This is a genomic window from Mycobacterium shunyiense, assembly GCF_058270035.1.
In genome coordinates this window covers 56,551-112,426 of record NZ_JBZDPT010000004.1, presented here as the reverse complement: position 1 = coordinate 112,426, position 55,876 = coordinate 56,551, and the positions used below count along the sequence as shown (strand labels likewise).

Annotated in this window: 59 protein-coding genes and 1 tRNA gene (2 of these 60 running past the window's edge); 15 read left to right on the top strand and 45 right to left on the bottom strand. The window is 65.2% G+C overall.

What is annotated here, in order from left to right:
* On the bottom strand, positions 1-687 hold the 5' portion of the coding sequence (locus AC4ELS_RS04500; RefSeq protein ID WP_499046078.1) for an acetyl-CoA acetyltransferase. The gene continues 528 nt to the left of window position 1, outside the view; 687 of the gene's 1,215 nt are visible here — the first part of the coding sequence; it begins with the start codon at positions 685-687; the stop codon falls past the left edge of the window.
* 113 nt (positions 688-800) lie between these two features.
* Positions 801-1,037 (bottom strand): hypothetical protein, encoded by a 237-nt coding sequence (locus tag AC4ELS_RS04495; protein ID WP_003881744.1) that lies wholly within the window; start codon positions 1,035-1,037, stop codon positions 801-803.
* A 378-nt stretch (positions 1,038-1,415) separates the two neighbouring features.
* On the opposite strand from AC4ELS_RS04495, the gene AC4ELS_RS04490 reads away from it, so the two are divergent.
* Positions 1,416-1,778, top strand: coding sequence for an SDR family oxidoreductase (locus AC4ELS_RS04490; RefSeq protein ID WP_499046075.1), 363 nt, complete (start codon positions 1,416-1,418; stop codon positions 1,776-1,778).
* A 64-nt stretch (positions 1,779-1,842) separates the two neighbouring features.
* On the opposite strand, the gene AC4ELS_RS04485 is transcribed toward AC4ELS_RS04490, so the two are convergent.
* Positions 1,843-2,556, bottom strand: a complete 714-nt coding sequence (locus tag AC4ELS_RS04485) for a DUF1326 domain-containing protein (protein ID WP_448441792.1) — start codon at positions 2,554-2,556, stop codon at positions 1,843-1,845.
* Between the two features lie 94 nt (positions 2,557-2,650).
* Between AC4ELS_RS04485 and AC4ELS_RS04480 the strand changes: the two genes are divergently transcribed.
* Positions 2,651-3,100 (top strand): rhodanese-like domain-containing protein, encoded by a 450-nt coding sequence (locus AC4ELS_RS04480; protein ID WP_499046072.1) that lies wholly within the window; start codon positions 2,651-2,653, stop codon positions 3,098-3,100.
* Here the strand turns inward: AC4ELS_RS04480 and AC4ELS_RS04475 are convergent.
* The 14 genes from AC4ELS_RS04475 to AC4ELS_RS04410 all read right to left on the bottom strand — a co-directional run bounded on the left by AC4ELS_RS04475 (position 3,025) and on the right by AC4ELS_RS04410 (position 18,486).
* On the bottom strand, positions 3,025-3,681 hold the full coding sequence (locus AC4ELS_RS04475) for a hypothetical protein (RefSeq protein WP_448441796.1): 657 nt from the start codon (positions 3,679-3,681) through the stop codon (positions 3,025-3,027). The genes AC4ELS_RS04480 and AC4ELS_RS04475 overlap by 76 nt on opposite strands.
* 310 nt (positions 3,682-3,991) lie before the next feature.
* Positions 3,992-4,702, bottom strand: a complete 711-nt coding sequence (locus AC4ELS_RS04470; RefSeq protein WP_448441798.1) for a DUF3298 domain-containing protein — start codon at positions 4,700-4,702, stop codon at positions 3,992-3,994.
* A gap of 20 nt (positions 4,703-4,722) precedes the next feature.
* Complete coding sequence (locus AC4ELS_RS04465; protein ID WP_448441800.1) at positions 4,723-5,463, bottom strand: Rv1363c family protein; 741 nt, start codon at positions 5,461-5,463, stop codon at positions 4,723-4,725.
* Between the two features lie 41 nt (positions 5,464-5,504).
* Positions 5,505-6,830, bottom strand: a complete 1,326-nt coding sequence (locus tag AC4ELS_RS04460) for an MlaD family protein (RefSeq protein WP_499046069.1) — start codon at positions 6,828-6,830, stop codon at positions 5,505-5,507.
* Entirely contained in the window at positions 6,830-7,957 is a 1,128-nt protein-coding gene (locus tag AC4ELS_RS04455) for an MlaD family protein (protein WP_498888980.1), read from the bottom strand. Before AC4ELS_RS04455 ends, AC4ELS_RS04460 begins: the two co-directional genes overlap by 1 nt.
* Positions 7,954-9,084, bottom strand: a complete 1,131-nt coding sequence (locus AC4ELS_RS04450; RefSeq protein ID WP_448441806.1) for an MCE family protein — start codon at positions 9,082-9,084, stop codon at positions 7,954-7,956. Before AC4ELS_RS04450 ends, AC4ELS_RS04455 begins: the two co-directional genes overlap by 4 nt.
* Positions 9,081-10,175: an MCE family protein gene (locus AC4ELS_RS04445; RefSeq protein WP_234793686.1), complete on the bottom strand. Its 1,095-nt coding sequence runs from the start codon at positions 10,173-10,175 to the stop codon at positions 9,081-9,083. The genes AC4ELS_RS04450 and AC4ELS_RS04445 overlap by 4 nt, the downstream gene beginning before the upstream one ends.
* Positions 10,172-11,215, bottom strand: coding sequence for an MCE family protein (locus tag AC4ELS_RS04440; protein ID WP_448441808.1), 1,044 nt, complete (start codon positions 11,213-11,215; stop codon positions 10,172-10,174). The genes AC4ELS_RS04445 and AC4ELS_RS04440 overlap by 4 nt, the downstream gene beginning before the upstream one ends.
* Positions 11,215-12,726: an MlaD family protein gene (locus AC4ELS_RS04435; protein ID WP_448441810.1), complete on the bottom strand. Its 1,512-nt coding sequence runs from the start codon at positions 12,724-12,726 to the stop codon at positions 11,215-11,217. Before AC4ELS_RS04435 ends, AC4ELS_RS04440 begins: the two co-directional genes overlap by 1 nt.
* The gene (locus tag AC4ELS_RS04430; RefSeq protein WP_448441812.1) at positions 12,727-13,587 is read right to left on the bottom strand and encodes an ABC transporter permease; all 861 of its coding nucleotides are present in this window, start codon (positions 13,585-13,587) and stop codon (positions 12,727-12,729) included.
* A 2-nt stretch (positions 13,588-13,589) separates the two neighbouring features.
* Positions 13,590-14,456 (bottom strand): MlaE family ABC transporter permease, encoded by an 867-nt coding sequence (locus AC4ELS_RS04425; protein ID WP_064936017.1) that lies wholly within the window; start codon positions 14,454-14,456, stop codon positions 13,590-13,592.
* Positions 14,457-14,814: 358 nt separating this feature from the next.
* Entirely contained in the window at positions 14,815-16,029 is a 1,215-nt protein-coding gene (locus AC4ELS_RS04420; RefSeq protein WP_448441814.1) for a cytochrome P450, read from the bottom strand.
* Positions 16,030-16,190: 161 nt separating this feature from the next.
* The gene (locus AC4ELS_RS04415) at positions 16,191-17,480 is read right to left on the bottom strand and encodes a cytochrome P450 (RefSeq protein WP_448441816.1); all 1,290 of its coding nucleotides are present in this window, start codon (positions 17,478-17,480) and stop codon (positions 16,191-16,193) included.
* A 73-nt stretch (positions 17,481-17,553) separates the two neighbouring features.
* Positions 17,554-18,486, bottom strand: coding sequence for an alpha/beta hydrolase (locus tag AC4ELS_RS04410; protein WP_075919424.1), 933 nt, complete (start codon positions 18,484-18,486; stop codon positions 17,554-17,556).
* 192 nt (positions 18,487-18,678) lie between these two features.
* Between AC4ELS_RS04410 and AC4ELS_RS04405 the strand changes: the two genes are divergently transcribed.
* Entirely contained in the window at positions 18,679-19,266 is a 588-nt protein-coding gene (locus AC4ELS_RS04405) for a TetR/AcrR family transcriptional regulator (protein WP_448441819.1), read from the top strand.
* Between the two features lie 12 nt (positions 19,267-19,278).
* Here the strand turns inward: AC4ELS_RS04405 and AC4ELS_RS04400 are convergent, their stop codons facing one another.
* Genes AC4ELS_RS04400 through AC4ELS_RS04385 form a run of 4 tightly spaced genes read right to left on the bottom strand, consistent with a single transcriptional unit; the run spans position 19,279 to position 21,672 of the window.
* Positions 19,279-19,557, bottom strand: a complete 279-nt coding sequence (locus AC4ELS_RS04400; protein WP_064936168.1) for a cytochrome C oxidase subunit IV family protein — start codon at positions 19,555-19,557, stop codon at positions 19,279-19,281.
* Between the two features lie 5 nt (positions 19,558-19,562).
* Entirely contained in the window at positions 19,563-20,168 is a 606-nt protein-coding gene (locus AC4ELS_RS04395; protein WP_448441821.1) for a cytochrome c oxidase subunit 3 family protein, read from the bottom strand.
* Positions 20,165-20,971, bottom strand: coding sequence for a hypothetical protein (locus tag AC4ELS_RS04390; protein WP_448441823.1), 807 nt, complete (start codon positions 20,969-20,971; stop codon positions 20,165-20,167). Before AC4ELS_RS04390 ends, AC4ELS_RS04395 begins: the two co-directional genes overlap by 4 nt.
* Positions 20,968-21,672, bottom strand: coding sequence for a hypothetical protein (locus AC4ELS_RS04385; protein ID WP_448441825.1), 705 nt, complete (start codon positions 21,670-21,672; stop codon positions 20,968-20,970). The genes AC4ELS_RS04390 and AC4ELS_RS04385 overlap by 4 nt, the downstream gene beginning before the upstream one ends.
* Before the next feature lie 322 nt (positions 21,673-21,994).
* Between AC4ELS_RS04385 and AC4ELS_RS04380 the strand changes: the two genes are divergently transcribed.
* Both AC4ELS_RS04380 and AC4ELS_RS04375 read left to right on the top strand, forming a co-directional pair.
* Complete coding sequence (locus AC4ELS_RS04380) at positions 21,995-22,600, top strand: TetR/AcrR family transcriptional regulator (protein WP_448441827.1); 606 nt, start codon at positions 21,995-21,997, stop codon at positions 22,598-22,600.
* Positions 22,601-22,790: 190 nt separating this feature from the next.
* Positions 22,791-22,863: transfer RNA gene (locus AC4ELS_RS04375), tRNA-Arg, on the top strand.
* An 84-nt stretch (positions 22,864-22,947) separates the two neighbouring features.
* Here AC4ELS_RS04375 and AC4ELS_RS04370 read toward each other — a convergent pair.
* Positions 22,948-23,598, bottom strand: coding sequence for a TetR/AcrR family transcriptional regulator (locus AC4ELS_RS04370; protein WP_448441829.1), 651 nt, complete (start codon positions 23,596-23,598; stop codon positions 22,948-22,950).
* Between the two features lie 70 nt (positions 23,599-23,668).
* Between AC4ELS_RS04370 and AC4ELS_RS04365 the strand changes: the two genes are divergently transcribed.
* Together AC4ELS_RS04365 and AC4ELS_RS04360 are read left to right on the top strand one after the other, a co-directional pair.
* Complete coding sequence (locus tag AC4ELS_RS04365; protein ID WP_448441831.1) at positions 23,669-26,878, top strand: arabinosyltransferase domain-containing protein; 3,210 nt, start codon at positions 23,669-23,671, stop codon at positions 26,876-26,878.
* 56 nt (positions 26,879-26,934) lie between these two features.
* A complete protein-coding gene (locus AC4ELS_RS04360) occupies positions 26,935-27,459 on the top strand; it encodes a hypothetical protein (RefSeq protein ID WP_448441833.1) in 525 nt (174 codons plus the stop codon).
* A 19-nt stretch (positions 27,460-27,478) separates the two neighbouring features.
* On the opposite strand, the gene AC4ELS_RS04355 is transcribed toward AC4ELS_RS04360, so the two are convergent.
* From AC4ELS_RS04355 to AC4ELS_RS04345, 3 genes are all read right to left on the bottom strand, one after another.
* Positions 27,479-29,668, bottom strand: coding sequence for an FIVAR domain-containing protein (locus tag AC4ELS_RS04355; RefSeq protein WP_499046065.1), 2,190 nt, complete (start codon positions 29,666-29,668; stop codon positions 27,479-27,481).
* A gap of 222 nt (positions 29,669-29,890) precedes the next feature.
* Positions 29,891-30,352: an SRPBCC family protein gene (locus AC4ELS_RS04350; protein WP_498889521.1), complete on the bottom strand. Its 462-nt coding sequence runs from the start codon at positions 30,350-30,352 to the stop codon at positions 29,891-29,893.
* Between the two features lie 133 nt (positions 30,353-30,485).
* Positions 30,486-30,956, bottom strand: a complete 471-nt coding sequence (locus AC4ELS_RS04345) for a MarR family transcriptional regulator (RefSeq protein ID WP_498888994.1) — start codon at positions 30,954-30,956, stop codon at positions 30,486-30,488.
* A 227-nt stretch (positions 30,957-31,183) separates the two neighbouring features.
* Between AC4ELS_RS04345 and AC4ELS_RS04340 the strand changes: the two genes are divergently transcribed.
* From AC4ELS_RS04340 to AC4ELS_RS04330, 3 genes are read left to right on the top strand one after another with little or no spacing between them, the layout of a single operon-like run.
* Positions 31,184-31,648 carry an MmpS family transport accessory protein gene (locus AC4ELS_RS04340; RefSeq protein WP_236734611.1) on the top strand — a complete coding sequence of 155 codons (465 nt, stop codon included), beginning with the start codon at positions 31,184-31,186 and terminating at the stop codon, positions 31,646-31,648.
* Positions 31,645-34,491: an MMPL/RND family transporter gene (locus AC4ELS_RS04335; protein WP_498888996.1), complete on the top strand. Its 2,847-nt coding sequence runs from the start codon at positions 31,645-31,647 to the stop codon at positions 34,489-34,491. Before AC4ELS_RS04340 ends, AC4ELS_RS04335 begins: the two co-directional genes overlap by 4 nt.
* Before the next feature lies 1 nt (position 34,492).
* On the top strand, positions 34,493-34,912 hold the full coding sequence (locus AC4ELS_RS04330; protein ID WP_499046062.1) for a hypothetical protein: 420 nt from the start codon (positions 34,493-34,495) through the stop codon (positions 34,910-34,912).
* An 18-nt stretch (positions 34,913-34,930) separates the two neighbouring features.
* On the opposite strand, the gene hchA is transcribed toward AC4ELS_RS04330, so the two are convergent.
* From hchA to AC4ELS_RS04290, 8 genes are all read right to left on the bottom strand, one after another.
* Entirely contained in the window at positions 34,931-35,815 is an 885-nt protein-coding gene (gene hchA, locus AC4ELS_RS04325; protein WP_499046060.1) for a glyoxalase III HchA, read from the bottom strand.
* A 75-nt stretch (positions 35,816-35,890) separates the two neighbouring features.
* Positions 35,891-36,598: an anti-sigma factor gene (locus AC4ELS_RS04320; RefSeq protein ID WP_064959036.1), complete on the bottom strand. Its 708-nt coding sequence runs from the start codon at positions 36,596-36,598 to the stop codon at positions 35,891-35,893.
* Positions 36,595-37,176 carry a sigma-70 family RNA polymerase sigma factor gene (locus AC4ELS_RS04315; RefSeq protein WP_499046057.1) on the bottom strand — a complete coding sequence of 194 codons (582 nt, stop codon included), beginning with the start codon at positions 37,174-37,176 and terminating at the stop codon, positions 36,595-36,597. The genes AC4ELS_RS04320 and AC4ELS_RS04315 overlap by 4 nt, the downstream gene beginning before the upstream one ends.
* A gap of 2 nt (positions 37,177-37,178) precedes the next feature.
* Positions 37,179-37,946 (bottom strand): DUF1295 domain-containing protein, encoded by a 768-nt coding sequence (locus AC4ELS_RS04310; protein ID WP_064887394.1) that lies wholly within the window; start codon positions 37,944-37,946, stop codon positions 37,179-37,181.
* 8 nt (positions 37,947-37,954) lie between these two features.
* Positions 37,955-39,223, bottom strand: a complete 1,269-nt coding sequence (locus tag AC4ELS_RS04305) for a class I SAM-dependent methyltransferase (protein ID WP_499046054.1) — start codon at positions 39,221-39,223, stop codon at positions 37,955-37,957.
* Positions 39,220-40,002 carry a DUF1365 domain-containing protein gene (locus tag AC4ELS_RS04300; protein WP_499046051.1) on the bottom strand — a complete coding sequence of 261 codons (783 nt, stop codon included), beginning with the start codon at positions 40,000-40,002 and terminating at the stop codon, positions 39,220-39,222. The genes AC4ELS_RS04305 and AC4ELS_RS04300 overlap by 4 nt, the downstream gene beginning before the upstream one ends.
* Positions 39,996-41,297: an NAD(P)/FAD-dependent oxidoreductase gene (locus AC4ELS_RS04295; protein ID WP_499046049.1), complete on the bottom strand. Its 1,302-nt coding sequence runs from the start codon at positions 41,295-41,297 to the stop codon at positions 39,996-39,998. Before AC4ELS_RS04295 ends, AC4ELS_RS04300 begins: the two co-directional genes overlap by 7 nt.
* A 43-nt stretch (positions 41,298-41,340) precedes the next feature.
* Positions 41,341-42,156: an LLM class F420-dependent oxidoreductase gene (locus AC4ELS_RS04290; protein ID WP_498889008.1), complete on the bottom strand. Its 816-nt coding sequence runs from the start codon at positions 42,154-42,156 to the stop codon at positions 41,341-41,343.
* 62 nt (positions 42,157-42,218) lie between these two features.
* Between AC4ELS_RS04290 and AC4ELS_RS04285 the strand changes: the two genes are divergently transcribed.
* Positions 42,219-43,316: a glutamate--cysteine ligase 2 gene (locus AC4ELS_RS04285; RefSeq protein ID WP_498889010.1), complete on the top strand. Its 1,098-nt coding sequence runs from the start codon at positions 42,219-42,221 to the stop codon at positions 43,314-43,316.
* Positions 43,317-43,400: 84 nt separating this feature from the next.
* On the opposite strand, the gene AC4ELS_RS04280 is transcribed toward AC4ELS_RS04285, so the two are convergent.
* The 5 genes from AC4ELS_RS04280 to AC4ELS_RS04260 all read right to left on the bottom strand — a co-directional run bounded on the left by AC4ELS_RS04280 (position 43,401) and on the right by AC4ELS_RS04260 (position 47,171).
* A complete protein-coding gene (locus AC4ELS_RS04280; RefSeq protein ID WP_064887352.1) occupies positions 43,401-44,627 on the bottom strand; it encodes an Nramp family divalent metal transporter in 1,227 nt (408 codons plus the stop codon).
* 90 nt (positions 44,628-44,717) lie between these two features.
* Positions 44,718-44,948 (bottom strand): hypothetical protein, encoded by a 231-nt coding sequence (locus AC4ELS_RS04275; RefSeq protein ID WP_064887353.1) that lies wholly within the window; start codon positions 44,946-44,948, stop codon positions 44,718-44,720.
* Positions 44,949-45,003: 55 nt separating this feature from the next.
* A complete protein-coding gene (locus tag AC4ELS_RS04270) occupies positions 45,004-45,270 on the bottom strand; it encodes a hypothetical protein (protein ID WP_003881781.1) in 267 nt (88 codons plus the stop codon).
* Between the two features lie 24 nt (positions 45,271-45,294).
* Positions 45,295-46,371 carry an NAD(P)H-dependent amine dehydrogenase family protein gene (locus AC4ELS_RS04265; protein ID WP_448441858.1) on the bottom strand — a complete coding sequence of 359 codons (1,077 nt, stop codon included), beginning with the start codon at positions 46,369-46,371 and terminating at the stop codon, positions 45,295-45,297.
* A gap of 8 nt (positions 46,372-46,379) precedes the next feature.
* On the bottom strand, positions 46,380-47,171 hold the full coding sequence (locus tag AC4ELS_RS04260; RefSeq protein WP_064959046.1) for an SDR family oxidoreductase: 792 nt from the start codon (positions 47,169-47,171) through the stop codon (positions 46,380-46,382).
* A 183-nt stretch (positions 47,172-47,354) separates the two neighbouring features.
* Here AC4ELS_RS04260 and AC4ELS_RS04255 point away from each other — a divergent pair, with 183 nt between their 5' ends.
* Together AC4ELS_RS04255 and AC4ELS_RS04250 are read left to right on the top strand one after the other, a co-directional pair.
* Positions 47,355-47,831, top strand: coding sequence for a glucose-6-phosphate dehydrogenase (locus tag AC4ELS_RS04255; RefSeq protein ID WP_498889014.1), 477 nt, complete (start codon positions 47,355-47,357; stop codon positions 47,829-47,831).
* 153 nt (positions 47,832-47,984) lie between these two features.
* Positions 47,985-48,308, top strand: a complete 324-nt coding sequence (locus tag AC4ELS_RS04250) for a hypothetical protein (protein WP_055117308.1) — start codon at positions 47,985-47,987, stop codon at positions 48,306-48,308.
* A gap of 1 nt (position 48,309) precedes the next feature.
* On the opposite strand, the gene ku is transcribed toward AC4ELS_RS04250, so the two are convergent.
* Positions 48,310-49,203 carry a non-homologous end joining protein Ku gene (gene ku, locus AC4ELS_RS04245; RefSeq protein WP_064887357.1) on the bottom strand — a complete coding sequence of 298 codons (894 nt, stop codon included), beginning with the start codon at positions 49,201-49,203 and terminating at the stop codon, positions 48,310-48,312.
* Between the two features lie 60 nt (positions 49,204-49,263).
* Positions 49,264-49,899, bottom strand: coding sequence for a pyridoxamine 5'-phosphate oxidase family protein (locus AC4ELS_RS04240; protein ID WP_499046046.1), 636 nt, complete (start codon positions 49,897-49,899; stop codon positions 49,264-49,266).
* 80 nt (positions 49,900-49,979) lie between these two features.
* Between AC4ELS_RS04240 and pdxR the strand changes: the two genes are divergently transcribed.
* Complete coding sequence (gene pdxR, locus AC4ELS_RS04235) at positions 49,980-51,416, top strand: MocR-like pyridoxine biosynthesis transcription factor PdxR (protein ID WP_498889017.1); 1,437 nt, start codon at positions 49,980-49,982, stop codon at positions 51,414-51,416.
* Positions 51,417-51,422: 6 nt separating this feature from the next.
* Here the strand turns inward: pdxR and AC4ELS_RS04230 are convergent, their stop codons facing one another.
* From AC4ELS_RS04230 to AC4ELS_RS04210, 5 genes are all read right to left on the bottom strand, one after another.
* Positions 51,423-52,346 carry a carbohydrate kinase family protein gene (locus AC4ELS_RS04230; RefSeq protein WP_064959049.1) on the bottom strand — a complete coding sequence of 308 codons (924 nt, stop codon included), beginning with the start codon at positions 52,344-52,346 and terminating at the stop codon, positions 51,423-51,425.
* A gap of 23 nt (positions 52,347-52,369) precedes the next feature.
* Positions 52,370-53,029, bottom strand: a complete 660-nt coding sequence (locus AC4ELS_RS04225) for a cutinase family protein (protein ID WP_064887361.1) — start codon at positions 53,027-53,029, stop codon at positions 52,370-52,372.
* Between the two features lie 28 nt (positions 53,030-53,057).
* Positions 53,058-53,516, bottom strand: a complete 459-nt coding sequence (locus AC4ELS_RS04220; protein ID WP_064887362.1) for an Rv0361 family membrane protein — start codon at positions 53,514-53,516, stop codon at positions 53,058-53,060.
* A gap of 122 nt (positions 53,517-53,638) precedes the next feature.
* Positions 53,639-54,343 (bottom strand): hypothetical protein, encoded by a 705-nt coding sequence (locus tag AC4ELS_RS04215; protein ID WP_131812696.1) that lies wholly within the window; start codon positions 54,341-54,343, stop codon positions 53,639-53,641.
* 9 nt (positions 54,344-54,352) lie between these two features.
* Positions 54,353-55,246: a hypothetical protein gene (locus tag AC4ELS_RS04210; RefSeq protein ID WP_131811716.1), complete on the bottom strand. Its 894-nt coding sequence runs from the start codon at positions 55,244-55,246 to the stop codon at positions 54,353-54,355.
* A gap of 170 nt (positions 55,247-55,416) precedes the next feature.
* Here AC4ELS_RS04210 and AC4ELS_RS04205 point away from each other — a divergent pair, with 170 nt between their 5' ends.
* A protein-coding gene (locus tag AC4ELS_RS04205) for an ATP-dependent DNA ligase (RefSeq protein ID WP_064887365.1) crosses the window boundary here: on the top strand, positions 55,417-55,876 show its beginning. It continues 1,811 nt past the right edge of the window; 460 of the gene's 2,271 nt are visible here — the first part of the coding sequence; the start codon lies at positions 55,417-55,419; its stop codon lies off the right edge, out of view.

The following is a 55,876-nucleotide window of genomic DNA, read 5'->3' as shown; positions in this document are numbered from 1 at the left end:
CAGCACAAGCCCGGCGCCACCGTCGGTCATCTGGCTGCAGTCGAACCGGCGCAGCCGTCCCTCCACCACCGGATTGGTCGCGTCGTCAGCGCCGATCGGGTCGGGCACTGCCCAACCTCGGGTCTGGGCACGGGGGTTGGCTCGCGCGTTGTGGAAGTTCAGCGCGGCGATGGCGCGCAGATGCTCGGCATTGAGGCCGTAGCGCTCGTCGTAGGCGTCAGCCACCTCGGAGAACATCGATGGCCACACGAACCGGGCGTCGCCGGCTTCGTGCCCGGTCCATGCGGCCGCACCGAGGTGGGCGGCCGCGGTGTCGCCGGGCACCGTCTTCTCCAGTTCCACCCCGACGACCAGGGCGCTGTCGTAGGCGCCCGAGCGCAGGTCGGCGATGGCCGACAGGGTCGCGATGCTGCCCGACGCGCACGCGGCCTCATGGCGAGACGACGGAGTTCCCCACAGGTCGGGATGAACGGTGGCCGGCATGGCGCCGAGATGGGCCTGGCCGGCGAACAAGTCGCCGAAAGCGTTTGCGACGTGGATGACGCCGATGTCGCCGGCCTCCACCCGGCAGTGTTCCAGCGTGTGGTCGACGACCTCGCGCGTCAGACCGGCGAAGTCGACTTTCTCGCGGTTCAGATTGCGGGCGAAATCGCTCTGATAGCCGCCGAGAATCCACACGTCCTCCATGGCGGCGACGGTACTACAACTAAGAGAGTGACTACGCAGATTGAAACAAATAACGCCGTGGCGGAAATCCGAGCGTGGATTCCGCCACGGCGTTACCCGTGGTCAAGACCGGATCAGTCGTCCCAGCCGCCGTGCCCGTGGCCGTGGCCGCGACCGCGCCAGCCGTTGTCCCAGCCGTTCCAGTGGCCCCAGCCGGGACCCTCCACACAAGCCTGGACGTAGCCGTACGGCCCGGTCGCGCAGATTTCGGGACCTGCCGACGCCGGAGCGGCTGCAGCGACCGCCACGCCAACCGGCACCGCCAGCGTGCCCAGCCCGATTGCCGCGACCTTCTTCAGTTTCGAACGCATCTTTCTTGCCTCCGGGTTTGTTAGCTGTGTTCGAGCTCAAGACCCCCGTCTATAGATAACATTAGTGCATCTCACGATGTTCCTGGGAATCGCCTGGAACCTCCTGGTGCAGCGGATTTGCTCACAAGAAACTCTTCCCGGTCAGGGCATTGAATTCATTTGCCAGGGAAAACAGGGTCCGTCGGCATCTTTTCGGAGTGTTGCCAGCCAGTGACTGTGACGCCCGTGTCGCGTGATGCGATCGACGGTGTCGACGAGTTTTGCCGGCACAGGCGGTCGCCGTTCCAGGACCGGATCGACAGGAGAGGATCGGTACGGGAGTGCTGGACGGCAGGACGGCCTTGACCACCGGGGGAGCGTGTGGGCAGGGGCGTGCGCATGCCCTCACGCTCGCTCGCGAAGGCGCCGACATTGTGGTGTGCGACGTCGTCGCGACCTCCTCGATCGGCGCTGGTGAAATCGTTGGCGCGCGAGGTGGCCGAATACGGCATCACGGTCAACGCGGTGCTGTCGTCCGGCGTGAACACCCCGATGATCCACAACCCGGCGACCTGCAAGGTGATCCGACCGGACCTTGAAAGCCCCGGCCTCGACGATGTCGAGGAGATGTTCACCCAGGGTTGGCCCCGCCCCGGTCTACTTGAGCCGCGAGAAGTCGCCCGATGCCGTGCTGTACCTGGTGTCCGATCGGGCTGGCTGCAGACCGGTGCGTCGATGATTCTTCCCAACGGGCCGAATTAGCCCGCGGCGCAATGTGATCTGATGCCGGCGGGGCCGCTCAGCCCCGCCGGCATCGGTGCCGGTCTCAGCAGCCGCAGCTGCAGGAGGCCTGGGCTTCGGCACTGGCCTCACCGGCATCCGCTGCCGCAGACCCGGGTCGCCAGTCGAACGGGAAGTGCTTGCTCGAGGCGCCGGTGCGCTCGTGCGACCACTCGAAGCCCACGGCGTGGTCTTCCTTGACCACACCCCAGGTGGCCACCTGGCCCGGGCCGACCTCGGCGCCCGGCGCATTGACGGTGGTCACCCGGCGGTTCGGGTCTGCTGTCGGGCCGGTCAGGGCCTCCACCTTCAGATCCACCTTGCCGGGGATCTCAGCGCGCCAATAGGCGAGATCCTCGGCGGCCTCGAAGTTGATCGGGGCGTATTCGATGCCTCGCATCTCGGAGATCAGGCTGGCGAACTCCGCCGGCCAACCGCCTTCCTTGCCGGTGAAGATCCGCTCGAGCGCGTCGCGCTGGGCGGCATCGCCCTTCTCGTCGATGTAGAACATCAACTTCATCGTCGCGTTCGGGTCGCCGATCCACATGTTGCCTGCGAACTCACCGAGGGCAATCACGCTGAGGCCCGCCAGGTCGGTGTCGCCGTAGTGTCCTTCGCGGACATGCCACACCAGGTTGAACAAGCAATCTCCGTGCGTGGGCTCCTGGGCGAAGCTGCACGGGCAAGGCAACTTGCAGCTGCACACGTCGAACCATTCTCCGCGCAAATGCCAATCGACCTGTGTCGACGAAGTGGTCATCGATTCCGCTCCTTCCGTTGAATACCCCCTGGGGGTATCTGACACGGTGAACGTAGCACCGGTGAAGACTGGAGCGCAAGTACCCCCTAGGGGTATGCCTTTCGGCATGTTCACCAGGATGTGCATCGGTGTACTGGCGGTTGTTGCTACCGTGTCGCTGGCATCGTGCGGCGCAACGGCCGAGGCGCCGTCGGCCGCACCTGCCAGCACAGGGACGGCAGCCGTCACCCTCCACCGACTGGTCAGCCCCGACGAATTCGCCACTGCCATAGCCGAATCCGATCGGGTGACGATCAACGTGCACGTGCCCTTCGAAGGGGACATCGCCGGCACGGACCTGTCGATTCCGTTCGATCGGATCGTCGAGCAGGCTGACCGGCTGCCCGCCGATCGCCGGGCCCCGATCGCGATCTACTGCCGAACCGGCCCCATGAGCGCGACAGCCGCCGAGGCGCTGAGGTCGCTCGGCTACACCGACGTCGTCGAACTCCAGGGTGGAATGAAGGCCTGGCAGGCCAGCGGTCGACCGCTGGTAGGGACCTGAGCGTGAGCGGTTGACCTAGCGGTGCATCGGTCTGTGGACAGGGTCAGCAGACGGCGCAGGATCCACACCACCCGCGCCAGCGATGCGACGGCCGCGCCGATGATGATCGCCTGCAGCCACCACCAACCGGCATCGAGATTGGCGTCGGTCATCAACCCGACGATCGCCGCGACGAACAAGGCGAACAGGGTGGGCAGCGCCGAGATGAATGCGGTACCCACCCGGCGTTTCTCGTTGGCGGCTAAGAGCTTGTCCACGGTGGTCATCGGCGCTCGCAACAGGTTCACCAGGACGCCGACCACGATCACGGCCAGCGGCGAGCCCGCCCACTGATGACGAAGCCAGTTGTGCTGCAGCCTTTCCCGCAAGCTGAACTGCACGACCGGGCGCCTATTCGCGTTCATCGCCGGGGATCGCTGTGAAGGTGTCGGCATAGGGGCCCGGGTGTCTGGAACCTCGGCCACCGCCGAAAACAGGTACTCGCGGTTGCGAGTCAGCGACTGTGACAACAGCTCTCGCGCATAGGTGGTCGAGCGGTCCGGATCGTTCAAGCGGTCGGCATCGACCTGGGTCTTCTCCACGAACCTGTCTTCGAGTAGGTCGACCGATTGTGGGCTGCCGCTGATCAGCCGACGACGTGCGCGCTCTCGAACCCCGACAGTGCGCCCGACCCCCGCAGGGTGTCGACCAGTTCGCGGATCCTCCGGCGGATCGCATCCTTCTGTTTTCGGTGCCCCGATGCCGACCGCCATCTCGAGCTTGTGTTCCAGATAGTCGCTCTGGCCCTGACGTTACTGGCGGCCGCCGACAAGATCGGGGGACTCGCGAAGTATCACGACGACCCTGCCGACGGCCCGGGTGCCGCCGATCGGCGCTCGGAGCGAGATCGAGTCATCCCATGATCGCGGCGAACTCGACTCTGATCTGATCTGCCAGCTTCGCCCACGGAACAGTGACTGCCTTGAGTCCTCTGCCGAACTGGAACTCCGGGAAATGGATCTCGATCCCCGTAGTGGTAGGCCTCCAGGCCTTGAAGTTGACCTCGACGGGTGCGAACTGCCCTTGGCGTTTCCAGTCGCGGACATGTTCGGGCGGTGCCACGGCGGCGACTGCTTCGGCGACTCCGTCGCCGAGCCGGGCAAGGCCGGAGGTCTTGTCGACGAACAGGTTGTCCCACGTGATGGGGACACCGCTTCGGCTGTCACAGACAACGCTGGAGACCGACCGCATCGGCATGTTCGGTTCGTCTGTGTCGTACTCGCTGGTGAAGATTTCAGACACGGCGGCAGGGGAGAAGTACAACGTTCCGTTGGCATCGTAGGTCCACGGCCGCCGAGTCGATCCGTCCCACGTGGCCTGCTGGACCAGGCGGTTCGCTTCATTGTCGAGGTGATCATTGATGCTCGCGGCGACCGCGGCATCGCCGCCCTCGACGTGTTGATAGTGAACTGTCCAGGTGCCCAACCCATCTGGACTCCGCCCTGTGATCACCGTGGCCGAGGCCGAAAGGTTGTCGGCGCGAGCCGCAGGTACCGCCAGACCGGCGGTCACCGCCGTGAGGGCGACCGCGGCGAGGCTCAACAGGATCCTTGGACGGCGCACGAACAGCACGTCTGGCCTCGCTACTTGAGCTCGACGTTGCTGGCCAGCCAGCGACCGTCGACCAGTTCCATCGTCATCGCCACTCGGCTACGGTCCATCCGGGGTTGAGGACTCGCGGTGTTGGTGATCCATTGGTCGACGAACAGCACCACGTCGACGCGGTCCTTGGCTGCGGACTTGACGGCAGAATCGATAACCGTGCCTTTGCTCATCGCCTTGTTGTCGATGAGAACCTGCCGGAGCTGACTGGCCGACTGGCTGTACATGTCTTTGAACTGACCGGTGGAACTGCTGACCACTTCGTTGAAATTCTCGTCGACCTTGTTGGTGTCGATGCTGGTCAATACCACCGCGAAGTGCTGGGCCGAAGACAGCGCCTCACGACCGGCGTTGTCGATGTCGCGCTGCTGTTTGAGCTGCCAACCGAAGAAGCCCAAAAGTCCGAGACCCGCGACGGCCAACAGAACGACAGCACCGCGGCCGAGATGGCGCACCCACCGTTTGCGCACAGGCTGATCGGCGTGCGGTTGCGGGCCGGCGCCGGTGAGATCGGGGTCCTCGGCCTCCGCTGTTTCGTCCGGCTCCGATTCGGCAGTGCTTTCGGTGGCGGCCCGGTCTTCTTCCGGGAGCACCTCGGCGACGTCGGTCGCAGGCGTGAACGTCTCGTCGGCGGGATCCTCGCCGGTATCGGGAGGACCGTCGGAATCGGCGATCCTGTCGAAGACGTCCTTGGAATTCCGTCCAAACAGCTTGGTCGCCATCTTCATCTCCTTCGATCGATCGGTATGGGCAGCCGTGGCGCTCAGCCGGGCGGCTTCGGTCCGGGCCAGCCGGGCGGTACCGGCCAGTCCGGCGGATCAGGTGGCAACTGAATCGGGAAGGGCGCGCCCCCGAACGGGGTGGGTATGAGGCTGTTGGCCGGCGGTGTCGGCATGGTTTGCGCGAGCGGGTCGTATTCCGGTGGCGGGCCGGCAGTGTCGTCATCCGGCGGTCTTGGCGCATTGCGAGCACCGCGGACCAGCACCGAGGGATCGGGGTTCTTGCAGTAGGTGTACAGGAACGGCTCGGGATAGTTCGGCAGGAACGGTGGTGGCCGCGGCAGATCGTAGTCGCAACCGTAGCGAGGGTAGATGTCCACGATGACCCACGCGCCGCCGTCGTGAACGACTTTGGTGATGGCCCCCAGGGCGGATCCCCCGCGCTGCGAGTTCACGATTTCGTTCAAGGCGGGCACGCGAGCAGAGGCGATCTGGGCGACGGTCGTGAGATTGCCGAGCAGTTGGACCATAGTGTCGGAGTTGTCGGCGATGACGCCGTCAACGGCGTTCAGCGGTGCACCACCTCGGTCCACCAGAGTGCGGAATCCTCCGTCCATCGTGTTCACACCGCGCAGGATTCGATCCAGGTTCTTCGATGTGATGTCCAGGCTCGGTGCGGCATCGGCCAGTGTGGTAAATACGGTTCGGCTGTTGCGAAGAACGCTCGTGGTCTGGGGCAGCACCGAACCGACAGTCGAAAGCAGGAAGGCCCCGCCGTCGAGTAGCGCGGCGAGTTTCTGCGGCCCCTGTTGTGTGACGCGCAGTTCATCGGTGATGGCGCGCAGCTTCTCGGGGTCCAGTTGGGCCAGCAGCCCATCGGCATCTCCGAGCAGATGTGCCAACGACACCGGTGTCGATGTGCGATCATCGGTGATGACGCTGCCGTCGACGAGGTCCGGCCCGCCCGCTTGTTCCGCCCGGAAATTGAGGTATTGCTCTCCGGCAGGCGACAGCGCTGAAACGTTGACTCTGCTTCCCTGTGGAATCCTTGTGCCACCGTCTATTTCGGCGGTGGCGATCACGCCGTTGTCGGTGAAGTTGACCGAGGTGACCTGGCCGACGGGCACGCCACGCAGGGTGACGTCCTGATTGGGCAGCAACCCGCCGGATTCACGCAGAAGCACCGTGACCGCGAACGACGACCTGGCCGGGTTGATGTCGAGCGACCCGACGAACACGTAGCCGCTTGCGATCACCAATGCCAGCACGAGACCCGCTACCGCCGCCGCGACGCGGTGACGAGACACCGCCCGTACGCTGTCCACGGTCAGCCGCGCCAACCGTTCCACTGGACTGGGTGTGCCTGCCATCAGCGGGGCTCGTGCTGGGGGCCGTAGATCTTGCTCAACAGCAGGTTCCATTCGTATCTGAGACTGCCGACCATGGCGTGCCAGTCGGTGCCGTCGGCGCCGTGGAACATCGGATCGCCCGGGTAGTTCATGTCTGGTAGCGCACCGAACGCGAGTTGACGGACATCGGCTACAGCGTGGATGTTCGAGCCGCTGGTCATTTTCGCCAACACCGGAATGACTCGAATCCAGGCATTCGCATTGACGTTGGGATCCACCACCACGTCGTTCAGCGCCACCGACAGCGCATTGAGGTCAGCGATCATGCTGCGCGTGTCTGTCCCTTGAAGGGACGGAAACCGGTTCAACTGGTTGGTGATCCGAGCGACCCCGTCGGTCAGGTCGGCCAAAGTCGCGGTGTTGTCTCGGATCACCGCAGTCGCAGGCACCGCGGCTTGGATCGTTTCGTCGATTGAGTGCTGCCGCGCGGTCACCGTCGCGGCCAGGTCCGAGGTATTGCGCATGGCTGTGTCGATCTCGGCCGACCGCGCGTTGAGCCGAGAGATCAGCGTGTTCGACTCATCCAGTAGTGCAGCGACTTTGGCGCCACGTCCACCGACCGCGTCACCGGTTCCGTTCACGACGGTCACCAACCGGCGGATGGCGCCGCCATTGACGAGCAAGGCGGCTGAACTGAGCGCATCTTCGATGGTCGCCGCCGAGGTGGTGGAGCGCAACCCGATAGTGTCACCGTCGCGCAACCGCTGGGCTTCTGCGGCCTGCGTGGGGTTGGGGCGGATCGCGACGAAGATGTCGCCGAGCGGTGTCGCAGAACGCAGCTCGACCCTGGAGTCGGAATACACCGGTGCGTCGGCGTTGATCCGCATGACAACCCGGGCGGTGAAGTCCTGTGCCCTGATGGATTCGACCTCGCCGATATCGGCACCATTGAGTTTGACCTTGGCCTTCGTGGGCAGGTTCATCGCGTTGTCGAACTCGGCGGTGACCGTGATCGCCTGGCCGACCTGGCCCGGCGCGGGCAGCGGCAGACTTTGGAGGCCGGCCCCGCAGCCCGCGAGGATCAAGGTCGATGAGAGTGCCGTCGCGGTCAGGCAGTGGCGGCGAAACATCGTGGTGGTCAGTGTCATTGCGGCACCCCTGCCATGTTCTGGAGCAACCCGGCCATGCTGTCCACAAATAGGCCTGCCCCGAATCCCGGTGCGGCATCGGCGATTGTGCCGGTGTTGCAGCCCAGATCCTTGATCCCGGCGAGGTTGCAGGCATCCTTGGCCATCTGGCCATTGAGGAAGAACTTGTCGATCATGGCGTGTATTCGTAGAGCACCGGCGTTCTGATCGACGGCGTTGTAGATGTTGGTGCCGAGCATCGGCAGGACATCGATGATCTCGGCCAGCTCGCGACGATAATCGTTGACCGCCCCCATGAGGCTTTGGAAGTCGGTGGCGGTGGTCTTCAGCCCGTCTCGGTTTTTCTCCAGCAGCGACGCGGCTTGCGCGAGTATGTCGTTGAGCTGGCTGCCGGCATTACCGCTGCCCAAGTTCTCGTCGGCCACGATGGTGCTCAGTTCGCGGATGTTCGTTCCGAATTCACGGATGGCGGTGTCGTTGTCTCTGGCGGCTTGCGTCAATGTCGCCAAGCTGGCGGCGATCGACTGGATGTTCTCCTTGGTGGCGGCGCCGTTGTCCGAGCCGACACGCAGGGCCGCAGATAGTTGGTCGAGTGCCGACTTGATGTCTTGGCCGCTGCCGGACGCGATCTTGGCGCCGATCCCGACGAGGTCGGCCATCGGCCCTTGTCCCTGCCCGTCGCCTTTCAGGGCCACAGAGAGCTTGTCGGCCATGGCCAGCGTACGGTCGAACTCCACTGGTGTCCTGGTCCGGGGCAAGCCGAGGACATCGCCGTCACCGAGCCGGGGGCCCGACTGGTAGGCCGGGGTGAGCTCGACGTGGCGATCGGTCAGGACCGAGGTCGAGATGGTGACCGCCTGAACGTCGGCAGGTACCGCGACATCGCGGTCGATCGCGAGTTTCACCTCGACAAAGGCATCTTTCGGAGTCACGCTGGTGACCTTCCCGATCGGCATGCCGAGTACCGCGACGGCGTTGCCGGGATACAGCCCCACCGCATCCTCGAACTGTGCGGTGACGGTAATCGGAGTTCGGTCTTTGTCGGGAAACAAGAGCACGGCGGCAGCGACGATGGCGCTGACCGCAGCGCCGACCGCGAGCAGTTTTGTGATGGTGCGCTTGGTCATCGGGGCAACCTCGCTGGATCAGGGGGCGGCCACCCAGGGAACGGATCAGGGGCCGGAGCACAGTTGGTGAAGTACTGAGCGAGGCTGAACTGCTTGGCGCGCTGACTGATCGCGCACATCCACGAGTCGACCAGGATCCCCGCAGGCAGATTGACGTCCAGCGCGGTTCCGCTGCCGCTGACGTTGGCCATGTTCCGGAACGCAACCGGGGCGGACTGCAGGAATGCGCGCAGCATGGCGTCGTTCTTGGCAGCCATGTCACCGAACTTCTGGAGATTGACGAGCATGGTGTCGATCGACGGCTGGTCGTTCAGAATGCTCTTGATCGTGTTGATCAACTCGGTTGCCGCGGCGAACATGCGGTGTACCGCTTCGCGGCGAGTCGCAATTTCACTCAACAGATCCCGGCCCTGCAGAACCAGGGCGCCCAGGTTGGCTTGTTGGTCGCGCACCATTGCGGTGACGCTGTCGACGTTGCGGAGCAGGGAACCGATCTGGTCACGACGCGTGGACACAATGTGGGCCAGGGACTGGATGTTGGCCAGTGCTTGAGGCAGCGCCTCGGGGACGCCGTCGAGGCCTTGGCTCAACGTCGACATGGCATCGGCCACGCGGTCGGCGTCTACTTGTTCGAATGTGGTGGTTGCGCCCGCGAGCGCTTCCTGCAAGTTGTACGGCACTGCTGTGTTCGCCAGGGAGATCGTGCGGTTCTCGATGTGGCCGGCACCAGCCGGCGACAGTTCGAGATAGCGGCGTCCCAGCAGTGTGGTGAGCTTGATCGCCACGTGCGTCTGTTCGCCCAGGCGCACATGGTCGTGCACCCGGAACGTGACCACGACATGATCGCCGGCCAATTCGATTCCGGTGACCTGACCGACGCCGATTCCGGCGATGGTGACCTGGTCGCCGGGGCTGATCTGTGCTGCTTGGGCGAACTCTGCACGGTATGTCGTCTGCCCCGCCGAGAGTTTGCCGATTCCGAAGACCGCGGCCACCGCCAGCGCAATCACGACGATGGTCGCGGTGCCGAGGCGAATCTTGTTGTATTCCTCGACAGGTCGTTTGAAGCGTTGGAGCATGGTGGCGGTCACTTACTGCAGATCGGTGAGTGTTGGACGATGTTTCCCGGCGACGCGAGCTTGACGACACCGGGAATGACTCGACCCAGGGACGCGAAGATCGTGGCGTTGACGTCGCAGATGAGACCGTCGACGTAAGCACCGCTCTGTGTTGCGCGGGCCAGTCCTTTCCAGATCAGGATCAGGTTGGCGGTGTACATCGAGAAGCGGTCCCGACCCGGGCCGGTCACGTGCGCGAGGAATCCCGGGTCCCGCTGGATGAGTTGTTGGAGGTCGGGGTAGATGGCATTGGCGATCTCCGCCAGTCGTCCCATGGCGGCGTTGATCGAGCCCGCCGAGGACACCAAGCCTTCACGTCTGCCGGCGAGTGTGCTGATGGCGTCGCGTGATTGACTGATGACGGTCTGTAGATTGCTGTTCTGCTTCGCCAGGACGGTGGTCACGTCGTTGAGGTTGTGGATGACGTCGCCGAGGACCGCGTCCGGTCCGGCAAGGGTTTGCGCGAGGGCCGAGGTTTGGGTGATCAAGGTCAGCGCTGAACCGGAATTGCCTTGTAGCGCTTCGACGATTCCGTTGGTCAGGTTGTCCACCTGTTGGGGGCTCAACAACGTGAACAGTGGTTCGAACCCGTTGAGCAGGTTGGAGATATCGAATGAGGGCCGGGTTTTCTCCACGGGAATCCGGCCCCCGTCGGGCAGTGGGGTGTGGTGTTGAGCGGTTCCCGGTGACAATCCGACGTAGCGCTGGCCGATGATGTTCTGGTAGGTGACTGTCGCGGTGGTGTCGTCGTAAAGCGTGTGGTCACTGGCTACTCGGAACGTCACTCGCGCCAGGGTGTCATCGAGGTCGATATGGTCCACCCGCCCGACCCGGACTCCGGCGATGCGTACGTCGTCGCCGGTCTTCAGGCCGGAAACATCGGTGAACATCGCCGAATAGCTGTTGGTGGCCCCCGTGATCTCGCGGCGCAGTGTCACGTAGACCAGCCAGGTTGCCACGGTCGCGGCGATCAGGAACAGGCTCAGCATGATCGATGATTTGCGGTATTGCATCACGGCCCTTCCTGAGCGGGTGCCAGGTGCACGGCAGACCCGCGAACCAGTGGCGCGAACAAGAGCTCGGTGGCGACATTTGTGTTGCCGCCCAACAGGTAGCCCAACTGACTCTTCTCCTGACGACTTCCGACCGGCCCGATGTTGCCGCCGATGATCGCCGCCTGGGGGACGGCGCCGGAGTCAGGAGGAGGGGCCTCCGCCTGCAGTGGCGGGGGCAGCGGCGGAGGAGGTGCCTGCGAACTGTCGGGCGGAACGGCGCCAGGGGGCTCGCCGGGTTGTGCCGGCCCGTCCGGGCGAGGCGCATCCGGGGGAAGTACCGAGCCGCGAGGCGGCGCGTAGTTGGGCCGATTCTCGTTCACGCCGGGGGGAAGCGGAAGCCCCACCGAACCCAACGCCGGAGTCAACGCCGGGGCCGTCGGCACTTCGGGGGCGGTGAAGCAGCTCGGGCCGAGCATGTCTCCGTATCGTGGGCAGTCGGCGCGGACGTAGGTTCGGCTGGGGGTGAGGGCGACCACCGCCTTTGCCTGGATCTGGTTGGTCTCCCAGTTCCACCCGCCGTCCACGAAGGTGGTGACCAGCTCTTGCGCGTTCATGAGGATGGAGTGGATGGTGCCGCCGTGATCGGCGAGGGTACCCAGGACGGGGGTCAACTTGGTGGTGATGTTGATCAGCCGGTCAGATTGATTGTCGAACGCGTCACCGACGTTGTGGATGGTTCCGCTTGCGGCAGAAAGGAAGTTGGTCAACTGCACTTGCTTTTCGGCCAGTGTGCGCATCGGTCGCACGGCGACGTCGAGAGAGTCGAGCAGTTCGGGGGCCGTCGTTCGCAAACCGGTTGTCGCCGCGGTGAGTGCCGAGATCGTGGACGGTCCCGGTTCGTCCGAAACAACGGTATTCAGCTGTGTCACAATCTCATTGAGATCGTGAGCGGCGGCCTGCAGGCGGTCACCGCGGCCGCTGGTGGCATCACCCAACGTGGTGAGCCAGCCGACACTGTTGTCGTTGGGTTCCCGGCCGATCGCGGCCAGCACCTGCCGGAATTTCTCCACCGTCGTCTGGAACAGCACGGTAGGCAGGGTTTGATCTTCGTGAATGACGGCGCCGCCACGCAATGGCCGAGATTTCGTCCCGTTGTCGACCAATTGCACCGACGACACGGCGAACACGTTGGACGGCACTACGCGTGCGGTGACCGTGTCCGGGATTCCGGAGGCATACTGCGGCTTCAGGTTCAGTCTGACGATGTTGGGATGCCCGGATTGTGCCGGGGTGACTCCCGAGACAAATCCGACGAGGACACCGCGGAACTTGACGTCCGACTTGGTCGGCAAGCCGTCGCCGACATTGACCAATTCCGCGCTCACCCTGACGAACGGATCAAGTGCGCCACGGGATTTCGCGATCAACAGCGATACCGTCGTCGCTGCGATTGCCACGAACACCATGCCCACCACGGCGAGTCTCGCGGTGGATGGGCCACGGCCTTCGGCGTCGAACGAGTTCGGCATTTAGCCCCCGAACCTCGCGCCGGCATCGACGCCCCACATCGCCATGGTCAGCAACGCGTTCAAGATGACGATCACGGTGATCGTCGCGCGCATCGCGTGACCGGCTGCCACCCCCACTCCTTCGGGGCCGCCTGAGGCGAAATACCCGTAATAGCACTGGGTAGCCGAGCCGACGAAGATGAACACGACCGCCTTGATCAGGGCGTAAACGACGTCGCGGCTGCTACTGAACAATTCGAAATAGTGTTGGTAGGTTCCGGGAGAAGTGCCGGCGATCACCGCCACCACACCGCGGGCGGACAGGTATGCGGTGGCCAGGCACACCATGAACAGCGGAATGCTGGCCGCCATGGCCGCCAGGACACGAGTGGTCACCAGATACGGAACAGGTCTGATCGCCAGTGCGTCCATGGCATCGATCTCTTCGGCGATGCGCATGGCGCCCAACTGTGCGGTGAACCGGCACCCGGCCTGGGTCGTGAAGGCCAGAGCGATCATGATCGGCACCAGTTCGCGAGTCGAACCCCAGGAAGACAGCAGACCGGTCGCCGGCCCGAGTCCGAGGAGATTCAAAGCGTTGTATCCCTCAACCGCCAGAAGTGCGCCGGCGGTGATGCCCAGGACCACGGCGACACCCACGGTGCCGCCGCCGACCACGATAGATCCGTTGCCCCAACTGATATCGGAGAGATTTCGGAAGAATTCGCGGCGGTACCGGCCGAGGGTCAGGGGGATCGCCAGCAGAATCTGGCCGAAGAAGTGCAGCATGTGCCCGGCCCGGGCCAGGGGGCGAATGACTGTGTCGGCAGCCTGCACTGCGGGGCCGACAAGCGGCGGGCGAAATGATGCGGCGACGGCCATGTCTAGAGGCTGGCTTTCGGGAACAGCAGGAGATAGAACTGGCTCATCGCAACGTTGACGATCATCAAGAGCAGGATCGCTTCGACAACCGCGGCGTTCACTGAGTTCGCCACGCCGGCCGGTCCACCAGAGGTGGCCAGTCCCTTGTGACAGCTGATGACTGCCACGATCGCTCCGAACACGATTGCCTTGCTCAGCGCCAGAACGAGGTCTCCCTCGGTGGCAAACGATGCGAACGTTGCCACAAATGAACCGGGCGTGCCGTTCTGCATGTAGATGTTGAACAGGTAGCCGACGAAGAAACCGGCGCAGGTGGCCAGACCGGTCAACGCGATACCGACGACGATCACCGCCGCGAACCGGGGCACGACCAGACGCTGGATGGCCGAGACCCCCATGACTTCCATCGCGGCGATCTCCTCACGCATGGTGCGGGATCCCAGATCGGCGCTGACTGCGGAGCCGACGGCGGCGGCGAGCAGTATCGCCGCCACCAGCGGGGCGCCCTGGCGGATCACCACGAGCCCGTTGGCCGCACCAGACAACGACTCAGCACCCACCTGTCCGGCAAGCACCCCGAACTGAATCGACAACGTGACACCGACCGGGATCGTCACCAGAAGGGTTGGCACCAGCGAAGTGCCGGCCATGAAAGCCGCTTGCCGGACGAACTCTTTGAACGGGAATCGACCGGCGAACACGTCGAGAATGAAGAACTGCAGCGTACGGACGCCCAGTGCGGTCTGCCCCCCGACCGTTTCGAGCGCTTGTAACGGGTGTGATCGGATATAACGGCGTACTCCCGCCCCGATCTCGCCGATCGCCGATCGCTCGCCCGGTTCGGTGAGCACGCCGGGTGAAGTCGTCATGACAGCCCATCTCGATCGGTGCCCAGCGGTACCCGGGCGCCGGGCCTCGCGGGAGGCCGCATGATCAACCGCGGGTTCGACGGCACCATCTGAAGTCTTTCCCCTCCCCGGAGTCGGATTCTCAGCTTCGTTAGCTCGCGATGGTGACGTCAACGCACCCTCGCCAAGTTGAAATGACGTCAGCGCCGGATGGAAGGTGCGTAGCTTCGTGAGGGATGGCGCCACCAGCAGTGATATTTGAGAAAAATCGCGGACGATCTCTCACGCTGCGAGAGTGAGATTGCACCCCGGTCGTCGCGGCCGCACCAGGTTCGGACAGGGGCCGTGACGCTCAACAGAGGACCGGGAGATTCGCTTGTCATCGCACCTCGAGGCGGAGGTGCTCCAATCGGCGGACGAGGATGCTGGGCAGCCAATCGCCGACGTCAACGGCGCCGATCCAGCTCGTGTGTTCGAGCAAGTGGCCCAACACGATCCGTGCCTCGAGCCGGGCGAGCGCGGCCCCGATGCAGAAGTGGGCACCCTTGCCGAAAGTGACGTGTCCCTTGGCGCCGGCGCGATCGAGCAGAAACTCGTTGGGCGCCTCGAACTGCGCTGGGTCACGATTGGCCGCGCCCCACAGCAAGAGGAGGTGCGAGTTGGCCGGAAGTGCCACCCCACCCAACGAGGTGTCCCGCCAGACGTGGCGGTAATGGCCTCGGAATGGTGGTTCGTAGCGAAGTGTCTCTTCGATGAAGGCCGACAACAAAAGGGGGTTGTCCCGGAGTTGCCGCTGAACGTCGGGCTGGTTCGCCAGCACCCAGACCGCGCTGCCTAACAACGAGGCCGTGGATTCGCCACCGGCGCTGAACAGAGTGAGCATGATGCCCAGTGCCACGATCTGGTCGAGTTCACCGGACGCGTAACGCTGAGCCATATCGGTGATCAGGCCGGGCTGGGGGTCGACGGCCGCCTTCTCGAAATACTCCATCACGTACCCGGACAGTTCGAGCACCGCCGCCCCGGCGGCCTCGATCTGTGTCGAGCTGACCACGCCGTCGAGCAATGTCGTTGTGGCGTAGCCCAATCGGATGAGGTTGTCTACGTCGACGTCGGGCAGTCCCAACAGTTCTGCCACCACCATCATCGGCAGCCGGTTGGCGATCGCACTCATCCACTCGATCTGGCCATCGCGCAGGTTTTCGTTCCACAGCCGGGCAGCGGTCTGGGTGGCGAATCGCTCGATGATCCGAACCCGCCGTGCCGACAGGTGCGGCAGCAGGATCTTGCGGTGCACGGCGTGCACCGGATCATCTGCGGTGGCCAGCGCGTGCATGGACCCGCCGGGCTCACCCATGGGAAAGGGTGTCACCGTCCCGTCGTCGTGGTAGACCATGGTCGCGGTGAGGTTGGAAGAGAAGTCCTCGACCCTGGTGACAGCCTCGACTACGGCGTCCCAACCGCACACCACGAAGAACGCGGAATCGCCCACGCGGTGCACGGGCGCTTCATCACGCATGCGGTCATAGACCGGATAGGGGTTCTGGATCGCCTCCGCGCCGAAGAAGCTGGCCGGGTTGTCGAGTACGGTCACCGGCTCAGGCTGTTCCGGGGCCACGCGGCCGGTCAAGGTGCCGATGCGAGGTTGATTACGGGACGGCGCCCGCGGTGCCGCCCTGATTCTCAGTACGGTCGTCTCACCAGGGATGTTTCAGCGAACGCGCCGCCATGGTCTCTCAGGCTGAGAACGGCGTCCTAACAATGCAATCGGACGGGCAGGTGGACCGGTCCACGCAGCGAGCTGTTGGTCGACCAGATCGTCGGGGCCGTGGCGGAGATCCGTGACACGCGATTGACCAGTTCCCGAAGGACCGCGACGGCTTCCATGCGCGCCAGCGGTGCACCCAGGCACATGTGGGCACCGTAACCAAACGCGACGTGCGCTCGCGGATTGCGATCAGCGCGGTACGTATCGGGGTCGTCGAAAGCCGACGGATCCCGGTTTGCAGCGCCGAACGACAACAACAGTCGCGCCCCCGACGGGATGGTGACCTCACCGACTCGGTACGGAGCGCGGGTGTACCGGTACAAGTTCTGGACCGGGCTGCCGTAGCGGAGCTGTTCCTCCACGGCCATCGGGATGAGATCGGGTTCAGCGCGGATCATGTCGTACTGGTCCGGGTAGCGTGCGAACGTATCGAAAAGTCCGCCGAGCAGGTTGGTGGTCGTTTCGTTGCCGGCTATCAACAGCAAGATCGCGATGTAGAAGAGCTGATCGTCGGTCAACGTACCGTCAGTGTTGTGCTCGAGAAGCCGCCCCAGAACCGTGTCAGATCCTTTGAGTTCGCCCGTCGCCAGGTGGTCGAGGAAGTAGCGACGCAAGGCCATCGCAGCCCGCAATGACTTGGCCGTATTGAGCACACCGGCCGGCGTGGGAGTGAAGTCGATGAGTTTGACACTGTCCTCCGACCAACGCCGGAAGTCGTCGATGTCGCGCTCGGGGACTCCGAGAATAGCTGCGATCAGGCGTAACGGCATCGGGATCGCCAGGCGTGCAACGACATCGCTGCCCGGTTCGGCAATCAGGGTGTCGACGAGTTCGGCGGCGAGATCGTTGATTGTCCTCTGCCAACTGTCGAGGGCCCGCTTGGTGAACGCCGGTTGCACCTGCTTGCGCAGTCGGTTGTGTTCTTCACCGTCGGTGACCACCACGAGGTCGGCAGCCATCCGGATCCGGGTCACCCCATGGCTGCTCGTGACCTGCTCGGTGTCACGCAATGCGGCGCGGACATCCTCTAGACGGTGCAGGATCCAGGTGGCGCGACGAGGGCTGTAGTGCACTCGGTCACTGCTGTGCAACTGTGCGTAGGCCTCGAACGGCTGTGCGGCAGTGGCGGGGTCGAGGGGGTCATAGTCGGTGTTGACCGCTCCAGCCCAGCCGCGGTAGCCCAGTCGTCGGGTGCGCACGGCGGCAGACAGGTTCATCTGGATGGCGGACGTCAGCGGTTTGAACATTGTCGTTGCGTCGCGTGTTGCGGGCGTCATGACACACGGGGACCTTCCTGAAGGGCGAACTGGCGGGGATGTACGGGGGGCAGTGCTCGAGGACGAGAGCCGATCACGACGATCGAAAGGCGTCGGCCAGACTGAGGCACTGTTTGGCGAAGAACGCTTGTGCGACAGCAGTTTTCGGGGCCACCTCATCGAATCCGTGAAACGCTCCGTTGACCACGACGAACTCGCAGGGCACGCCGGCGGCGCGCAGGTCTTCCGCGTATGCGGCGTTCTCGTCGCAGAACAGATCGAGTGACCCGACACCGATCCACGCTGGTGGCAGGCCACCAAGGTCTGGACGTCGTCCAGGTACGGCAATCGCTGGATCCGCATCGCCGAGGTAGGCCGTCCAGCTGAATCGGTTCGATGTGGTGTTCCAGAAGCGAAAGTGGTGCGCATTCGGATGGATCCGGTCGGACGTGCGGTCGTCGAGCATCGGATAGGCCAGCAACTGCCGCACCACGGCGACCCGATCGGAGTTGCGCAACCGGAACGCCAGGGCGGCCGCGAGGCCGGCGCCCGAACTCTGACCGCCGATCGCGATCCGTCCTGGATCAACCCCGGGTAACGCGAGGAGGTGGCTGAGCGCGTCATGGCAGTCCTGCAGCGCCGCCGGATACGGATGCTCGGGCGCGAGACGGTACTCGACGGAGGCCACGGTGATATCGAGTGCATCCGCGAACGCTCGACACAACCGGTCACCGAGGCTGGCGCGGCCCGCGACATATCCACCGCCGTGCATCCACAGCAGGGCCGGCCGCGCGCTGGACCTCTCGTCCCCTCGAAAAATGCGCACGTTCACCCCATCCCCGAGCGATACGACATCGATGCCCGTAACCCGGGACTTTCGCAGCGCCATCAGCCGGCGCACCGCCTTGAGAGCAGTGGCAGTCCCGGCATTGCCCCGCGGAGCGATCCGCGCCAGCGCCTTGAGCTCGGGATGAAAGTCGTCTCGGGCGCCTATCGCGGGTACCGCGCCGGCCCGGCTGAATTGCATGAACACAGGCTCGGTGTCGCGCGGTTCGACCGTCAATAGTGTGCCGCCAGGTTGCGAAGCGGGCTTGTCCGAAACAGGATCCCGGTTTCGCAGGACAGTGGCCGGAGCTGGCCCTAGCCTGAGAGAGAAAAGGAATCTTCTCTCAGGATGAGAGAGTGAATCGCCGGAATGTCGAGCTGTGGGGGCTACACGATGACGCGACAGGACTGGCTTGTCGGTACGGACCGTCGATCCGAAGCGGTGGAACGGATCTTCGCCGCGGCCGCCGAACTCGTTTCCCAACAGGGTTTCGAGGCGTTCACCATCGACGCGCTGTCGGCGAAGGTGCATTGCTCGCCTGCCACCATCTATCGGCACGCCGGCGGTAAGGCGGCGATCCTCGAAGGGGTGGTGCGGCGACTGTCGGCGCGCATCGTGCGACACGTGTCCGAGGCGATCGACGGATTGCAGGGTTCGGAACGGATCGTCACCGCCCTGATCGTCGCGCTCGACCATATCCGGTCCGAGCCGCTCGGCCCGTTGATGATGGGGGCGATCCGACCTGATCAGAACAACGGTTGGCTGACCGGATCGCCTCTGGTGGAAGAACTTGCCGAGCGCATGATCGGTCGATCCGATCCGCTGGCAGCCCAGTGGCTGATTCGCGTCACCCTGGCGCTGTGGTATTTCCCGGTCAAAGACCGAGAGTCCGAATACGAGATCGCCGCGCGCTTCGTAGGCCCGAGCTTCATCGTCGAAGGCGAGACCGCAGTCCGGCCGGAAAACGTTGCAGCCCAGTAGCCTTCAAGCGATTCATGCGGCGGCGAAGTAGAGGCCCAACAGGAGCCCGAAGAGGCCGACCAGCCATCCGTGGGTCGTCACCTTGAGCCACGTGGGCGCCCGCCGGACCTCCATGAAGTGCCAGATCACCAGCTGTGCTTTGAATGCGGCAATCAGTAGCACGATTGCGGTGACCGTGGCGCTGAGGTGGTGCGCCTGGCCACCGTCACGAGCGGTCAGCCACGATGCCACGGTCACCACCGTGAGCAGCGCCCAGACCAAGGTCAGTGGGTTGCGAAGATAGGCCGTCACACCGATCACCTCATCAAGTAGAGCAACGCGAAGAGAACGAGCCACAGCACATCGACCATGTGCCAATACGTCGCGCCGGTTTCCACGAAACCGATTCGGGGCGTTGCTGTCCCGCGCAGGGAGTGGATGACGAAGCTGAGTATCACCAGCCCGAGAAGCACGTGGCACAGGTGCATTCCCGTCATCACGAAGTAGTACATGAAGAACAGGTTTGTCCCCGGGGTCATGCCGGCCGTGATCTCCGGAATGTACTCGAACATCTTCAGCAATGGGAAGGCCGCACCGCAGGCCAGTCCCAGACAGAGCAGCCGGTAGGCGTCAGCGGTCTTCCCGGCGCGGGCCGCCGAAGTGCCCAGCGCGACGAAGAGCGAACTTGTCAGCAGTACAACGGTATTGACGATGCCGATATCGAGGTTCAGCTTTGATTGGCTTTGCAGGAATGTGCTGTGATCTTGGCCGCGGAAATACATGTAGGCCACGAAGTAGATGCCGAAGATGATCAGGTCGCCGATTACGAAGAACCACATGCTCGGATCGCCGGGCAGGCGCCCCCGGACCGCATTGTGCGGGTCGGCGGTTTGGGTGCCGAAATGCTCTGAAACTTCGGTCATCTACTCGCCTCCGGCAGAGCATCGGCCGTGACCTGTTGCGGGTCGATCAGCCAAGAGTTTTCGAGTTCGTCGTCGGGCTGGTTCTTGATCGCGCGGTAGATGCAGACGTAGACGATGAATTGCCATGGTACGAACAGCGCCATCCCGAACCAGAACGTCATGATTCCGTTCCAGGCGAACGGACCCGAACTGGCGATCCACACGGGTGCGGCGACCAGCTCTGACACGTACTGCCAAACGGTGTAGTAGCCCAGCCATTTCGGCAGGATGTGGTTCTCGTCCAGGATGATGGCCAGCCCGAAGGCCATCCACATGACGCAAAAGCAACCCAGCGAGCCGATGAATGCCAAGTAGCCGAAATCGTAGAGCATCGCCAGGACCGCCGGATCGTAGCCGGGGCGAAAAGCTCCGAGTCCGAAGCAGAACAACGGGAAGAGCATGCCGACGATCGTGCCGGTGGTCGCACCCATCATGAGGGTGTACCGAAATGCCGGGCTGACCGACATCCGCTTGATCTGGATGAGGTAACACGCATTGGATACAGGCCCCAGGCCGAACGTCAACGTCAGGATGGCGCACGCGATCAGCAAGTTGGGAGACTGCATGAATTCGACAATCTGCGATCGCGGGCTGCTCGGCGATCGTGGCGGCATCATCCCGCTCAACGGCACGAAGACCAGACCGAACAGGGTGAAGAAGATCGGGACCGACCAGAACGCGATCCACTGATCCAGCTTCTTGCTCTCGAGCCACGAGGAACGCCGGGGCCCGCACTGGGATGTCGTGGCCAACCTCTGGGTCATGCCAGGGCCTCGCGCTCTGCGCCTTGGCGCTGGACCACACCCAGCAGAACGATGAACATCACGACGACATACACGGCAAAAACGCTGAGCCGCAGGGTGAACGAGAGGGCACCGTTCCATGTGAGCGGCCCTGACTTGTGCAGGATCGCGAACGCGCTCGGCACCAGCAGAACAGCGGTCGCGATGTTGAAGTGCGCCACCCAGCGAGGAAAGATCGGTTCGGGCCGCGCATCCAGGTAAATACTGGTGGCCAGGCAGAGGTTCTGCACGATGATCGTGCCGACCGGCGCGACGAAGAAAAACCACGCCATGTCGTTGAGCAGACTGATCAGCTGAGGATCGCGTTCGGGTCGAAATGCCGCCATGGCCCAGCAGTAGTCGGCGAGGATGAAGGCTGTGAGACCCACTCCGACACAGATGATGTAGGCGTAGGTGAAGACACTGCTCGACGTGGCGGTCCGGGAGATCTGCACGGCCGTCACCGCGAAGAGCGGAACCAGCGAGCAGGCAATGAGATTGCACAGGACCGCAACGCCGAGTATCCCCGTGACATTCTCGGCGAAGAACGTCGCAACCTGTTCGGGTGTCAGTGTCGGCGACAACGGCGGGGAGAACACGGGAAACAACAGGAACGCCAGCACGAACAGCGCCGCCGCCGGCACTGTGGTCCACAGCAGGATCCGTTGACCCTTGGTGTTCATCGCTACAGATGTTGTTCTCGCCATGGTCCTGCCTGTCCGGATTGCTACACCTCGGTCGACCGATCGGCGACCTTTGTCGTCAGGTATGTCACGAGCTTGCGACTACACCGGTGTCCCTAGGTGTAGCACTCTCACTGACAGATGACAATGAAAATGCAGATTTGCGGTTCGGGTGCGTGATATGGATCCACCTTCAATACCCATGTGACCTGGGTAAATGTGTTCAGCTCGGCCTGAACTCCGTGCCTCACCGCTTGCCGCTTCGGCCCAGATCTCAATGACAATGATCAGTAAATGAGGTCTCGTACTGCACAATGGACGGGTGCGAGACAGTGCGACGCAGCGCGAGGCCCAGCGTCGGCAGACGCGTGCCCGGCTGCTCGACGCCGCCATCGTCGAGTTTCAGCGTGCCGGTACCAACGCGGCCGACATCAATGCGATCGTCAAGGCCGCCGGCGTCGCGCGCAGCACCTTCTATTTCCATTTTCCGACCAAGGAGCACGTGCTTCTTGAGTTGATCCGAAGGGATGAGGCGAGCCTCGCCGACGAACTGGGCCGGTTCCTCGACGCTCCCCATGACCTGGCTTCGGTGTTGAAGACGATCGTCAGCTTGGTGATGGCGCTCGAAAGTCGCTGGGGCTCAGCCCTGTTCCACGACGTCATCGGCCTGTACCTGTCACCCACCCGGCCTGAACGGGAACAGTGGACCAGCCACCCGATCTTCTTGCTGCTGGCCGCCGAAATCGAGCGTGCGCGTATCCGCGGGGAACTCTACGACGACGTCGACGCCCATCACAGCGCAGCGTTCTTCCTCTTGGGTGTCTATGCACTGCTCACCACCGTCGGGGAATCCCGGTCCGAACGCGACGTGGCACTGGAGAAGTTCGTGACCAGCACCCTACGTAGCTTGCAGCCAGGGCGGGCCTGATAGGGCTCTCGGTTGAATCGATAACCCCACCGCAACCCGGCGATGGCCGGTCGCACCCACCCAGCACAGCTCATCAGGCGCCCCGCAGTAAACACCAGCTGCGATAGACCCGATGCCACCGATTGGCCGTCGGCCAACTACCATGAGGCGTCCCTATGGGTTTTTCCGACGCCTATTTCGATAGGTCCCGGCCCCCGTAGCTCAGGGGATAGAGCACGGCTCTCCTAAAGCCGGTGTCGCAGGTTCGAATCCTGCCGGGGGCACTCAGTTCGTTGTATGACCTCGGGTGATGCTTGACGCTTCGTCTCCGGTTGATGGGTGACAGTGTTTCGGCTGATGCCTTACACCTACTTCGGTTGATCCTTGCCCCGGTGCGGGGGAGTTGGCCGTTTTTCCACTGAACCCGCGGGATCCGCGGGAGGGAACGGGGCGAGCAGGAACTCGTCGACGAATCTGGCGAAGGTGTCGTCGACGAAGGCGGGGTCGGGGGCGGTGAAGTACTCGATGATGAAGCCTTGGAAGGCTGCCAGTGCGATGCGTGAACGGGTTTCGGCGACGTGTGCGGGCATCCCCAGCGCCTGCAGGCGGGCCTTGGAGTTGCGGGTCAGCAAGGACAGGGTGTCCCAGGTGTATTCGCGATAGGGACTGTCGACCGCACACGCGGCGCCGAAGACCTGCAGCACCACACGCAGGCTCTGATGGCGTTCCCCGCGGGTGCACTCGTACCAGTCCTCGAAGCACCATGCGCGGTGCGCCGCGATCGACTCCGGGAGATCCAAGTCCTCGGTCCGGGGTATCGCCGCCCGCTGCTGCCGGTTCAGGACTTCGAGGATGAGTTGCTCTTTGCCGCCGAAGTAGTAGACGAGCATGCGAGCACTGGTTCCCATCTGGGAAGCGAGCTCACGCAGCGAGGTGTCGACGACCCCGGTGCGCGCCAAGATCGCGCCCGCGGTGGCCAGTAGTTCTTCGCGTTTGGCGTGGTCGAACGGCCGCGGCACACTTGACTGTAACAGTTGCTTCGGTTACTGATGATGCGGTGCGCGCAGACACGACGATCGGGGTGGCCCGATGAGCTTGGTGCGCGACACCACCTCCCTCGCCGGTGGTGCACCTGCTGAGGATGCGGTGACGCGATCGGGCCGGCCGATGCGAGCGACCCGTCTCGTGGCGGTCATCGCGGGCCTGGTGGGCTTTGTCGCCAGCGTGCTCATTCCCGTATTGCCGGTCGTGCAGACCACGGCGACGCTGACCTGGCCTCAGGACGGGCAGCTGAACAGTGTTACCGCGCCACTGATCTCGTTGACACCGGTGTCGTTGACGGCATCGGTGCCGTGCACGGTGATTCGCGCGATGCCGACCGCGGCCGAGCTGGTCCTGGGGACGGCCCCGGCAGCCGGCAAGGAGGCGATGCTCAACGGGCTGTTCGTCAGGGCCACCGCGCAGCGCGTCGACGTGATCGCACGCAATGTCGTCGTCCTCAGCGTGCCGCGCATCCGAATGACCGACCCGGCTTGTCAACGGCTGGACGTGTCCTCCTCGGTGGAGGGCACCTTCGCCACGGTCAGCGGCTTGACCGATCCCGACACCGGCACGACGCTGCGCGGCGGGTATCCCGACCCGAACCTTCGGCCCCAGATCGTCGGGGTGTTCACCGACCTGAGCGGTGCGGCGCCGTCGGGGCTGTCGGTATCGGCCACGATCGACACCCGCTTCACCAGCTCTCCGTCACCGCTGAAAACGGCGGCGATGCTCGCCGGAATTCTGGGCACTGTCGTGGGCCTGCTGGCCTTGTGGCGCCTTGACCGCCTCGACGGGCGGCGCGCGCACCGGCTCGTTCCGGCTCGCTGGCGCTACTTCAACGCGGTGGACGCGACGGTGATCGCGGTATCGCTGTTCTGGTTCGTCGCCGGCGCAGGTTCCTCCGATGACGGTTATCAGTTCGGCATGGCCAACACCGCCAGCCATGCCGGCTACATGGCGAACTATTTCCGCTGGTTCGGCAGTCCCGAGGACCCGTTCGGTTGGTACTACGAGCTGATCGCCGCCATGACCCATGTCAGCCACGCCAGCCTGTGGTTGCGACTGCCGGATCTGATCTGCGCGTTGGTGTGTTGGCTGCTGCTCTCCCGTGAGGTGTTGCCCCGACTCGGTCCGGCGGTGACAGGCAACCGCGCGGCGGCGTGGGCGGCAGCATTGGTGTTCATCGCGGCGTGGATGCCGTTCAACAACGGGCTGCGGCCTGAAGGGCAGATCGCCACCGGCGCCCTGATCACCTACGTGCTCGTCGAGCGCGCGATCATCACCCGCCGCGCCACCCCCGTAGGCCTGGCCATCGTGGTAGCCGCATTCACACTCGGCATCCAGCCCACAGGCATCATCGCTGTTGCCGTCCTGCTGGCGGGTGGGCGCCCGATCCTGCGCATCATCGTCGCCCGCGCGAAAACGGTTGGGATCTGGCCGGTCCTGTTGCCGCTGGCAGCGGCGGGGGTCGTGGTGCTGACCGTGATCTTCGCCGACCAGACCATCGCCGCGGTGCGTGAGGCCACTGCCGTACGCACGGCCATCGGACCCGCGCAGCCCTGGTATACCGAGAATCTGCGCTATTTCTATCTGGTCCTGCCGACCACCGACGCTGCCGTGTCGCGTCGTTTCGGAATCCTGATCACGATGGCGTGTCTGTTCCCGTCGATACTGATGTTGTTGCGACGCAAGCGGATTCCTGGGATCGCCACCGGCCCGGTGTGGCGGCTGATGGGCGTCATCTTCGCGACCCTGTTTCTGCTGACGTTCGCCCCGACGAAGTGGATTCACCATTTCGGGTTGTTCGCCGCCGTCGGCGCCGCCATGGCCGCAGTGGCCACCGTGCTGCTCGGACCGACAGTGCTGCGATCGGCGCGCAACCGGATGGCCTTCGTGGCGACCGTGTTCTTTGTTCTCGCTGTGTGTTTCGCGTCGACCAACGGCTACTGGTACGTCTCCAGCTACGGCGTGCCGTTCAACGACAGCAGTCCGCACTGGGGACCGGTCACCGCCAGCGCGGTCCTTTTCGCACTGTGCCTGCTGACCGCCGGCTATGCCGGTTGGCTGCACTTGGCTGCACCGGTGCGGCCCGAATCTCGGCTGACCCGGCTGGTGACGGCCGCACCCGTGCCGGTGGCGGCGGGGTTCATGGTGGTGGTGTCGGCCGGCTCGATGCTGACCGGAGCGATCAAGGAATACCCCAGCTACTCCAACGGGTGGGCCAATCTGCGCGAGCTGGCCGGTGGGTGCGGGCTGGCCGACGACGTGTTCGTCGAACCGGATCCCAACACCGGATTCTTGACCCCGGCAGCCGGACGCTACGGGCCCCTGGGTCCGCTGGGAGGCAGTGAAGCGATCGGCTTCACCGCCGACGGAGTGCCTGAACACACACTGGCTGAAGCGATCTGGCAGAGCCAATCCAAGTCCGGAACCGATGATGACTGGGAGACACCCACGACGTTGCCCTACGGTCTGGACCCTGCCCGGGTGCCGCTCGCGGGAAGTTTCACCGCCGGGCCTCAACAAGTCAGCACATTGACTTCGGCGTGGTATCAGCTTCCGCCCGCAGACCGGGAACATCCGCTCGTGGTGATCACCGCGGCCGGCACGATCACCGGCAACAGCGTGCTGTCCGGACACACCGCCGCCCAAACCGTCGCACTCGAATACGGCACTCCGGGACCCGACGGGGCACCCGTACCGGGTGGTCGGCTCACCCCGTACGACATCGGCCCGCAACCCGCCTGGCGCAACTTGCGCTTCCCCCGCACCGAGATCCCCACCGATGCCCGTTTCGTCCGGGTGATCGCCGAAGACCGTTCGCTCAATGTTGGTGACTGGGTGGCCGTCACGCCACCTCGCATGCCCGAATTACGTTCGGTGCAGGAGTATCTGGGCTCCACAGAGCCGGTGCTGCTGGACTGGGCCGTGGGATTGGTATTCCCCTGTCAGCAGCCCATGCTGCATGCGAACGGCGTCACTCAAGTTCCCAAATACCGGATCTCCCCGGACTATCCGGCCAAGATCGAGATGCCCGACACCTGGCAGAGCGGAGACAATGGCGGCCCGCTGGGCATCACCGATCTCCTGCTGCGTGCCCATGTCATGCCCACCTACCTGTCGCGGGACTGGGGACGCGACTGGGGTTCCCTGCGTCGGTTCGTTCCTGTCGTCGATGCTCCCGAGGCGCGCCTCGACCTCGGTTCCGCCACCCGCAGCGGTTTGTGGAACCCGGCCCCGATCCGCATCAGCCCGTAGCGAGCGCCAGGTGAGGCATCCAGGTGTGCTGCCAAGCCGCCTCATACGATCGAAGAATGGGGCGTCGGGTACAGCTCGCGGTGGTGTGCTGGGTCGTATTGATCGCAGGTGGATGCGCGCCGCAACCTGACGTGACCGCGACCGATGACGACAACGGTGGCCACGTCCAGCTCCGAACCGGGCAGCTCTTCGACATCGTGCTCGCAGACGACTACGACGTGACCGGCTGTCAGTGGCGCGAAGAGCGCAACACCGGCCCCGAGACGGTGGAGTTTCTCGGCGCTCGCTACGAGCCGGCCCGAAAGCCGCCCGCCGGCAACGGGAATGGCACCAACACCGAAAGGTACCGCGCGCAGCAGACCGGAACCGCGCGCATCAGCCTCGTCGAATCCGACAACGCCGGCAAGGTGTGCCGGCGTTACGCGCTGAACGTCACGGTGGGTCCGACGAGCATCACGGACAGCTTGGTCACCGCCACCAAGGCCGGTTTTCCCGTGGTGGCAGCCCTGGCGGTCGTGATGTTGACGCTCGGGTTGGTCGGCCGCCTGGTCTACCTGCTGTTCCGGCGCAGGCGCGAGTGACCGCGCCCGGCACCGGTGTTCAGCACATCGGGAATGACGAACACTTGGGCCCCTTGGTCTTCGGCTGTTCTGGCGCCTGACGTGGACCAGAATCAGATCGCGGAGCCTGGCGTTCCTGCGGTGCCTGCCGCTCGGGCTTCTGACGAGCGGGTGCCTCGCGTTGGGGCGGCGCCTCGCGGACAGGTACCTGCTGGACGGGCGCCTCCCGGGCGGGCGGTTGCCAGACCGGGGCCTGGCGTTCGGGAGCCTGATACCTGGGGGCCGGTTCTTCCTTGGGAGCCGGAGCAGGGGCCGGAGCCTGGGGCGCGGGCTCCTGCCACACCGGTGCCTCGCGAACAGGCGCCTGTGTCTTCGGGGCCGGTGCCTCGGACTCGGGAACCTTGACCTGATCACGTTGCGCCGGAGCCTCTTCCGGTGCATTCCGCTGCTGCGGAGGCTCCTGTTGGCGCGGTGTCTCCGCAGGTGTGGGCGCCTCCGCCGCCGGCACCTGCGGATCTGGAGCGGCCTCGCGCGGCGCCGGGGCCTCGCGGGGACGATCCGGCGCCGGGCTGGGTGGGCTGGCCGGTTCAGGCTGGTCCGGCGACGCTTCAGCCGGGTTCGGCCGGCCGGCCCGTGGCGGCGTGAGCGGCAGGCCCGAGGAAATATCTGGTTCGGTTTCCGGCGCAGGTGCGGTCTCTGGCTTTGGATCCGATTTGTCGATCGTCGGCGGGATGTAAGCGGGTGCCGGCGAAAGCTCGGGAGCTTTGAATGTGGGTGACACCTTCGACGGCGGCGCTGCCGGTGCGGGGGCCGCCAAGGCAGGCGGAGCGGTTGATTCCGGCGGTTCAGACGACGATCGGTGGTTTTCCTTGGGCATATCGGATCGTTGGCCGAGTCCCGACGGCAGCTGCCACCCGACAAAGGAATTGGTCCGCGGGGTGAGGTCCCTGGCGAAGTTGCGCGGGGACTTGTCCGCGAGGTCTTTCATCAGATGCCCGGAGGTACGGGTCGCCTTGTCGTTGGAGATGAACTGTGTCAGTGAGGCATTGAGGTTCACCACCGGGGCCGAGACGTGGATGTTGACCGTTGTGTTCACCCTGATCGCCGGTGGCGCCCAATCGCGGTTGCGCGGGTGGTGCCAGTCCCGGTTCATGTTCCAGTTCTGATACCGGTGCGGGTTGAATCCGTGGGCCCGGTCCCACTGCGCGCGGCGATACACCGGGTTGTAGATCCGGAACTTCCACTCGTAGTACTGCTGGTAGGGATGGTGATGGTCGTACCATCGCTGGTTGCGCGGGTCGCGTGGGCGGTCGCGGTGTTGACCCCATTCGTTGCGGCCATTGCGGTCCCAGCCGTGGCGGTCGTAGCCCGCCCAGTTGTAGCCGGCCCAGTTGTAGCCCCAGCGGTCGTATCCCCACCGGTCGTAGCCCCAACGGTCATATCCCCACCGGTCATAACCGATGAAGTCGTAACCGTATTGGTTGTAGCCACCGAGGTCGTAGTTGTACCAACCGCCCGGGTTGTAGCCGTAGAGCTGACCCCAGGATTGGTCGTAGTAGCCCAGGTTTCCGAGGTTGGGCGTCGACGGCGGATCGATGGGCTGCGGCCAATCGGCCATCGGGGAATCCGGAACACCGGGCGGCGCCGGGACGTAGTCGTCGGACGCGTCATATCCCCAGGTCGGTGCGGACGCGCTGGTCAGTGCCACAGCGTCCTGCTGCGGGTCGGCCGGGACGGCCGCCGGAGGCTCTGGAGGCGGGGCGGGCAACGGCGCGAGTCGAAGCACCGAATCGGGTGTGTACTGCAGAAGTTGTTGTGTCAGTTGAAGATAGAGATTCTGCAGACTGGTGCGCTCAGGTGACGGCGACAGGTAGTCAAGGTCCTGCTTGGCTTGATTGAGCGCGGTGCGGGCGTCGGTCAGCTGATCGGCGGTGGGTTGCTCCCCGCTGCCGAGAATGTCCTGAGCCTTCTTCAGGTCAGCTACGACAGCGGTCAGGGCGACGTCTTGGGCGTGTCCCGGAAATACCGTCCGCGTGACGCCCCACAGGGAACCACCGGGTGAGGTCTCGTACGCCGCGCCGAGTAGACCCGCCACGAGCACACCGGCCATGGCGGCGGCGACGGTGGCCTTGCCTCGGCGAGAACGGGGCACGAACCTTCGCCATCTCGGCACAGGCTCGGCATACTCCACAACATTCTCGGGGACCAGTCGGGGCCCGAGGATCGTCATGTCGAACTCCTCAACTACGGCCGATGGCCGTGATCGCGCCGCTCCCGACCGCGCGGATCCAGATGTCCCGGAGCTCACGTACTGCCCGGTACTTAATGCTTACCACAACTGCTAAGTGCAACTAAATTCTATTTATTCCCACCGCGGACGCCGGCGTCGCGCCGGAATTCTCATCAACGCATAGCTGTCGCACAGGGATTCACAGGAAGGCGGTATACCCGGCTATTGCTCGCCGGTCTCCACGACAGCCTTGATCCGCTCGAGAGTCTTGCGCATGTCGCGGATGTTCCGGCGTGTGCGGAGCTGTCCGCCGAGCATCGAGAACACGGTGGTGAAGGCTCCCGGCGTCATCCGGAAGGATTCGGTGACATCGGTCTCGGTTCCGGCCGGTTCCAGCCGGTAGTGCCAGTTGTTCACCGCTCGGTCGCCCACCAGGACGGCGAAGCCGAACTCCCGCCCGGGGTCGCAGGCCGTCACCTCGCACGTCGTCCAGTAGAGCGGGCCGATCTCGTTTCGTTTGACGTGTCCCCGGAACCGCGCCCCGAGGGCGGGGCCGGTGGCACCGCCGAGCCATTCGGCTTCCATCACCTCGGGCGAGAACTTCCCGGTGTTGCGTACGTCGGCGATGAGATTCCAGATGCGGTCCGCCGGCGCGGACATGCGTACGGTTGCTGAGCCTTCCATGGACATGGCGTCCGCCTCCTCGGGGCAGTGGCGTCAACGTAACACCGGCGCGGACGGGGACTACGGGTTTTCCGGGGTTCGTGGCCCCTGGCGGCCGTGTGATCGTCGAGAGGTGAGTGCTTCCCGAGACACCCTACGCATCGGTGCTCGCCCGGGTGTCGGCGATCTCGCGCATCTGGTCGACCAGCCGTCCTGCCACCTGGGCGGCGAGCCACAGCGCCATCTGGTCGTCGTCGGACAACCCCGCCAACAGTTCGGCGATGCGTTGCTTGCGCAGAACCGCCCGCTCTTCCCACAGGCGTTGGCCGCCCTCGCTGACCTTGACGAGGCAGGCCCGCCCGTCGTCGGGGTCGCTGCACCGCTCCAGCAGGCCTTGCTGTTCGAGGCGCTGGACCAGTTGGGTCATGCCCGACTGGCTCGCGCCCTCGGCCTCGGCGAGTGCGGTGACCCGCATCGGACCCTCGCGGTTGAGTCGGACGAGGACGAGCGTCGCGCTCGCGCTCAAGCCTTTGCGATCGGCGAGATGCCGCCACATGAGGTCGGCGCTCGCCACGAGCATCGACGAGACGGCTTCCACGTTGCTGCCGAACGGTGCGTTGCTCACGGCTCATTTATATCAGTCATGGGAAGTAATGGGCCGAAAGCGGTGCGACTGGATGCCGGTGACGCGGACGCCGGGGTGGGGCGGTCATCTGCGGTTGCGCACGGATCAGTGCGTGGTAAATCGCGTACATCGCCTTCGTTGCTTGGCTGCCAATCTGCTGTGAATGCCCGGCGGTCGCGAGCGAACAGCTTGAGAAGTGCATCCTGTATGCGATATATCTGTCGGTCATGATCGGGGAGCAGCCTGCGGACGGCCGCAGACGACGAAACCGAACGCTTCTGCAGAACGGATGGCTTCCGGTCGTCACGGTCATCGCGTTGGGCGTGGGAGCGTTGGGCGTCTGGAAGGTGCACCAGATGTCGGAACCCGGACCGGTGCCCACCGTCCTCGCCGCGCAGGCGCCCGAGCAGTTCACGCCCAAGCAGCTCACCTACGAGGTGTTCGGTTCCGTCGGTGACGGCGGGATGCTGAGCTATGTCGACATCGACGGGCATCCGCACAAGGTCGATGTCACGGAGCTGCCCTGGACGCACACCGAGACGTCGACCCTCACCGTGGTCTCCGGCAGCATCTCCGTGCAGGTCAATGGCGGCGAGGTTGGGTGCCGAATGTTGGTCAACGGCGTTGTGCGCGATGAACAATCGTCCACCCATGCCGAAGCCGACGTCACCTGCCGGGTCAAGTCCGCATGAGCACTCATCGGGCGAACCGCCCATTCGTCGCGCGGACCGTGCGGGTCCTGGCAGTGCCGATCATCGTGTTCTGGGCGCTGCTGGCCGTCACCACCAACACCTTCATCCCGCAGGTCGAGCACGTCGCCGAACAGCTGGCGGGCTCGATGATCCCGAGCTACGCGCCGTCACAGGTCGCGATGCTCCGGATCGGGGAGAAGTTTCAGGAATCCACCTCCACCAGCCTCACCATGCTGGTGTTCGAGGCCGACCGCCCCCTCGACGACGGTGATCACCGGTACTACGACGACCTGATGAACCGGCTGAAGCAGGATCCGGAGCACGTGCAGTACGTGATGGACCTGTGGGGCAAACCGATCACCGCGGCCGGGGCCCAAAGTGTCGACGGCAAGGCGACTTTCGTGCTGTTGCGGTTGGCCGGGAACATCGGCCAGCTCCAGGCGAACGAGTCGGTGAACGCGGTCAGGGACATCATCGCCGGCGACACCCCGCCGCCGGGGCTCAAGGTCTACGTGAGCGGTGCCGCCCCGCTGGCATCGGACACGCTGACCATCGCCAACTCGAGCCTCAACAACATCACGATCCTCACGATCATCCTGATCGTGATCATGCTGCTGGTGGTCTACCGGTCGTTGGCCAATGTGCTGGTGCCGCTGGTCAGCGTGCTGATCGAAATGCTTGTCGCCAAGGGCGTCATCGCGACGCTCGGACACTTCGGCGTCATCCCGCTGTCGTCGTTCGCGGTGAACATCGTGGTGGCACTGACATTGGGGGCGGGAACCGACTACGGCATCTTCCTGATGGGGCGGTATCAAGAGGCCCGCCAGGACGGCGAGAGCCGCGAAGACGCCTTCTACACCGCCTATCGCAGCGTCGCGCCGATCATCATCGGCTCCGGGCTGACGATCGCCGGTGCGTGCTACTGCCTGAGCCTGGCCCGGCTGGACTACTTCCACACGATGGGACCAGCAGTCGCCATCAGCATGCTGTTCACCATCGCCGCGGCGCTGACACTCGCACCGGCACTGCTCACGCTCGGCAGTCTGTTCGGATTGTTCGATCCCAAGCGCATGTCCAAGGGGCATCTGTACCGGCGGATCGCGACGAGCGTCGTGCGATGGCCCAAACCCGTCTTCGTCGCAAGCACCGCCGTCGTGATGATCGGTGCGGTTTTCGTGCCCACGTTCAAGGTCAGCTACGACGATCGTGCCTACCAACCTGCCGATGGCGCAGCCAATCTCGGCTTCGAGGCCTCCGATCGGCACTTCTCGCAGAGCAAGCTGTTCAGCGAGATGCTGATGGTCGAAAGTGACCACGACATGCGCAACTCGGCCGACTTCATCTCATTGGACCGGGTCGCCAAGAGCCTGATCCGGCTCCCCGGTGTCGCCATGGTGCAGAGCATCACCCGGCCATTGGGCCGGCCGCTTGAGCACGCCACGATTCCCTACCTGTTCACCACCCAGGGCAGTGGCAGCGGTCAGCAACTGCCATTTACCGAGCGGCAGAACGAGAACACCGACAAACAGGCCGAGATCCAGGCGCGTTCTGTCGAGGTGCTGCAGAAGGTGATCGGGCTGACCCAGCAGATGGCCGACGAACTGCATTCCACGGTGCTCACTTTGGAGAACCTCAAACAGGTCACCGACGACATGAACGCCGGGATCTCCAACCTCGACGATTTCCTGCGACCCTTGAAGAACTACTTCTATTGGGAGCCGCACTGTTTCGACATACCGGCGTGCTGGGCGATGCGCTCGCTGTTCGACTCGCTCGACGGGATCGACAGCCTCGACGCCCAGATCGCCGACGCCGTCACGTCGTTCGAGGCCATCGACCGGTTGCTGCCGCAGATGATCTCGCAGCTGGAGCGGATGATGGCTGACAGCCGGTCCCTGCTGGGAGTCATCACCAACAACTACGGTCCGGCGCATCTGCAGTCCACCCAGACCGACCAGACGTACTACGACCTGATCAACGTGGGCAACGACTTCGACCAATCCCGCAGCGACGACTTCTTCTACATCCCCAGGGAAGCGTTCGACAATGAGGACGTCAAGACCGGCATGCAATTGATGATGTCGCCGGACGGCAAGGCCGCCCGGTTCATCGTCACCCATGAGGGAAATGCCATGGGGCCGGAAGGGATCGACCACGTCGAACAGTTCCCCGACGCGATCAAGGCGGCGCTCAAAGAAACCTCTCTGGCGGGCTCCAAGATCTACATCGGCGGCGCGGGGTCGAACAACAAGGACATCAAGGCCTATGCAGCGTCCGATCTGCTCATCGTGGCGATCGCTGCGTTCGTGCTGATTTTTCTCATCATGCTGTATCTGACCCGGAGCCTGGTCGCGGCCATGGTCATTCCCGGCACGGTGGCGTTCTCGTACGCGGGCGCTTTCGGACTGTCGATCCTGGTGTGGCAGCACCTGATCGGTCTGCACCTGCACTGGCTGGTGTTGCCGCTGACCTTCATCATCCTGGTTGCGGTCGGCTCGGACTACAACCTGCTGCTGATCTCCCGGGTCAAGGAGGAGTCGGGTGCGGGGCTGAACACCGGGCTGATCCGCGCCCTGGGCAGCACCGGCGGCGTGGTGACCTCGGCCGGCCTGGTGTTCGCGTTCACCATGCTGGCCATGCTGATCAGCGATCTGCGCACCATCGGTCAGGTGGGCTCGACGGTGTGTATCGGCCTGCTGCTCGACACGCTCGTCGTGCGCTCGTTCGTGGTGCCGTGTCTGCTGCGTTTCCTCGGTCCGTGGTTCTGGTGGCCGACCTTCATCCGGCAGCGACCGCTACGACAGCGGCAACCAGTGCCGCAACGGCAGCGGGCGGAGGCCTGACATGACGACGTCGACTCTGTACGGCATCCTGTCGATCGTTTCCTTTGCGCTGATCTGGGTGTTCGCCGTCGTGGCCTTCGTCTTCACCCGGCGGATGAGAGGCCACTCCCACGTCACGTCGAAGCTCGCCGTCGGCACCCTGTCCGCCACGTTGCGCAAGGTTCGTAAACGCGAGGCGCTCTCGGACGAGGAACTGGCTCTCGCGCGACAGGTCCTCGCCGACCGTGGCAGCATCCTGGCGCTCGCGGTGCCCGCCACGCTGTTCTGCATCGGATGCTTCTATGTCTTCGGCAGCCTCGAACAGCTGCACGGACGTACCCCGTCGGAGCGCACATTTCTCGGCGTCTTCCCGATGCTCACCTCGACCAACATGGCGATGCAGATCCTCAGAAGTGCGCGCCTGAAGCAGCGACTTCCGTGATCGAGCCGTCCGGTGCGCTCAGGCCTCGTGCTCCCGCCCGAGTGCGTCGAGCAGGCAGTTGACGGCCAGTTTGCCCAGCGCATCGGAGGCCAGCGGGCTGTCGCCGGTGAGCAGGCGGCGGTCTTGATGCACGGTGCCGGCCATGTCGTCGTTGACGATGGTCAGTCCCTGCTTGGCGAGGAGGTCGGCGACGAGCCACTGCAGGCGCCCCGGAAGATAGCCGATATCGATGTTGGGGCCTTCGTCGAGCGAGTCGGGGAACACGCACACCGAGTACCCGGCGAACGGTGACTGTGCTTTGTCGAGGCCGGCGGCCAGCAGCGCCGCCGGGCCGTGGCACAGGGTGATGATGAACCGGCCGTGGTCCAGGGCCCAGTTCAGTGTCTGCCCTACCGTTTCGCTGCCTGGTAACCCGACGACGGCGCCGTGCCCGCCGGGAATGAAGACCGCGAGATAGTGGGAGGCCGGATGCAGATCCGCGGCCACTTCGGACAACTTGAGGGGCTGCTTGAGCTTGGGTTTGAGGGCCTCATAGGTCGATGCCACGGCCTGGTCCTCGTGGGGCATCGCCCACAGTTCCAGCTTGGCCGGATACCCGGTGATGGTCGCGACGTCGACGTCGAATCCCGTCTCCATCAGATGGTGCAGCGGCAGCAGCATCTCCACCGGATGGTTGCCGGTGGAGAACATCTTTCCGTTCTGGCACAACACATATCGTTCTTCGGCGGCGATCATGAGTATCTTCCACCGGCCCTCGGCGTAGGCACCCGCATGTTCCACGCCGGCGAAATCGGTCTTGGCCGACGTGTATTGGCTCAGTGAGTAGGGCGACGGGAAGAACGCGTTGTCCTCGGCCCGGTCAGGTGTGGGCGCCCTGCTGAGGTCGTCGGTGGCTTGTGACATTTCGTTCACCACTTCCTTTTCCCGAACTCGTGCGGTGAGGTCAGTGATACCCGGCGCCCGCCCACCTCATGCGTGTCAGCGCAATGGCAGCTCGGCGAAGATCGGCGTGGTCGGGGCGGTCGAGCCTGCACCCGGTTCGACGGTGAAGGCCAAGGCCGATGCGTCGCCGAGGTCTGGCAGCACCGCAGTGGTCGACGGCGCGACAGCAGCGGAGTCCATGGTGCCGGCGGAGGTTGCCGCACCCTCGCGCAACAGCCACATCTGATAGACGGTGCCCGATTGCGGAGGCGTGACACCGTTCATCACCAGCACCCCGGCGTTGCGCTCGCGGGAGAACACCACGGTGGCGGTGCCGCCGGTGGGGATGTCTCCGGAGACGGTCCGGACGTCGGGGGCGGCGAAGATCTGCTCGGCGGTGGTCGGCTGGGGGCCCGGACGCAGGGCGATGCCGATACCGACGCCGGCCAGGGCGATGACGACGGCTGCCGCGGCCGCGAGGGCGGTGTTGCGCCAGCGCGCCGCAGGTCGTCGACGCAGCTCGGGCACCGAGACGCGGGCCAGCACCTGCTCGCGCACATGCGGTGGTGGTTCCAGAGCGGTGGCCCCTGCCAGTCGGGCCATGGTTTCCCGCACCTCCCGCACCTCGGTCGTGAACTGGGCCGCGACCTCGGGAGAAGCAGCAGCCAGCCGCTGTTCGATGTCGGCGCGCTCGCTGTCGGACACCGAGTGCAGCGCATACGGGGTCGCCAACTCGAGCAGTTCGGAGTCAAAGGGTTCGGTCATGCGGCCCCCAGGCAATTGCGCAGGCCGCGGAGGGCGTCGCGCATCCGGGATTTGATGGTGGCGAGGTTGGCCGCCAGCTGTTGCGAGACCTGGCTATAGGTCAGGCCGTCGTAGTAGGCGAGGTGGATGCACTCGCGTTGGGCATCGGTCAGCGCGGACAGGCATTCGGCCACCCGCCGCTGTTCGTCCTGGGTGATCACCGAGTCGGCGACGTGATCGGCAGGCGGCTCCATGCTGGTCGCGCCGTAGCGCGATTCGCGCTGGCTGGCGGCTTGTTCTGCCCGCACCCTGTCCACTGCCCGGCGGTGGGCGAGCGTCATCAGCCAGGCCATCGGGGATCCGGCCGCCGGGTCGTAGCTGTCTGCGGTGCGCCACACCTGGAGGTAGATGTCCTGGGTGGTTTCCTCGCTGTATCCCGGATCCCGCAGAACCCGCGTGACCAGGCCGAACACCCTCGACCGCGTATGGTCGTACAGCTCGGCGAAGGCGTCGACGTCGTGTCGGGCCACCCGCCGTAGCAGCGCGTCGAGTTCGGCGGTCACCCACAGCAGCCTAGCGACCGGGGTCTGCGCCGTCATGTTTATCCAGATCTCGGCGGGCGCGGTATGAAAAATGAAGTGCGCGAGCGGTATTCGTCGAAGCCTGGTCGGCCTGCCATATGTTTCTCGGCCAATCGGGCACCTGTCGCGTACACCAGGAAGTACGTCATCAGCGCCGGGGAGAGGACTGTCGTGAGCGACAGCCAGCCGCAGATGGTCACCAGCCACAGTCCCCACCACACGCAGCTGTCGCCGAAGTAGTTCGGATGGCGGGTCCAGGCCCACAATCCGCGGTCCATGATCACGCCCCGGTGGGCCGGATCGGATTTGAACCTGCGCAGTTGATGGTCGCCGACCGCCTCGAACGCCAGTCCGACGGCCCAGATCAGGACGCCGGCAATCAGGACCGGTCGTAGGGCGGCCGGGGTGGGTCCCAAGGTCGAGGACAGCTGCACCGGCAGTGAAACGAACCAGGTTGCCGCCCCCTGGATCACGAACACCTTGCGCAGCACGTGGCCGGCCGAATAGTCGCCGCCCAGCAGCTCCTGATAGCGCGGGTCTTCCCCCTTGCCTGCCGACTTGAGCACCATGTGCCAGGACAGTCGGCCTGCCCACAGCGTGATGAGCACCAACAGCAGGATGCGCCGGAACAGGTCGCCGGTACCGAGCACGGCGCTGACGGCGGCGACCACGATGAACCCGATGCCCCAGGCCACATCGACGACGTTGTACCGCCCGAGGTTTCGGCCGATCACGAACGTCGCCCCGTGTACGACGGCGAGGGCGGCCAGTGATACCGCGGTGACGATGAGCAGGTTCACCGGTGTCCTCCTGTCGGGGTGAATGTCCACTGGTACACGTCGAGATAGCCCGAGGCGAAACCCGCTTCGGAGTACGCCAGGTACAGCTCCCACATGCGGGCGAAGACCTCGTCGAAACCGAGTGCGGTCACCGCGTCACGGCGTGCGACGAAACGTTCCCGCCACAGTCGTAGGGTCTCGGCGTAGTGCGGCCGGAGTGACATCACGTCGACGGTGCGCAGCCGGGTGTGCCGTTCGGTGAGACCGATGATCGCTTCGGTCGACGGCAGCAGCCCGCCGGGGAAGATGTACTTCTGGATCCAGGTGTGCGTGCCGCGCGAGGCCAGCATGCGATCATGCGGCATGGTGATCGCCTGGATCGCCACGCGTCCTCCGGGAGTGACGAGCCGGTCCAGTGCGCGAAAATAGGTGGGCCAGAACTGATATCCCACCGCCTCGATCATCTCGACCGACACCACCGCGTCGTAGCAGCCCTCGACGTCGCGGTAGTCGAGCAGCTCGATACCGACCCGGTCCGACAGGCCCGCCGCCGCCACCCGTTGCCGGGCCAGCCGCTGTTGCTCGGCCGACAGGGTGACCGAGCGCACCTGGGCGCCGCGCTCGGCGGCACGGATGCAGAGTTCTCCCCAGCCGGTGCCGATCTCCAGTACTCGGCTGCCCGGTCCGACGCCCGCGGTGTCGAGTAGTCGGTCGATCTTGCGGTGCTGGGCGTCTGCCAGCCCGGCCGTCGTCCCCGGGAGTTGGGTGAACAGCGCGCTGGAGTACGTCATCGTCTCGTCGAGAAACTCCGAGAACAACTCGTTCGACAGGTCGTAGTGGGCGGAGATGTTGCGCCGGGACTGAGCAGGGTTGTTGTGGGCAGAGCGCGGAGGACGGGGCAGCGTCACAGTCCGGAACCGTTGTAGCGCAGCGGGAACCAGGTCTCCCATGGACCTGCCGAACTCGGTGAGCAACCCGACGAGATCGGTGGAGTGCCACTCACCGGCCATGTACGACTCGCCGAACCCGATCAGGCCGTGGCGGCCGATCCGGCGGGCCAGGGCCTCGGGATGTTCGATGACCATCGTGGGCAGGGTCGGATCGGCCGCGCCGATCACGGTCCCGCCGGGAAACGCCAGCCGGACCGGCAATGTCGCGGCGGCGCGGCGTAGCAGTTGATCGGCCACCGCGCCCGAGATCGCGGCGACCGGCCCGCGCGGTGGACGTGCCACGTCCGGCCAGCGGGTGGGATCGATGGCGGGGAACGCTCCGGTCCGCGTGTTCACAATGACCTTCCTCGGTTCTGGGACCTTCCTGGGTTCTGGGACCTTCCTGGGTTCTGGGTAACGGACTCGACGACCTCGCCGGTGGGGCGGGGAACCACCGGCACCCGGCGCAGCCACAACTTGATCCCTTCAACGCGGATGGCGAGGGCTCCGGCCAGCGGTGCCACCGGTGCGCTCAGTTGCAGGCGCAGGATCTCCCACGTGGTCGCCGGCCTGCGGTCGCCACGGAGGGTGGCGACGAAGGCCGGATGTCCTTCGTTGTGCAGCGAAATCGTCACGTCGAGTTGCTCCCCGGGTTCTGGAGCCAGGACCCGGTAGTGGCCCTCGACGGCGTTGAACGGTGAGACGTACATGCGCTTGGACACGCGTGCGAGCTGTCCGGCCGGAAGCAGGTAGGCATGCCGCCCGCCGTAGGTGTTGTGGACTTCGGCGACCACGCAACGTACTGTGCCGGCGGCATCGTGGCACCAGTACAGGCTCAGGGGATTGAACACGTATCCGAGCACGCGGGCCTGTAGTAGAGCGGTCACCCTGCCGCCGTCGAGGTCCACGTCGCGCGACACGAGGAATGCGTCCACCCGTTGGCGCAGTGTGTCTTTCGGTTCACCAGCGAAATGGTCGTCGACCTCGAAGCGGGCGAAGGGTCGCAGCCACCGTGGCAGTCGCGGCATCCGGTCGAGATCGACGTACCAGCTGTATCCGCGGTAGCTGAAGCGATGGTGCACGGGAGCGCGGCGCACGTGGGTGATCCTGGTGCGGTACAGCGCGGGAGTCAGCATGCCAGCGGCTCCGCAACCGGCCCACCGGCCCAACGGGCGCCCAGTCGCTCCGCGGCCCGCAGTCCCGATGCGGCGCCGTCCTCATGGAAACCCCAGCCGTGGTACGCCCCGGCGAAGACGACACGGTCGTCGTCGAGCTCAGGCAGGAGTTGTTGTGCGGCCACGGATTCGGTGGTGTAGGCGGGATGTTCGTAGACCATCTCGGCGATGACCTTCGACGGGTCCACCCGATGAGCGCCGCCCAGGGTCACCAGATACCGCCGGGAGCCACCCAGCCTCATCAGCCTGGTGATGTCGTAGCTGACGGTGACTGCGTGGTCTTCGGGGTCGATCAGGTAGTTCCACGAAGCGCGGGCTCTCGGCAGGCGGGGCAGTATCGACTCGTCGGTGTGCAGTTGAGCCTGGTTGAGGCTGTAGGGGATGGCGCCGAGGATGAGCCGTTCGTGCTCGCTGGGGTGGTCGAGCATCAGCAGCGCCTGGCTCGGGTGAGTGGCGATGACGACGGCATCGAACCGCCGTGGCGACTGCCCGCCGACGGTGACCAGTACGCCCTCGGCGACTCGCCGTACGGATCGCACGCGCGCGCCGGTGATCGCCTCGGGCAGCCGGGACACGACGGCGTCGACGTAGTTGACCGACCCGCCGACCACCGTGCGCCACGTCGGGGAACCGAACACCGACAGCATCCCGTGGTGCTGCAGGAAGACGAACAGGTACCGCGCCGGGTAGCGCAGTGCCTCACCGGGCGGGCATGACCACACGGCGGCGACCAGCGGGGTCATGAAACGGTCGGTGAAGTACCGGGAGAACCCGTGCCGGTGCAGGAACTCCTCGACGGTTACTTCGTCACCGGTCGCCGTGCGTCGCAGCAATTGCGTTGCCAGCCGGTGAAATCGGGTGATCTCGCCCAGCATCAGCAGATAGCGCGGCCGGCCCACATTGGACCAGCTGGGGAACAATCCGGCCAGGCCGCGCGCCCCGGCGTACTCCAACCCGGTGCCGTCGTCGCGTACGGACATCGACATGTCGGTGTCCTGCGTACGGATCCCGAGTTCGTCGAACAACCGGCACAGAGTGGGATACGTGCGGTCGTTGTGCACCAGGAAGGCCGTGTCGAGCGCGACGGTGCGGCCGTCTTCGACGACGTGCTGGGTGTGGGCATGCCCGCCGAAGCGGGCATCGGCTTCCAGCAGGGTGACGCGGTCCCGTGCGGACAGGACATACGCGGCCGTGAGGCCGGCGACACCGCTGCCTATCACCGCGACGGCACGTCCGCGAGGATGAATGATTTCCACACCCGGTATTCGGAGCCGGTCCGGGCGCGGATGGGAAGAACTTCTACCGGAGTTCGGCGATCACCTTGCCGAACGCCTCTGCGTGAGCGATCTGCACGATGACGTAGGTGATCCCGTACTTCTCGCGCAGACCGCGAATGTGGTCGGCCATGGCACTGACCGAGCCGGACAGCACGCCGGGGTGGCGGAGAAGTTCTTCGTCACTGAGCCCCGGGAGGAAATGGCGGGGGACGTTGAGGATGGGCATCTCGCTGCCGGGCGCGGGCATGGCGGTGACCGCGATGTTGAGCTCCAGCTGGCCGAAGCGGTCACCGGCGGCGTTGCGCAGGAACGAGATTCGGTCAGCCAAGGGATCTCCACCGACCTGATCACCACCGGTGAGGCCGATGATGTCGGCGGTCTGGGCGGCCACCGTCAGCAGCCGATCGCCGTTGCCCGCGATGAGGATCGGTATATCGGAGGCGTGTTCTTTCAGGTACTCGGTGGTGTGGCGCAGATGATCGATGCGCTCGCGGGCGATGGGGAACGGCAGTTCGGCGGCCTCGAACTCCTCGCGCACGTAGCCGGCGCCGAGGCCGAGGTCGAACCTTCCGCCGGACAGATCCCGCAGCGCGGTGGCGTCGCGCGCCAGCAGCGCCGGCTTGTAGAACCCGGCATTGAGCACGAACGTTCCGACGCGCAGCGTGCTCGTCGCCGCGGCGATCGCGGTCAGGGTGGGGAACGGGGCAGGCGCGCCGAGATGGTCGGGGACGTTCAGCACGTCGAAGCCGAGGTCTTCGGCACGCCGGGCCTCGTCGGCAATCTGAGACTGGGACTCGGCGACGCGCAGGCTGACGCCGAAGCGGAAATCGTTGGGCATCACCCGATCTTAAGCACGGTCCGTGCAGGTTTGGAGGCGTCTGCGGCGGGCAATTCTGAGCCGTGACAAGTCACCCGACGGTGGGCGTGGAGGAAGAGTTCCTGCTCATCGACTCGCAGAGCGGCGAACCGATCGCCCGGAACAAGCAGGTCGCCGCCAGCGCCGCCGAGCACGGGGTCGACCTGCAACTGGAGCTGACCAGCTGCCAGGTCGAGACGACCACGGACGTGATGGCCACCAGCAGCGCGCTGCGCTCCGAGCTCGGCAGGCTGCGCCGGACTGCCGCCCAGGCCGCCGCGGCGAACGGTGCGCAGTTGCTGGCCGTCGCGCTACCGCCGACTGTGCCGCACAAGTTCCCGGTGACACCGACCGCGCGCTACCGAAGGATCGCCCACCGGTTCGGCATGATCGCTCACGAACAGGGCATCTGTGGCTGCCACGTCCATGTCGCGGTGCCGGACCGGGACGCGGCGATTCATGTCAGCAACTGGCTCCGGCCGTGGCTGCATGTGCTGTTGGCGCTGACCGCCAACTCGGCGATCTATCGAAACACCGACAGCGGCTATGCCAGCTTCCGCAGCGTGCTGTGGTCGCGGTGGCCGAGTTCGGGACCTCCGCCGCATTTCGATTCCGTCGCGCACTATGACGCCGCGGTCGCGATGCTGGAGCGGGCCGGCGCTGCGTTGGATGACGGCATGATCTATTGGGATGTCCGGCCGTCGGCGAATTTCCCGACCGTGGAGGTGCGGGTGTCCGATGTGCCTGCGACGGTGGCCGAGACGGTGTTGCTCGCCACGTTGATCCGTGCCGGGGCGATGACGGCGTTGCGCGGCTACGACGAAGGCGAATCAATTCCGTGCCTGGCGGACAGCCAGATCCGCGCGGCGCATTGGAAAGCCGCCCACGACGGCCTGGACGGAGACGGCATCGATCTGCTGGGAGATCAGTCGACGGTCCCGGTTCGGGATCTGCTCGGTCGATTCGTCGAGACGGTGCGGCCGGCCCTGGTGGCGCTGGGCGACCACGAGATGGTGCGAGGCGAACTCGCCCGCGTCGTGGCCGAAGGCAACGGCGCGATCCGGCAGCGTCGCGCCTGGCGGAAGCGAAATGAAATCACTGATGTGATCGGCGAATTGGCGGCCGCCGTGACCAGCGACTAGCTCGCCCAGCGGCGCAGGAAATCCACCCAGGGGCCCATCTGTCACGCACAGATTGGAGCCGTAGGCGAAGTACGGGTGAAGCATTCAGCCCTTCACGGTCAGATAGATCAGCACCACGTTGAGCACACTAATCAATCCCGCAACACCCCAGCCCAGCGCCGTGGTGAGGCGGTGGTTGACGTCCTCACCCATCAGATTCGCCCGACTGGTCAACCGCACCAGCGGGATGAGGGCCATCGGTATGCCGAAGGAGAGCACGACCTGCGAGAGGACCAGGGCCCGGCTGGGGTCCACGCCGATGGCCAGGATGACCAGCGCCGGGATCAGGGTGACCAACCGGCGCAGCAGCAACGGGTAGGAGCGACGCAGCAACCCCTGCATGATCATCGCGCCCGCGTACGCACCGACGGAGGTGGACGCCAGGCCCGAGGCCAGCAGCCCGATGGCGAACAGCAGCGCCACCGTCGGGCCCAGGGTGTCGCGGACCGCGGCATGGGCACCCTCGATGGAGTCGGTGTCGTCGCGTCCCTGCAGGTTGGTGGCTGCGACCAGCAGCATGGCCAGGTTCACCGCGCCGGCCAGCAGCATCGCCAGCCCGACGTCGTAGCGGGTTATCCGCAGCAGGCGTCGCCGTACGGCGCCCGGCTGGAGGTGACCGTGACGATCGCGGGCCAGGCCGGAGTGCAGGTAGACCGCGTGCGGCATCACCGTGGCACCGAGCATCGCGGTGGCCAGCAGCAGGCTTTCGGCGCCCTGGAACCGGGGAATCAGACCGGCGGCGACCTCAGCAGGTGGAGGAGTCTCGACGAACAGGCTGGTGAGAAATCCGATGGCGATGATCATCAGCAGTCCGGTGATCACCCGCTCGAAGACCCGTTGACCCTGTCGGTTCTGCACGCTCAGCAGCAGCAGCGACACCAGCCCGGTGATGATTCCGCCGAGGAGCAGCGGCAGGTCGAACAACAGGTGCAGCGCGATCGCCCCGCCGACCACCTCGGCGAGATCGGTTGCCACAGCCACCAATTCGGCCTGTATCCAGTAGGCAATCCGGGTCGGGGTGCGGCTGTTGTCGGCGACCACCTCGGGCAGCGAGCGTCCGGTGACCAGGCCCAACTTGGCCGAGAGGTACTGCACCAGGCCGGCCATCGCGTTGGCCACGACGATCACCCAGACCAGCAGGTAGCCGAACTGCGCACCCGCGCTGACATTGGCGGCGACGTTGCCCGGATCGACGTAGGCGATCGCAGCGACGAATGCCGGTCCGAGCAGCGACCAGCTCGGGATGGTGCGCGTCTTCGTGTCCTCTAGCAACGGCCTACCTTCTATCCGGGTATACGAATAGAAAAGTTAGGGTACCCGAAACTTCGCGCGATAGTCAGCGGCGGGGGTCGGATATCGCCGTCACCAGCCGACGCCGAAGCCGCCGAACCCGAACACCGGGCCGTACCAGGGGCCGTAGTTGTTCAAGGCGGGCGGCGAGGTCACGATCGCGGTGCTGCCGTTGGTCTGGCATTGCGTGGTGTTGGGCGACGTGGTGGTGCATTTCGGTGCGGCCGAGCCCGCCGGGGCCGTGAGAATCGCCAAACCTGGCACCGCCAGCAACGCCACCAGACACCGCGAGATGTTGTTCATGACGAGCTCCGATCGATGGAGCAAGTCTACGTCCGAACGGCGCTGTCAGCGCTGGTCAGAGGACAAAAAAGTCGTCATCCCAGGGGAACATCCCGTATCCGGGCTGCGGCGGCGTCGAGTCGATCTGAACGTTGCCCTCGGACGCGCACTCAGTGGTCTGCCCACCCTCGACCGAACTGCCGCCGGTCACCTCGCACTGGGGCAGCAGGCGCGGCTCGCTGGGGGCGCTGGGTTCGGCCGAGGCCAGCGGGGCCAAGGCGATCGCCGCGGAAGCACCGCCAACCATGAGGCAACCGGTCAACGTGGTGAGGCGAATCTTCATGGCAACGGTCCTTCCAAGGTGGGTCTATCCGGCAGCGTACAGACCCTTACCCGTGATCAGCGGCAGATCGAGGGTGGTTCGGATACCCGGCTTGGCGTCCACCACGGCCGGGATCGCGTTGACCACCCGGGCCGCCGTGGCAACCAGGCCCGCATGGTTGTGATCGCCGTTTGGGCTGCTCAGGCAGAGGTCCAGCGTGTAGGACGGTTCACCGGTCACCACGACCCGGTACGAGCCGCCCTCCTGCGCGGGCTGGGGCCAATCGGGGCACAAATCGTCGCGCAGCCGTGTCACATGCTCCAGCACCACGGCCGCCTTGCCGTCGCGCATACCGCGCACCTCGAAACGCAATGCGGCGGTGGTCCCCTCGGGGATCCGCCCGGCCGCGATGTCGAAGTCCTCCGGCGCCGGAACCCGCGTGTGCTCTTCGGTGACCGCGTCGAGTTCGATGCCGAGCCCCGCGGCCAGCTGCCGGACCACTGAACCCCAGGCCAGGGTCAGCACGCCTGGTTGCAGCAGCATCGGAGTCTCGTCGATCGGCTTGCCGAAGCCCATCACGTCGAACATCACCGCCGGGCTGTCGTACGTCGCGTAGTCGACGATCTCCATGCACCGGATCTGCTCGATCTGCTGACAGGTACCGGCAAGGGCAAGGGGCAGAAGGTCGTTGGCGAAACCGGGATCGATGCCGTTGACGAAGATGCTGGCCCCGCCGGCCTCGGCAGCGGTGGCGATGGGTTCGATCAACTCGGCCGGCAGCACCTCCCACGGGTACTGGAGAAAGACCGCGGAGCTGGCGACGACATTGACCCCGGCCGACAGGATGCGCCGGTAGTCCTCAAGGGCCTCGGGCAGCCGGTTGTCGGCAAGCGCGGTGTAGACCACGCATTCCGGCTTGTCGGCCAGGATCGCGTCGAGGTCGTCCGTGGCCAGGACGCCCGTCGAAACATCAAGGCCGGCAAGCTCTCCGGCGTCCTTACCGGCTTTGGCCGACGAGGACACCCACACCCCGGTGAGTTCATAGTCCGGGTTGGTGACGAGCTGGGCCAGGGCATGCTTGCCGACGTTGCCGGTGCCTATCGCCGCTACACGGATGGTCATTGCTCTCCTCAGAGGTCGGGGATGGGGAGGTCGAGATTGGGCATGTTCAGGCCGCCGTCGACCTCCAGAATCTTGCCGGTCAGATAGCCACCGGCGGGGGAGGACAGGTACACCGCGGCGGCGGCGATGTCGGCCGGATCGCCGAGCCGGCGGAGCGGGGTGGCCTGCTCCATCGGCCCGCGCAGCGCGTCGTTGGAGGCGACGATGTCGAGGGCCGAGGTGAGGATCGAACCGGGCGCGATGGCGTTGACGCGGATGCGGGGGCTCAGGTCCAGCGCGGACAGTCGGGTGTAGTGCGCCAGTGCGGCCTTCGCGGTGCCGTAGGCGGCGAACCCACGACCGGCCAGGCGCCCCACCGTGGAGGTGATGTTGATGATGCTGCCGCCGCCCGAGTGCTCGAGCATCAGCGGAACCGCCGCGCAGGTCAGCGCGTGCGCGGTCGACACGTTGAAGGTGAAGGCGTCGCGCAGGTCCTTGGTGGAGGTGTTCATCAAGGGTGCCGGCATGGTGCCGCCGACGTTGTTGACGACGATGTCTAGTTTCCCGAACACGTCCACCGCAGCGGCCGCGAGCTCGGCGGTGGCCTCGGGGTGGGCCAGGTCGGCCGCGACTACGTGGGCCCGCCGCCCGGTCGCGGCGATCTGGGCGGCAACCTCGTCGAGTTGGGTCTGCGTACGGGCCGCGATGACCACGTCCGCACCGGCTTCCGCGAATGCCAGGGCAGTGGCTGCGCCCAATCCGCGGCCGGCTCCGGTGACGATCGCAACCTTGTCGTCGAGTCGGAATCTGTCCAGAATCACGTGTACTCCAATCGCTTGCTCGGCGTCACGCTAGCAGGGGGAGCGGGCGCATGTGAGAGGTTTCTGAAACACGTTCTAGTTGTCCCGTGGTACCCGCCTTCGGGTCGCGCAGTGTGCGCAAAGCCCTCCACGGTGGCGCTGCCGGGCGCACAATTGAGGGGTCAGCTCAAGGTGGGAGCCGCGATGACCCAGCAGCGATATGACTTCTTCGGCGACTTGTTCGCGCGGTACTTCAGCCCCGCGATCGATCGGTACCCATCCACGGCGGGCACCCTTGTCCACCGCCTACTGGCGTGTACCGACGACGTGCAGGACCGATTGGCCCAGGCGCGCCTCGCGGCCGCCGCGTGGGGTGAGGAGGAGATGGGCCACCCAGGCCACGTGCACGCGACGTCCGAGTTGTTCGTCTTCACCCAGTGCGGTCTGATGTACGGCGCGCGTTTCGCCGATGCTCGTCACGGCCTGTATTACCTGGCCACTCCGGACCCGATGTTCGACGCCTTCGTCGACCAGATCGAGCACACATCGCTGCGCCCGGGCGCGGTGGTCGCCGTCGATCGTCGCTGCAGCCACGATCTCGAATCGGCCCACCCCATGGATGCCGCGTTGCGCCGCATCCTCGATGAACACGAGGCCTTGCGCGTCGACGTCACTGTGTGATGCCGCTTCCGGCGGGTTGATGTTAACGCCGTGTTTCGGTGGTGTTCGGTGCGTATTAACCCGTATGTGTTCGGTATGAGTCTGTCGGACAAGGGATTTCGCCGATTTACGGTTTAGCACACCTCACCGAAACCGAAGGGCGGGCTGAACCCAGTGAAACGGAACTTGAAGGGCTTGTGTGTTGCCGGTGCCGCGCTGTGTGGACTGGGGACGGCGTTGGCCGCGCCGGCTGCGGCCGCGCCCACCGAGTCGACGGCGAGCCAAACCATCAGTGACCTCGAAAGTCAGGGCTACCGGGTGATCTTGAGCAAGGTCGGCACCAAAGCCATCGACGACTGCACGGTCAGCGCGGTGCGCCAGGGCCGCTCGGTCACCGGCCCGCAAGTGCCGGCCGGAGCGGCGAGCATCACGTCGTTCAACCCGGGACAGAATCTGCAGTACACGACGGTGTACGTGGATCTGGACTGCAGGCGCTGAGCTACTTCTTGGCGGCAGCCTTCTTGGCCGCTGTTTTCTTCGCCGGTGCCTTCTTGGCGGCAGCTTTCTTCGCGGGCGCCTTCTTGGCGGGTTCTTTCGCGGCGCTGCCCCTGGCCTTCACGCTGGCCTCGAGTTTGGCCAGCAGGTCGGACACATCCTCGGTCTCGTCGAGCTCGGTCGGCTGTTCCTCGACAGAAAATGCTTCTCCGCCTTCGAGTTTGGCCTGAACCAGTTCGTGTAGCTGTTCCTGATAGTCGTCGCGGAACTGGTCCGGCTTGAAGTCGTCGGTCATCGACTCGACGACCTGCCCGGCCATCTTCAACTCGGCCGGCTTGATCTCGACTTCCTTGTCCAGCACCGGGAAGTCGGGATCGCGGATCTCGTCGGGCCACAGCAGGGTGTGGATCATCATCACGTTGCGCTTGCTGAAGTCCTTGACCCGTAACGCCGCCAGCCGGGTCTTGTTGCGTAACGAGAAGTGCACGATGGCCACGCGTTCGGTCTCGGCGAGGGTCTTGGCCAACAGCACGTAGGACTTGGACGACTTGGAGTCGGGCTCCAGGAAATAGCTCTTGTCGTACATCAACGGGTCGAGTTGGTCGGCCGGGATGAACTCGACCACTTCGATCTCACGGCTGCGTTCTTCGGGCAGTGTGGCGATGTCCTCGTCGGTGATCACCACCATCTGCCCGTCGTCGGATTCGAACGCCTTGTTGATGTCGCGGAACTCGACGACCTCGCCACACACTTCGCAGACCCGCTTGTAGCGGATGCGCCCGTTGTCCTTGGCGTGGACCTGGTGGAACTTGATGTCGTGGTCCTCGGTCGCGCTGTAGACCTTGACCGGCACGTTCACCAGGCCGAAGGCGATCGAACCCTTCCAGATGGATCGCATTTGCCCAGTATGGCTTGATCCGGCGGTCTGTGCGAAGAACCGCCGGATCGGTGCGCCGTGTCAGATGCCCTTGACCAGGCGGCAGACCGACTCGGGCGGGTTGACATCGGCGCTCACCCACGCGGCCGGAACCGGATCGCCGGCCACCGTGCGCAGGGGCACCACACCGGCCCATCCGCCGGGCTGGGACGATTCCTCCACCTGCGCCGGCGGGGCGTCGCGCACCTTGACCGTCCAGCCGTCGGGCGTGATCGGCAGGGCGACTGCGAGCGTCGCGACGAGCTCCTTCTTCGTGCTGGCACGCACCTCCGAACTGCGGCCCGGGATCAGCGAATCGCTCAGCAGATCCAGCGCGTACGCCGCCTCCCGTGGGTCGATGACCGTCAGATTTCCGCGAACCACGGCCGACCGGTAGTTCGCGGTGGAATCGAAAAGGGTGTCCGCCACCACGATTCCGTCGAGAAGCGTGACGCAGAACGCGGCGGGTGCTCCGGCCGCGACATGCCGCAGCGCACCCGCGCCTGTCGAGCCGTGCAGGAGGATCCGGTCACCGTCGCGGGCGTAGAGCATGGGCACGGCCCACGGGAGCCCGTCCACCACCGTCGCGAGCGTGCCGACGGCCGCCGCGTCGAGCACCGCGTCGAGGGCGGCCCGGTCGGTGCGGGCAAGATGGTGTTCTCTTCTGATCTGCTTCACAGCCCCGATTCTGCGCGGATTCCGGCATGGTCAGAAGATCCAGAACCATTCGATCTATGCAGACCACTATTGTGGCTCGTATGGCGCGCCACGCTCCCGAGCTGCACTTGGCCTTGCAGCTCCCTGCCGACGAGTCCCCGCTGCGACAGCGCATCGCGGCGGCGGTCATCGAGCAGATCAGGCTGGGCCGGCTCGGGCCCGGCGACGCGCTGCCCTCGACCCGCAGTCTGGCCGCCGAACTCGCGGTGGCCCGCTCGTCGGTGGTCGACGCGTACGACGAGCTCGCCGCGGCCGGGTACACCACCGCCCAGCTCGGATCGGGTACACGGATCGCTGCCGGGGCAGATGTCGCAGCCCACGCCGGTGCGGCCTCCCATGTCACCGCAAGCGGTGTCGTGCCCGCGGTGCGGCGTGCCCCACGGGAACAGGCACCGATGTGGGACCTCATGCCCGGCCACCCTGACCCGGGCCTGATCTCGACCACCGACTGGCGCCGCGCCTGGCGGGCCGCCGCTGTTGCGCCCATATCGCCGGCGGCCGCGGGGCCGCACGGGCACGTCGAGCTGCGCCACGCCTTGGCGGGGCATCTGCGTCGCACCCGCGGAATCGTCGCCGACCCGAGCGAGCTGATCATCGTGCCCGGCGTGGCCTCGGCCTTGCGCACCGTCACCGCGGCAGCGGGGCTGGCCGGCCGCGATGTCGCGGTCGAGGAACCCGGTTATGACGAGGCGCGGCGGGTCTTCGAAATGTCCGGCGCCCGAACGCGTGCCGTGGCGGTCGACGGTGACGGTCTCGACCCGGCATCACTGCGCGATTCCGATGCGGCGGTGTATTGCACCCCGGCACACCAGTATCCGCTCGGGGCACGGCTACCGGTGCCGCGCCGCGCCCGGCTGGTGCAGTGGGCGGACCGGACCGGCAGCCTGCTCATCGAGGACGACTACGACGGGGAGTTCCGCTACGACGTATCCGCGTTGCCCGCGTTGCGGGGCATCGACGGCGGGCGCGATCGTGTGGCCTACATCGGGACGGCGTCGAAGGTTCTCACGCCCGCACTGCGGGTGGCCTGGCTGCTGCCACCGCCGAGGCTGCACGACGGTGTCGTCGACGCACTGGAAGCCAGCGGTGAATCCGTCTGTACCGTAACCGCTCTCGCATTGGCCCGGTTCATCGAGTCGGGTGCGCTGACTCGGCACCTCGCCAGGGCGGCGCGCACGTACTCGGCGCGGCGGTCGGCGCTAGTCAATGCGCTCCGACGGCGCTGCGCCGGCATCCGACTGGAGGGCGTCGAGGCGGGTTTGCACCTGGTGGTGCGGCTGCCCGACGAGGCCGACGACTTCACGGTCGCTGCGACGCTGCGTGACCGGGGTGTCGCCGTATCGCCGCTGTCAGGTTTCTTCCTGGGCTTCTCGCACGTTGCCGCCGCCCGCGGCCTGGTGTGCGGATACTCCCGTCTGCCCGAGACCCAGGCCGACGTCGTGGCCGAGATCATCGCGGCCGCGATCCGTCGGCCGTGAGCGCGCTCAGGACTGCGCTGCGGCGTCTCGCGCCGCTCGATCCGGCAGGTCGGCACCGGGCCGGGCCACCGTCAACGCCGCCGACAACGCAGCGGACCTCAGGACACCCTCGAGCGCCTCGGTGCTGATCCGGGACAGGTCGCGGCGGCGGTCCGCGCCGAGCAGCCCCAACGACCACACCGCGTCGAGCAGGCCGGTCATGAAGGCGTCGCCGGCCCCGACGGTGTCCACCACCTGTACCGATCGCGCCGGGACCGACACCGAACCGGCCCGGCACACGGCAAACGCGCCACGCTCGCCCGACGTCACCGTGACGATGGATGGGCCGACCTCGAGCCAGGCCCGCGCGATCTGCTCCGGGGAGTGCCGGGGGTCCAGCCAGCGCAGATCTTCCTCGGACGTCTTGACGATGTCGACGCGTTCGACCAGCCGGTCGATGCGCCCCCGCGCGATGTCGTCGTCGCGGATCACATCCGGGCGGACATTCGGATCGAAAGTGAGGGTCGCCGACATCCGATAGGCATCGAGCAGTGCGGCGGTGGCGCGGCACCCCGGTTCCAGCACAGTCGCGATCGAACCGGTGTGAACCAGCAGCGGGGTTGCCACCTCGGGAGTGCCCGCCAGTTGCCAGTCGATGTCGAACTGGTAGTGGGCCGATCCTGCGGCGCTCAGCGTGGCCATTGCCGTGGGTGTCCGGCTCGCGCCGGTGCTACCCGAAACAAGTTGTACCCCAGCGCTTTCCACGTACTCGACGATGCGTTTGCCGTGGTCGTCGGGGGCGATGTGGGTGAGGAAGTCGACGCCGCGGCCAAGCCGGCCGAGACCGACGGCAACATTGAGTGGGCTGCCGCCGACGTACTCTCCGACGACGCTGCCATCTCGTTCGACGATGTCGATCAGTGCCTCGCCGATGACCAGAGCCCGGCTCATGGCTCCATGGTAGGTGGGTTCGGCTACAGCCGTCCGGCGATGAACCCCGCCGCCTGGTCCGGGTACGGCGGAAGCTCGTATGCGCTGTGAGCCGCGCGGAGACGCCCACCCTGGACACAGATCGGATCGCCCGGGCTGCACAGGTCGATGGCCCGACCCGCGAATAGCCCGGTACCGGACAGCGGAGTGCCGAACCGGTTGCCGGGATTGCCGAACACCGCCACCGCGGCGACGCGGTCGGCGCTGTAGGGCGGCAACGCGGGAGCCGAGCCGATCATGCCGATCCGGTCACCGATCGGCGGTACACCCGCCAACATCGAGACGGCGGCTGCGCCCTGCGAGAAACCACCGAGCACCACCTGGGTGCCGGGACATTGGTCGGCAAGCCAGGCGATGTGTCCGGCGGCGTCGTTCGCTCCTTCTGCGGTGGTCAGGAAGTTGAGCCCGGCCGGATAGTTCACCCCGTACACGCCGAGGCTGCGCGGCGCGATCCTCGGCGCGAGTTGGTCGACGAGCGCCTGACCCACCCGACCGATGCCGGGTGCCTCACCGGTGCCGCGGGCGAAGACCACCTCGACATCCGAGCACGGGTCGGCCGATGCCGCGGGTACCGGGCTGATGAGGCCGGCCGTCGCAATCGATACAGCGATGGCCGACCGGAGGACTGCGGTGTTCAGCGACATCAGCCCATGTTCACATTTTGGCGGCACATCAGTTCGGTTCATCGCCGAACTGCTTCGAGACGCTGTCGCACAACTTCCAGGTCCCATCCTCTTTGAGGAAATACAGCGCTCCCTTCAGAGGTGGATCGGACCGGGTGAATTGGGCCTGTGCGACGTCCCCACGAACGGTCACGTCGGTGATGTCGATCGGCTTCTTCCGCGAAGGATCAGGCGACTGGGGGCCCAGTGGGTCCCAGGTATCGAGCTGCAGGAGCTCGTCAGCCTCCTCGGCGCACATCATGTCCAAAACCTTGCGCTGATCGTCGGTGTCGACCGCCTCGGCGAAACTGATTGCTCTGGAACGGATCTCCCGCTCCGTCGAATTCGGTCCGCCTGCGAGCGTGAAGTACGCCAACACCCCTCCGGCGACGAGCAACGTGGCCACCACGGTCGAGACGATCCACCATCCGGTGCGGGACTTCTTGACCGGCGGTTGGGCAGCCGACACGTACGGCGGTTGTGCGTAAGGCGCACCGGGCGGTTGAGGTGGCGGCCATTGCGGCGGTTGAGGTGGCGGCCATTGGGGCGGCTGAAACGGCGGCCAGGGCGGGGGCTGTGGCGGAGGCGTCGTCATTGCTCGTCCCAGCGACGCATCAGGAGCTCGTCGAGTTCCGCGCCGAATTCGCCGGGCGGATCGAAATTGCCTTCATAGGCGAGGGTCACCTTCCCGGGGAGGCGGCTGTTCACGCAGTAATACAGCTGCCCCGAATCCTTCGTGAACCACATCATCTGCGAGGGTTGGGACTCGATCTCGTCAAAACTCTCGCTCGGAAACCAGTCATATCCTTCCAAGCTCTCCCAGGCATCCGGGCGCTTGATTCCATAAGACTCCCAATCCTGGGCGGTAAATCCCGGATGTACCTCGCGCAGAAACGTCTGTACGGCAGCGGGAAAGCAATCGAAGAATTCTGTCGTGGGCTGTCCGAGGACAGCCGGATCCCAGCCGAGCCACAGTGCTGGAAAGCCATCTCTGGCTTGTCCCGCCACGTAAATGAGAACGTTTTCGGCCAAGCCGTCTGATTGTCGGCGAAAGACCCTGACATCGGAGAGTTCGTCCTGAAATCGTCGGGCGAAGCCGGGAAGTAGGTCGATGAAATCCGAGCCCCACAAGGACAGGGCGCGACGACATCTGTCCGATGAGGTGTCGGCGGATGCGATCGGTCGCCATTTCTGCGGTATCGCCGCCAGTTCTGGTGATTCTGCCCCGACCGGGGTCCAGGTGGCATTCCCTCCGCCGACCTCGGCGAGGATATCGCCGACTGCATATTCTGCCACTGTGACCTCCTAAGGGCTCTGGCTCGCCAGGAGCGCATTTATCAGGTTCTGCATGTCGGTCATCTTTTGCGTTTGCAGCGCTATCTGTTCGTCCACCCAGGCGGAGTCGGCTTTCGGCAGGAGCCGGAGAGGACTGCCCGAACTCTTGCCCGAATTTGGGCCGGTACCCATCCATTGCAGATTTGCCGGAGTGGTCGCAACGATCATCATGTTGCGGGCATTCAGGTCTTTGAAGCCGGGCATCTGGATGAGGGCGGCCAGTGGAACAATGTGGTCGGCCGAAACCTTTGGTGTCTTGCCGTCTGCGTGGAACCCATATGTTTCGTTCGGGTACGCCCGATTTGTATCGGTTCCACCCGGTCGAGGCGTCCCATTGAGGGGCATGTCGCCGATTTGTTTTGCCGAGGGTGGGTTGTCTTTGCGGATTTCCCTGTGCAACCCGGAAAGTTCTTTGGGTACCAAGTGGCGCGCTCGATCCATGTCCTTGACTCCGGGCAGGGGGCCCGGGTTCCATCCGGATCGCGCGACACCTTGTCGTTGGTTTTCGACCTCGCGTATCTTCGCCGGGCTGGGTGATGCGAACGCCGGGCCGCCCGGATTCCCGTCGTTTATCAGGCGGACGGCCTCGACGCATCCGCGATCGCGTTGCTGAAGCGCCGCCCGCTCGGCGTTCAGTGCCTCGGCTTCAGCGTTGTAAGCGTCGACGGCTGCGTGGTCGTAAAGATTGGGCTTGAAACTGTTGTGCTGACTTCTGCGCTGATCATGGCTGGCTTCGGCAGCGACGAGATCCGGACAGACGTCCATCTTCGTCGTAGTGGCGTGCGCCGCCGGTGCTGCGATCAGGGCGTTCGCGAAGACCAGGATCGTGAGGATCAGGGCTACAACGGAACTGCGTCGATTCATCTCGGCCTTCCCCCAAGGTCGCATTCGCGCCCGAACATCACGTTCCGTACGGCACGTCGATCGGGATCATTGTATGACCGTTGATACCGGGTGGTGGCCGCGAAACAGGTGACCTCTGAAGGATGACTGATAGGCATTTGCTACTGGATATCCGCGTATAGGTTGGGAACATGGAGCGCTATGAACGGGTTCGGCTGACGAACCCAGACAAGGTGCTCTATCCCGCCACCGGCACCACCAAAGCCGAGGTGTTCGACTATTACCTCAGCATCGCCGAGGTGATGCTTCCCCACATGGCCGGCCGCCCGGTGACCCGAAAGCGTTGGCCGAACGGGGTGGCAGCGGCGTCGTTCTTCGAAAAGCAGCTGGCGTCTTCGGCACCGAGCTGGCTGGAGCGCGGCAGCATCGCGCACAAGTCGGGTACCACCACCTACCCGATCATCAACACCCGCGAGGGGCTGGCCTGGATCGCCCAGCAGGCCTCGCTGGAAGTGCATGTGCCGCAATGGCGGTTCTCCGCCGACGGGAGCCAGGGACCGGCCACGCGCATCGTGTTCGACCTTGATCCGGGCGAAGGCGTCACCATGCCGCAGCTGTGCGAAGTGGCCCAGGCGGTGCGCGAACTCATGG

Bases quoted from the DNA above. Each gene is read 5' to 3' on its own strand.
- AC4ELS_RS04225 (WP_064887361.1), bottom strand. From the start codon at position 53,029: ATGTCGCTGAACACCGCAGTCCTCCGGTCGGCCATCGCTGTATCGATT.
- AC4ELS_RS04415 (WP_448441816.1), bottom strand. From the start codon at position 17,480: ATGACGCCCGCAACACGCGACGCAACGACAATGTTCAAACCGCTGACG.
- AC4ELS_RS04480 (WP_499046072.1), top strand. From the start codon at position 2,651: ATGCCTTTCGGCATGTTCACCAGGATGTGCATCGGTGTACTGGCGGTT.
- AC4ELS_RS04315 (WP_499046057.1), bottom strand. From the start codon at position 37,176: ATGACGGCGCAGACCCCGGTCGCTAGGCTGCTGTGGGTGACCGCCGAA.
- AC4ELS_RS04435 (WP_448441810.1), bottom strand. From the start codon at position 12,726: ATGCCGAACTCGTTCGACGCCGAAGGCCGTGGCCCATCCACCGCGAGA.
- AC4ELS_RS04270 (WP_003881781.1), bottom strand. From the start codon at position 45,270: ATGAAGATTCGCCTCACCACGTTGACCGGTTGCCTCATGGTTGGCGGT.
- pdxR (WP_498889017.1), top strand. From the start codon at position 49,980: ATGGCGCGCCACGCTCCCGAGCTGCACTTGGCCTTGCAGCTCCCTGCC.
- AC4ELS_RS04410 (WP_075919424.1), bottom strand. From the start codon at position 18,486: ATGCAATTCAGCCGGGCCGGCGCGGTACCCGCGATAGGCGCCCGAGAC.
- AC4ELS_RS04490 (WP_499046075.1), top strand. From the start codon at position 1,416: ATGCCCTCACGCTCGCTCGCGAAGGCGCCGACATTGTGGTGTGCGACG.
- AC4ELS_RS04265 (WP_448441858.1), bottom strand. From the start codon at position 46,371: ATGACCATCCGTGTAGCGGCGATAGGCACCGGCAACGTCGGCAAGCAT.
- AC4ELS_RS04485 (WP_448441792.1), bottom strand. From the start codon at position 2,556: ATGACCACTTCGTCGACACAGGTCGATTGGCATTTGCGCGGAGAATGG.
- AC4ELS_RS04440 (WP_448441808.1), bottom strand. From the start codon at position 11,215: ATGCAATACCGCAAATCATCGATCATGCTGAGCCTGTTCCTGATCGCC.
- AC4ELS_RS04495 (WP_003881744.1), bottom strand. From the start codon at position 1,037: ATGCGTTCGAAACTGAAGAAGGTCGCGGCAATCGGGCTGGGCACGCTG.
- AC4ELS_RS04450 (WP_448441806.1), bottom strand. From the start codon at position 9,084: ATGACCAAGCGCACCATCACAAAACTGCTCGCGGTCGGCGCTGCGGTC.
- AC4ELS_RS04275 (WP_064887353.1), bottom strand. From the start codon at position 44,948: ATGAACAACATCTCGCGGTGTCTGGTGGCGTTGCTGGCGGTGCCAGGT.
- hchA (WP_499046060.1), bottom strand. From the start codon at position 35,815: ATGTCACAAGCCACCGACGACCTCAGCAGGGCGCCCACACCTGACCGG.
- AC4ELS_RS04360 (WP_448441833.1), top strand. From the start codon at position 26,935: ATGGGGCGTCGGGTACAGCTCGCGGTGGTGTGCTGGGTCGTATTGATC.
- AC4ELS_RS04300 (WP_499046051.1), bottom strand. From the start codon at position 40,002: ATGCTGACTCCCGCGCTGTACCGCACCAGGATCACCCACGTGCGCCGC.
- AC4ELS_RS04430 (WP_448441812.1), bottom strand. From the start codon at position 13,587: ATGGCCGTCGCCGCATCATTTCGCCCGCCGCTTGTCGGCCCCGCAGTG.
- AC4ELS_RS04460 (WP_499046069.1), bottom strand. From the start codon at position 6,830: ATGGCAGGCACACCCAGTCCAGTGGAACGGTTGGCGCGGCTGACCGTG.
- AC4ELS_RS04455 (WP_498888980.1), bottom strand. From the start codon at position 7,957: ATGACACTGACCACCACGATGTTTCGCCGCCACTGCCTGACCGCGACG.
- AC4ELS_RS04350 (WP_498889521.1), bottom strand. From the start codon at position 30,352: ATGGAAGGCTCAGCAACCGTACGCATGTCCGCGCCGGCGGACCGCATC.
- AC4ELS_RS04230 (WP_064959049.1), bottom strand. From the start codon at position 52,346: ATGAGCCGGGCTCTGGTCATCGGCGAGGCACTGATCGACATCGTCGAA.
- AC4ELS_RS04290 (WP_498889008.1), bottom strand. From the start codon at position 42,156: ATGCCCAACGATTTCCGCTTCGGCGTCAGCCTGCGCGTCGCCGAGTCC.
- AC4ELS_RS04255 (WP_498889014.1), top strand. From the start codon at position 47,355: ATGACCCAGCAGCGATATGACTTCTTCGGCGACTTGTTCGCGCGGTAC.
- AC4ELS_RS04365 (WP_448441831.1), top strand. From the start codon at position 23,669: ATGAGCTTGGTGCGCGACACCACCTCCCTCGCCGGTGGTGCACCTGCT.
- AC4ELS_RS04395 (WP_448441821.1), bottom strand. From the start codon at position 20,168: ATGACCGAAGTTTCAGAGCATTTCGGCACCCAAACCGCCGACCCGCAC.
- AC4ELS_RS04335 (WP_498888996.1), top strand. From the start codon at position 31,645: ATGAGCACTCATCGGGCGAACCGCCCATTCGTCGCGCGGACCGTGCGG.
- AC4ELS_RS04340 (WP_236734611.1), top strand. From the start codon at position 31,184: ATGATCGGGGAGCAGCCTGCGGACGGCCGCAGACGACGAAACCGAACG.
- AC4ELS_RS04465 (WP_448441800.1), bottom strand. From the start codon at position 5,463: ATGGCGACCAAGCTGTTTGGACGGAATTCCAAGGACGTCTTCGACAGG.
- AC4ELS_RS04405 (WP_448441819.1), top strand. From the start codon at position 18,679: ATGACGCGACAGGACTGGCTTGTCGGTACGGACCGTCGATCCGAAGCG.
- AC4ELS_RS04330 (WP_499046062.1), top strand. From the start codon at position 34,493: ATGACGACGTCGACTCTGTACGGCATCCTGTCGATCGTTTCCTTTGCG.
- AC4ELS_RS04425 (WP_064936017.1), bottom strand. From the start codon at position 14,456: ATGACGACTTCACCCGGCGTGCTCACCGAACCGGGCGAGCGATCGGCG.
- ku (WP_064887357.1), bottom strand. From the start codon at position 49,203: ATGCGATCCATCTGGAAGGGTTCGATCGCCTTCGGCCTGGTGAACGTG.
- AC4ELS_RS04355 (WP_499046065.1), bottom strand. From the start codon at position 29,668: ATGACGATCCTCGGGCCCCGACTGGTCCCCGAGAATGTTGTGGAGTAT.
- AC4ELS_RS04385 (WP_448441825.1), bottom strand. From the start codon at position 21,672: ATGAACACCAAGGGTCAACGGATCCTGCTGTGGACCACAGTGCCGGCG.
- AC4ELS_RS04210 (WP_131811716.1), bottom strand. From the start codon at position 55,246: ATGAATCGACGCAGTTCCGTTGTAGCCCTGATCCTCACGATCCTGGTC.
- AC4ELS_RS04320 (WP_064959036.1), bottom strand. From the start codon at position 36,598: ATGACCGAACCCTTTGACTCCGAACTGCTCGAGTTGGCGACCCCGTAT.
- AC4ELS_RS04390 (WP_448441823.1), bottom strand. From the start codon at position 20,971: ATGACCCAGAGGTTGGCCACGACATCCCAGTGCGGGCCCCGGCGTTCC.